The sequence below is a fragment of the Vibrio sp. 2134-1 genome (genome assembly GCF_033339495.1).
On the sequence record NZ_JAWOUS010000025.1, the window covers coordinates 1 to 48,898 of the forward strand.

At 45.9% G+C, this 48,898-nt stretch carries 46 protein-coding genes; 34 read left to right on the top strand and 12 right to left on the bottom strand.

Annotation, left to right across the window (positions count from 1 at the left end; translation table 11 throughout):
• Positions 1 to 696: 696 nt before the first annotated feature.
• Positions 697 to 1,824, bottom strand: coding sequence for a tRNA epoxyqueuosine(34) reductase QueG (gene queG, locus R7R78_RS20715; RefSeq protein WP_005381370.1), 1,128 nt, complete (start codon positions 1,822 to 1,824; stop codon positions 697 to 699).
• A gap of 276 nt (positions 1,825 to 2,100) precedes the next feature.
• Between queG and tsaE the strand changes: the two genes are divergently transcribed.
• The 8 genes from tsaE (at position 2,101) to hflC (ending at position 11,248) form a co-directional block, all read left to right on the top strand.
• Positions 2,101 to 2,565 (top strand): tRNA (adenosine(37)-N6)-threonylcarbamoyltransferase complex ATPase subunit type 1 TsaE, encoded by a 465-nt coding sequence (gene tsaE, locus R7R78_RS20720; protein WP_005381372.1) that lies wholly within the window; start codon positions 2,101 to 2,103, stop codon positions 2,563 to 2,565.
• Positions 2,559 to 4,268, top strand: coding sequence for an N-acetylmuramoyl-L-alanine amidase (locus R7R78_RS20725; RefSeq protein WP_005381374.1), 1,710 nt, complete (start codon positions 2,559 to 2,561; stop codon positions 4,266 to 4,268). The genes tsaE and R7R78_RS20725 overlap by 7 nt, the downstream gene beginning before the upstream one ends.
• An 18-nt stretch (positions 4,269 to 4,286) precedes the next feature.
• The gene (gene mutL, locus R7R78_RS20730) at positions 4,287 to 6,299 is read left to right on the top strand and encodes a DNA mismatch repair endonuclease MutL (RefSeq protein ID WP_054575295.1); all 2,013 of its coding nucleotides are present in this window, start codon (positions 4,287 to 4,289) and stop codon (positions 6,297 to 6,299) included.
• A complete protein-coding gene (gene miaA, locus R7R78_RS20735; RefSeq protein WP_005381378.1) occupies positions 6,296 to 7,228 on the top strand; it encodes a tRNA (adenosine(37)-N6)-dimethylallyltransferase MiaA in 933 nt (310 codons plus the stop codon). Before mutL ends, miaA begins: the two co-directional genes overlap by 4 nt.
• A 194-nt stretch (positions 7,229 to 7,422) precedes the next feature.
• On the top strand, positions 7,423 to 7,686 hold the full coding sequence (hfq, locus tag R7R78_RS20740) for an RNA chaperone Hfq (protein WP_005381379.1): 264 nt from the start codon (positions 7,423 to 7,425) through the stop codon (positions 7,684 to 7,686).
• Between the two features lie 38 nt (positions 7,687 to 7,724).
• Positions 7,725 to 9,014, top strand: a complete 1,290-nt coding sequence (gene hflX / locus R7R78_RS20745; protein WP_005381380.1) for a ribosome rescue GTPase HflX — start codon at positions 7,725 to 7,727, stop codon at positions 9,012 to 9,014.
• 45 nt (positions 9,015 to 9,059) lie between these two features.
• Positions 9,060 to 10,265: an FtsH protease activity modulator HflK gene (hflK, locus tag R7R78_RS20750; RefSeq protein ID WP_017633728.1), complete on the top strand. Its 1,206-nt coding sequence runs from the start codon at positions 9,060 to 9,062 to the stop codon at positions 10,263 to 10,265.
• A 2-nt stretch (positions 10,266 to 10,267) separates the two neighbouring features.
• Entirely contained in the window at positions 10,268 to 11,248 is a 981-nt protein-coding gene (hflC, locus tag R7R78_RS20755) for a protease modulator HflC (RefSeq protein ID WP_005381382.1), read from the top strand.
• 63 nt (positions 11,249 to 11,311) lie between these two features.
• Here the strand turns inward: hflC and R7R78_RS20760 are convergent, their stop codons facing one another.
• Positions 11,312 to 11,497 (bottom strand): DUF2065 domain-containing protein, encoded by a 186-nt coding sequence (locus tag R7R78_RS20760; RefSeq protein ID WP_005381383.1) that lies wholly within the window; start codon positions 11,495 to 11,497, stop codon positions 11,312 to 11,314.
• 172 nt (positions 11,498 to 11,669) lie between these two features.
• Between R7R78_RS20760 and R7R78_RS20765 the strand changes: the two genes are divergently transcribed.
• Positions 11,670 to 12,986, top strand: coding sequence for an adenylosuccinate synthase (locus tag R7R78_RS20765; protein WP_005381385.1), 1,317 nt, complete (start codon positions 11,670 to 11,672; stop codon positions 12,984 to 12,986).
• A gap of 216 nt (positions 12,987 to 13,202) precedes the next feature.
• Entirely contained in the window at positions 13,203 to 13,838 is a 636-nt protein-coding gene (gene motX, locus R7R78_RS20770; RefSeq protein WP_005381388.1) for a flagellar protein MotX, read from the top strand.
• An 80-nt stretch (positions 13,839 to 13,918) separates the two neighbouring features.
• On the opposite strand, the gene hmpA is transcribed toward motX, so the two are convergent.
• Positions 13,919 to 15,103 (bottom strand): NO-inducible flavohemoprotein, encoded by a 1,185-nt coding sequence (gene hmpA, locus R7R78_RS20775; RefSeq protein ID WP_225474191.1) that lies wholly within the window; start codon positions 15,101 to 15,103, stop codon positions 13,919 to 13,921.
• Positions 15,104 to 15,260: 157 nt separating this feature from the next.
• Here hmpA and nsrR point away from each other — a divergent pair, with 157 nt between their 5' ends.
• The 5 genes from nsrR (at position 15,261) to trpS (ending at position 21,050) form a co-directional block, all read left to right on the top strand.
• The gene (gene nsrR, locus R7R78_RS20780; RefSeq protein WP_005381392.1) at positions 15,261 to 15,686 is read left to right on the top strand and encodes a nitric oxide-sensing transcriptional repressor NsrR; all 426 of its coding nucleotides are present in this window, start codon (positions 15,261 to 15,263) and stop codon (positions 15,684 to 15,686) included.
• 115 nt (positions 15,687 to 15,801) lie between these two features.
• Positions 15,802 to 18,309: a ribonuclease R gene (gene rnr / locus R7R78_RS20785; RefSeq protein ID WP_017821742.1), complete on the top strand. Its 2,508-nt coding sequence runs from the start codon at positions 15,802 to 15,804 to the stop codon at positions 18,307 to 18,309.
• Between the two features lie 67 nt (positions 18,310 to 18,376).
• Entirely contained in the window at positions 18,377 to 19,120 is a 744-nt protein-coding gene (gene rlmB / locus R7R78_RS20790; RefSeq protein WP_047103967.1) for a 23S rRNA (guanosine(2251)-2'-O)-methyltransferase RlmB, read from the top strand.
• Between the two features lie 110 nt (positions 19,121 to 19,230).
• Complete coding sequence (locus tag R7R78_RS20795) at positions 19,231 to 19,917, top strand: phosphoglycolate phosphatase (protein ID WP_213968939.1); 687 nt, start codon at positions 19,231 to 19,233, stop codon at positions 19,915 to 19,917.
• A 116-nt stretch (positions 19,918 to 20,033) separates the two neighbouring features.
• Positions 20,034 to 21,050, top strand: coding sequence for a tryptophan--tRNA ligase (trpS, locus tag R7R78_RS20800; RefSeq protein WP_005381398.1), 1,017 nt, complete (start codon positions 20,034 to 20,036; stop codon positions 21,048 to 21,050).
• Between the two features lie 57 nt (positions 21,051 to 21,107).
• Here the strand turns inward: trpS and R7R78_RS20805 are convergent, their stop codons facing one another.
• Positions 21,108 to 21,482 carry a hypothetical protein gene (locus R7R78_RS20805; protein ID WP_005381401.1) on the bottom strand — a complete coding sequence of 125 codons (375 nt, stop codon included), beginning with the start codon at positions 21,480 to 21,482 and terminating at the stop codon, positions 21,108 to 21,110.
• 543 nt (positions 21,483 to 22,025) lie between these two features.
• Here R7R78_RS20805 and R7R78_RS20810 point away from each other — a divergent pair.
• The 6 genes from R7R78_RS20810 to R7R78_RS20835 all read left to right on the top strand — a co-directional run bounded on the left by R7R78_RS20810 (position 22,026) and on the right by R7R78_RS20835 (position 30,985).
• The gene (locus R7R78_RS20810) at positions 22,026 to 24,980 is read left to right on the top strand and encodes an ExeM/NucH family extracellular endonuclease (protein WP_225474192.1); all 2,955 of its coding nucleotides are present in this window, start codon (positions 22,026 to 22,028) and stop codon (positions 24,978 to 24,980) included.
• A 189-nt stretch (positions 24,981 to 25,169) separates the two neighbouring features.
• A complete protein-coding gene (locus tag R7R78_RS20815; protein WP_031780782.1) occupies positions 25,170 to 25,757 on the top strand; it encodes an aminodeoxychorismate/anthranilate synthase component II in 588 nt (195 codons plus the stop codon).
• A gap of 361 nt (positions 25,758 to 26,118) precedes the next feature.
• A complete protein-coding gene (locus R7R78_RS20820; RefSeq protein ID WP_005381420.1) occupies positions 26,119 to 27,330 on the top strand; it encodes an aspartate aminotransferase family protein in 1,212 nt (403 codons plus the stop codon).
• Between the two features lie 109 nt (positions 27,331 to 27,439).
• Positions 27,440 to 28,459, top strand: a complete 1,020-nt coding sequence (astA, locus tag R7R78_RS20825) for an arginine N-succinyltransferase (RefSeq protein ID WP_005381422.1) — start codon at positions 27,440 to 27,442, stop codon at positions 28,457 to 28,459.
• Positions 28,460 to 28,487: 28 nt separating this feature from the next.
• Positions 28,488 to 29,945 (top strand): succinylglutamate-semialdehyde dehydrogenase, encoded by a 1,458-nt coding sequence (astD, locus tag R7R78_RS20830; RefSeq protein ID WP_005381424.1) that lies wholly within the window; start codon positions 28,488 to 28,490, stop codon positions 29,943 to 29,945.
• A 248-nt stretch (positions 29,946 to 30,193) separates the two neighbouring features.
• Positions 30,194 to 30,985 carry a DUF1338 domain-containing protein gene (locus tag R7R78_RS20835; RefSeq protein WP_064354370.1) on the top strand — a complete coding sequence of 264 codons (792 nt, stop codon included), beginning with the start codon at positions 30,194 to 30,196 and terminating at the stop codon, positions 30,983 to 30,985.
• A gap of 136 nt (positions 30,986 to 31,121) precedes the next feature.
• Here the strand turns inward: R7R78_RS20835 and crp are convergent, their stop codons facing one another.
• The 6 genes from crp to R7R78_RS20865 form a co-directional block, all read right to left on the bottom strand.
• Positions 31,122 to 31,754: a cAMP-activated global transcriptional regulator CRP gene (gene crp / locus R7R78_RS20840; protein WP_005381432.1), complete on the bottom strand. Its 633-nt coding sequence runs from the start codon at positions 31,752 to 31,754 to the stop codon at positions 31,122 to 31,124.
• Positions 31,755 to 31,994: 240 nt separating this feature from the next.
• Entirely contained in the window at positions 31,995 to 32,864 is an 870-nt protein-coding gene (locus R7R78_RS20845) for a phosphoribulokinase (protein ID WP_005381434.1), read from the bottom strand.
• A gap of 125 nt (positions 32,865 to 32,989) precedes the next feature.
• Entirely contained in the window at positions 32,990 to 33,202 is a 213-nt protein-coding gene (locus R7R78_RS20850; RefSeq protein ID WP_005382815.1) for a YheU family protein, read from the bottom strand.
• A 33-nt stretch (positions 33,203 to 33,235) separates the two neighbouring features.
• Positions 33,236 to 34,243, bottom strand: coding sequence for a hydrolase (locus R7R78_RS20855; RefSeq protein WP_033907159.1), 1,008 nt, complete (start codon positions 34,241 to 34,243; stop codon positions 33,236 to 33,238).
• An 87-nt stretch (positions 34,244 to 34,330) separates the two neighbouring features.
• On the bottom strand, positions 34,331 to 34,819 hold the full coding sequence (locus R7R78_RS20860; protein WP_033907158.1) for a TIGR02444 family protein: 489 nt from the start codon (positions 34,817 to 34,819) through the stop codon (positions 34,331 to 34,333).
• Positions 34,816 to 36,735: an ABC transporter ATP-binding protein gene (locus R7R78_RS20865; protein ID WP_042523641.1), complete on the bottom strand. Its 1,920-nt coding sequence runs from the start codon at positions 36,733 to 36,735 to the stop codon at positions 34,816 to 34,818. Before R7R78_RS20865 ends, R7R78_RS20860 begins: the two co-directional genes overlap by 4 nt.
• Positions 36,736 to 36,944: 209 nt before the next feature.
• On the opposite strand from R7R78_RS20865, the gene kefG reads away from it, so the two are divergent.
• The 5 genes from kefG to R7R78_RS20890 all read left to right on the top strand — a co-directional run bounded on the left by kefG (position 36,945) and on the right by R7R78_RS20890 (position 41,269).
• On the top strand, positions 36,945 to 37,538 hold the full coding sequence (gene kefG / locus R7R78_RS20870) for a glutathione-regulated potassium-efflux system ancillary protein KefG (RefSeq protein ID WP_005381444.1): 594 nt from the start codon (positions 36,945 to 36,947) through the stop codon (positions 37,536 to 37,538).
• Positions 37,522 to 39,318, top strand: coding sequence for a glutathione-regulated potassium-efflux system protein KefB (kefB, locus tag R7R78_RS20875; protein ID WP_017633740.1), 1,797 nt, complete (start codon positions 37,522 to 37,524; stop codon positions 39,316 to 39,318). Before kefG ends, kefB begins: the two co-directional genes overlap by 17 nt.
• Positions 39,319 to 39,351: 33 nt before the next feature.
• Entirely contained in the window at positions 39,352 to 39,552 is a 201-nt protein-coding gene (locus R7R78_RS20880; RefSeq protein ID WP_005381449.1) for a YheV family putative zinc ribbon protein, read from the top strand.
• A 92-nt stretch (positions 39,553 to 39,644) separates the two neighbouring features.
• Complete coding sequence (gene slyD / locus R7R78_RS20885) at positions 39,645 to 40,196, top strand: peptidylprolyl isomerase (RefSeq protein ID WP_005381451.1); 552 nt, start codon at positions 39,645 to 39,647, stop codon at positions 40,194 to 40,196.
• Positions 40,197 to 40,327: 131 nt separating this feature from the next.
• Positions 40,328 to 41,269: an isoaspartyl peptidase/L-asparaginase family protein gene (locus R7R78_RS20890; protein ID WP_031777285.1), complete on the top strand. Its 942-nt coding sequence runs from the start codon at positions 40,328 to 40,330 to the stop codon at positions 41,267 to 41,269.
• A gap of 83 nt (positions 41,270 to 41,352) precedes the next feature.
• On the opposite strand, the gene R7R78_RS20895 is transcribed toward R7R78_RS20890, so the two are convergent.
• Entirely contained in the window at positions 41,353 to 41,580 is a 228-nt protein-coding gene (locus R7R78_RS20895) for a SlyX family protein (RefSeq protein ID WP_005382807.1), read from the bottom strand.
• Positions 41,577 to 42,563, bottom strand: a complete 987-nt coding sequence (locus tag R7R78_RS20900) for a WD40 repeat domain-containing protein (RefSeq protein ID WP_017633742.1) — start codon at positions 42,561 to 42,563, stop codon at positions 41,577 to 41,579. The genes R7R78_RS20895 and R7R78_RS20900 overlap by 4 nt, the downstream gene beginning before the upstream one ends.
• A 128-nt stretch (positions 42,564 to 42,691) precedes the next feature.
• On the opposite strand from R7R78_RS20900, the gene fkpA reads away from it, so the two are divergent.
• The 8 genes from fkpA to fusA all read left to right on the top strand — a co-directional run bounded on the left by fkpA (position 42,692) and on the right by fusA (position 48,667).
• Positions 42,692 to 43,474 carry an FKBP-type peptidyl-prolyl cis-trans isomerase gene (gene fkpA, locus R7R78_RS20905; RefSeq protein WP_017821751.1) on the top strand — a complete coding sequence of 261 codons (783 nt, stop codon included), beginning with the start codon at positions 42,692 to 42,694 and terminating at the stop codon, positions 43,472 to 43,474.
• 143 nt (positions 43,475 to 43,617) lie between these two features.
• Positions 43,618 to 44,340: a transcriptional regulator gene (locus R7R78_RS20910; RefSeq protein WP_005382804.1), complete on the top strand. Its 723-nt coding sequence runs from the start codon at positions 43,618 to 43,620 to the stop codon at positions 44,338 to 44,340.
• A complete protein-coding gene (tusD, locus tag R7R78_RS20915; protein ID WP_225474193.1) occupies positions 44,337 to 44,732 on the top strand; it encodes a sulfurtransferase complex subunit TusD in 396 nt (131 codons plus the stop codon). The genes R7R78_RS20910 and tusD overlap by 4 nt, the downstream gene beginning before the upstream one ends.
• Positions 44,729 to 45,085: a sulfurtransferase complex subunit TusC gene (gene tusC, locus R7R78_RS20920; protein ID WP_225474194.1), complete on the top strand. Its 357-nt coding sequence runs from the start codon at positions 44,729 to 44,731 to the stop codon at positions 45,083 to 45,085. Before tusD ends, tusC begins: the two co-directional genes overlap by 4 nt.
• Positions 45,086 to 45,092: 7 nt before the next feature.
• Positions 45,093 to 45,368: a sulfurtransferase complex subunit TusB gene (gene tusB, locus R7R78_RS20925; RefSeq protein WP_005382799.1), complete on the top strand. Its 276-nt coding sequence runs from the start codon at positions 45,093 to 45,095 to the stop codon at positions 45,366 to 45,368.
• Positions 45,369 to 45,545: 177 nt separating this feature from the next.
• The gene (gene rpsL / locus R7R78_RS20930; RefSeq protein ID WP_004399892.1) at positions 45,546 to 45,920 is read left to right on the top strand and encodes a 30S ribosomal protein S12; all 375 of its coding nucleotides are present in this window, start codon (positions 45,546 to 45,548) and stop codon (positions 45,918 to 45,920) included.
• A gap of 101 nt (positions 45,921 to 46,021) precedes the next feature.
• Positions 46,022 to 46,492, top strand: a complete 471-nt coding sequence (gene rpsG, locus R7R78_RS20935) for a 30S ribosomal protein S7 (RefSeq protein WP_005382796.1) — start codon at positions 46,022 to 46,024, stop codon at positions 46,490 to 46,492.
• A gap of 75 nt (positions 46,493 to 46,567) precedes the next feature.
• Positions 46,568 to 48,667: an elongation factor G gene (fusA, locus tag R7R78_RS20940; RefSeq protein WP_005382794.1), complete on the top strand. Its 2,100-nt coding sequence runs from the start codon at positions 46,568 to 46,570 to the stop codon at positions 48,665 to 48,667.
• Positions 48,668 to 48,898 lie beyond the last annotated feature (231 nt).

The window sequence follows — 48,898 nt, forward strand, 5'->3', positions numbered from 1 at the left end:
GCGGGGTGGAGCAGCTTGGTAGCTCGTCGGGCTCATAACCCGAAGGTCGTCGGTTCAAATCCGGCCCCCGCAACCAAATACAAGACGATAGATTGAGTACTTATTTAGTATACAATTGTTAAGTCGTCTACGGATGCGCCGCTTGATTCAACGCCTGCTTCTCGCAACCAATCACATCGCTCTTTTCATAATGCTGCGAAGCATGAATCCCCAAAAGCTAAACTTTTATCCGCATCATATGATGTCGGACGATTTCGTTTGTGTTTAAAACACGATATGAATCGGCTGACGTACAAGTATGATGAGGCTTCGCGTGTTTTATCTACTTTAATTAACAGAGTTATCCACATACGTCGTTCTGTGGATAAGTTGGTTGATAAAGTGTTTTTAGCTTGACTTTTTATGATGGGGAAGAAAGATCTTTTCTCTAAAGTGAAGTTGAAACAACAAAGAAATATCAATTAAATCTTTGTTATATAAAGAAAAAATAAGTTTTTTGTCGGATCGAGTACGTTAAAATACGATCATTAACTGGTATTTTTTTGATCCTAGTCATTTCTCCGAGCTGTGTTTAACTTTTTTCTGCTAGCTTGTTTTTCTTGAATCTCAAATTTTTTTCCACATTACAAAATTGAGAACAAGGTCATGAATTGAACATGCAAAAGTACTTTCAATCTCTTGCATATAGACTACGCTCTATGCGTCTCTCGGCAGTCCCTTCTCGACTATCCTTATTAAGCGTTGCTTTTTCGTCTCTATAGATGAATTACTCTCAGTGGGGAGTTGATTCAGTTGCTCTGTCAAAGCCCATTTAATGTGCTCATCAAGTAATTTATTTTCACCTTGCCGACTTTCCAGCGCATCTATGATTCGCTGACTATATTCTGCATTACCAAGTGCGACAGCGATGTTACGTAGCCACTGTATATGACCAATACGACGGATAGCGGAGCCTTCCATATTTTTTAGAAAAGTCGCTTCATCCCAGTTAAACATGTCGACGAGGTCAGGGTTTTTGAAACTGTCACGACGGTGGAAATCATCTTGCTCCGTTATGTCGGCGTAGCGGTTCCATGGGCAAACCAATTGACAGTCGTCACAACCATAAATGCGGTTACCCATTGGCTTTCGAAACTCTTCAGGAATCACGCCATCGAACTCGATGGTGAGATAAGAGATACAACGCCTGGCATCGACAACTTTGTCTTCAACGATGGCTTGTGTTGGGCATGATGTAATGCATGCTTTGCATTTACCGCACTGATCAACGCTTGGCTCATCTACGGGTAGTGGTAAGTCGATAAGTAGTTCACCTAAAAAGAACCACGATCCACAGTCTTGATCTAAAATCAGGGAATGTTTCCCGGTCCAACCTAAGCCCGCTTTTTGGGCGAGAGGTCGCTCTAATATTGGTGCGGAATCAACGAAAGGTCGGTAACCATATTGACCAACCTCTTGTTCAATAAGTTTGCCGAGCTTATTTAGCTGCTTTCTGACGAGCTTGTGATAATCGCGCCCTAGTGCGTAGCGGCTAATATAGGCATGACTTTTATTCGCGAGGTTCGAAGCGAATTGAGCCTCTGGTGGCAGATAGTCCATCCGGACGCTGATAACACGAACGGTTCCCGGGAGTAGCTCATGGGGTCTAGCACGCATCATACCGTGACGAGCCATCCAATCCATTGAGCCGTGATAGCCTGCATCAAGCCATTTTTGTAGTGCTGCTTCATGTTCACTCAGATCAACGTCGCAGATCCCAACTTTTTGGAAGCCGAGTTCTTTTCCCCAAACTTTGATTTGTTGTGCGAGTTGTTCGTAGTTCATGTTAACCACCGGAATAAAGGGGGGCGGATCTTAACGGATCTCTGGCTTTGGTGCTACCCAGTTAGGTACGTTTTTGATGTTGTGAATACTGCTTATTGAAGTCATTTGCATATATTCTAAATCTAGGTCGATACTAAGATGATTAAGATACCGTTTATTGGATACTTTTTTCGCACATATGACATTTGAAAGCTTGTCTCTCAAAACCAACACGGTTTACTATTCCTGTTCTTTTGATTTTTATATAGTCAACGATCATTAGTTAGAGAAGCATCAATGAGCACGAAACAATTCAATTTAAAAGATGAGCATGAAACGGTTGCACTAGGCACCGCTTTGGCTCAGCTTTGTTCCCAGCAAACCACAATTTATCTGCATGGTGATTTGGGTGCAGGTAAAACAACCTTTAGTCGTGGTTTTGTCCGTGCTCTTGGTCATCAAGGTAACGTGAAAAGTCCAACTTATACTCTAGTCGAACCGTACCAGTTGGATCAGTGGCAAGTATATCACTTCGACCTTTATCGTCTTGCGGATCCTGAAGAGCTTGAGTTTATGGGGATTCGAGACTATTTCACAGACGATGCGATTTGCTTGGTTGAATGGCCTGAAAAAGGGCATGGCTTACTGCCACAACCGGATCTTGATGTAAACATTCGCTACCAAGGTGAGCAACGTGTAGCCGAACTAACAGCTAATAATGATTATGGTGTGCAGTTACTCAGTCGATTGGAGCTATGTTGAGTTTTTCAAATTTTAGAGTAGTGGCGACGTTTGTCGCCACTTTTCTCCTTCTCATCCCCAATTTAGCATTTGCTAACGTCGTTAAGAGTTTTCGAGTTTGGCCTTCACCTGATGAAACACGTGTTGTCATCGATTTAGGCTCGGAAGCTGACTATTCCTATTTCTCTTTATCAGGGCCGGATCGCCTTGTCGTGGATTTAAAAAGCACGACGATGCAGGCCAAACTGCCTGTTACTGTTACGGATAGCCCTGTTTTAAAACTGGTACGAAAAAGCTCGCCTCCAGAGAAGGGCACTTATCGTTTGGTGTTTGAACTAAAAAAGAGCGTTCAAGCGGAATTATTTAAATTAAGCCCAACACCAGGTGGGCAGTATGGTCACCGCTTGGTGATTGATTTACCGCACGGTAAGAAGGCATCGACCTCTAAACCGAGTAAGCCAGCGGCGGCCAGCAAAGACATGAGTTCAGTTCAACGAGCTCAAGAAGTGTTAATTGTTATCGATCCTGGTCACGGTGGGGAAGACCCTGGCTCTATTGGCCCTTCACGTCGTAAGTACGAGAAAGATGCGGTATTGAGTATCTCAAGAAAAATTGCTGCTCAGCTCGATGCGACTCCTGGTATTAAAACGCGCATGACTCGTACGGGAGATTATTTTGTAAACTTAAACCGTCGTGTCGCGATTGCTCGTGAAAATGATGCGCACTTGCTGATTTCCATTCACGCAGATGCGTTTACTTCACCGAAGCCTCGCGGTGGATCGGTCTTCGTACTAAATACTCGTCGTGCAAATACCGAAATTGCTCGTTGGGTCGAGAACCATGAGAAACAGTCTGAGTTATTGGGCGGCTCGGGTAATGCGTTCTTCACGAAGACAAAAGATCGTAACGTGAACCAAACTTTGTTGGACTTGCAGTTTAGTCATTCACAAAAAGAAGGCTATAAGTTGGCAACAGAAATCCTAGGTGAGATGGGACGTGTTGCGCACCTGCATAACACCAAACCGATCAACACCAGCCTTGCGGTTTTACGCTCTCCACAGATTCCGTCTGTGCTAGTGGAAACGGGCTTTATTTCTAACCCAACAGAAGAGCGTTTACTGTTTCAACGAGCGCACCAAGATAAGTTAGCTCAGGCTATCACTAAGGCGGTCGTCAAGTACTTAAAAGATAACCCACCAGAGGGTACGGTGTTCTCGCCTTCAGCGAAGCCAATGGTACATATTGTAAAGCGTGGCGAGTCATTATCGGTGATCGCGAACAAATATGGGCTTAGCTCTAAAGCGCTGATGTCGGCAAACAACTTGAAGTCGACAGGCTTGGCAATTGGTCAGAAGCTCAACATTCCTTCTGCTGGTACGATTAAAGTGCCAAGTAAACCGATTACTGTTGAGACAGAAACCATTACGCACAAGGTTAAGTCTGGTGAGTTCTTAGGTAAGATTGCGAATCACTATAAAGTGAAGGTTTCAGATATCCGCCGAGAGAATAACTTGAAGTCAGATACCTTGTGGGTAGGGCAAAAGTTGAAGATAACGGTCGCGGTAAAAGATAAACCGATTCGTAAGCACAAGGTTTCTCGGGGTGAGTTCCTTGGCAAAATAGCGTCCAAATACGGCGTTAGCGTATCGAGCATTCGTAAAGCGAATAACTTACGCTCTGATCAGCTAGCGGTTGGGCAAGTCCTGATCATTCCAAACAAGTAGGTGAGCTTCTAACTCATTATGACGATTAAAATTTTGCCAGCCAGACTTGCAAACCAAATCGCCGCAGGGGAAGTGGTCGAAAGACCTGCTTCTGTGATTAAAGAGCTGGTTGAAAATAGTCTTGATTCTGGCGCAACTCGAATCGATATCGATATCGAGAAAGGAGGCGCAAAGCTGATTCGTGTTCGTGATAACGGAAAAGGTATCGCGAAAGATGAACTCGGCTTAGCGCTCAGTCGTCATGCGACATCTAAGATACATACCTTAGATGATCTCGAAGCCATTATGAGTCTAGGTTTTCGCGGTGAAGCGTTAGCCAGTATTAGCTCAGTCTCGCGTTTGACGCTCACGTCGCGTCCTGCGGCACAAGAAGAAGCCTGGAGTGCCTACTCCGAAGGGCGTGATATGCAGGTGAAGCTTAAGCCAGCAGCGCACCCGATTGGCACTACCGTTGAGGTGTTGGACTTATTTTTTAATACTCCAGCGCGTCGCAAGTTTCTTCGTACGGAGAAAACCGAATTTGCTCATATTGATGAGTTATTGAAACGCATTGCGTTAAGCCGCTTTGATGTCACCATCAATGTGCGTCATAACGGCAAGATCATCCGTCAATATCGCGCGGCGAAAAATCAGCTTCAAACCGAAAAGCGTATTGCTGCTGTCTGCGGTAATGCGTTTGTGCGGCATATGCTCAGAATCGAGCTTGAGCATCAAGGGTTAAAGTTACATGGGTGGATTACCACACCAGAGGGAGCAAGGCAGCAAAGCGATTTACAATATTGCTATGTGAATGGCCGAATGATGCGTGACAAATTAATCAATCACGCGATTCGTCAAAGTTATGAAATGAGCTTAAAGCCAGATCAGTTTGCTGCGTATGTGCTCTTTATTGAGCTAGATCCGCACCAAGTAGATGTGAATGTTCACCCTGCTAAGCATGAAGTGCGTTTCCACCAAGCTCGTTTGGTGCATGATTTCATCTATCAAGCTTTGACGGATGCACTTTCACAAAGCGCCGTGATTGATAAACCACAGGTGAATGAATCGGCATTTCATCGCGTGGAACCGACTGAGTCCGAAGAGATTGAGCATTCGCCAGAGCCTGAAAAAGTACAAGAGCCAGCATCTTCACCAGTACCAGAGCGGGTTTATCAAGCGATAGATAGTACACCGGCTTATCCTGGACGCAGTGATTATGAAGTGAAGCCTCGTAATAGCGGTCCTAGTGAAACCTCCGTGCGAGAGGCGCGCGTAGTGGAGTCATTCAAACGTAATGATTGGGTGGAATCCAAACCCGCACCAAAGCCAAGTCACAGTAAAGAGCGCCACGTAGAACCAGCGCCAACTAAACAAGAAGTACGCGCTTATCACGAGCTGTTGAAAACGCCAGAGTTTGAGGCTCAGGCAGTCACTCCAATAGCGCCCCAAACGATAACTTCGCACACATCAATGCCATCGATTACTGCATTAGGCAAAGCGCTGATGGTGGTCGATGAACAATTTGTTTTGATGAGCAGTGACAGTGGGGCGGCGTTAGTCTCGTTACCTAGAGCAGAATTTTATCGTGTAAAAGGCCAGCTTTCTCCAAGCGATGGTGCACTCAAGGCACAACCTCTGCTTGTTCCTCTATCTATTAAGTTAGAGGCCGAATTAGTGAGACTGGCCCAAGATTATCAACAAGATTTGGCATTGCTTGGTATTCAATTGAAAGCGAGAAACGAGCACGCCTTAATGGTGATGGGCGTCCCAGCTCCGCTGCGTCAACAAAACTTACAAAATTTAGTACCAGATCTGTTATCTTACGCGCAATCTTGTGTGAACGAAGGTATAGCAGCGGCTCAGATGCTGTCTGAGTTGATAGATTGGCTCGCATTACAGGTCACGACAGTGAAGAGTCACTATACTTTTTCTGAAGCCATTCAAATTATTGCGGAACTTGAACAGCTAAGACATGGTCAATTGCCATTAGAAGATACAAAATTCGTATCCGCTGTTGATTTCTCTGCCACGATAGCCAAATTAAAACCATGACAGATAAACTACCTTTGGCGCTATTTTTAATGGGGCCAACTGCATCAGGCAAAACTGAGCTGGCGATTCGTCTTCGTCAAAAATTTCCGATTGAGATCATCAGTGTTGATTCTGCTTTGATCTACAAAGGGATGGATATCGGTACGGCGAAACCGGATGAAAAAGAGTTAAGTTTGGCGCCTCATCGCTTGATAGATATTTTGGATCCAAGTGAATCTTACTCTGTTGCCGACTTTCGTCGAGATGCATTGAAAGCGATGGATGATATTGTTGCAGAAGGAAAAATTCCACTTCTTGTGGGTGGAACAATGCTGTATTACAAGGCGTTACTTGAAGGTTTATCACCACTTCCTGCTGCAAATCCTGAAATTCGTCAGCAAATTGAACAAGAGGCATTGACTAAAGGTTGGTCAGTGTTGCACGATGAACTCAAAGAGGTTGATCCTGTGTCAGCCGCGAGAATCCATCCCAATGATCCCCAACGTTTATCTCGGGCATTGGAAGTATTTCGCATTTCAGGTAAAACTTTGACTGAATTGACTCAAACGAAAGGTGAAAGCCTACCATACCGAGTCAAGCAGTTTGCAATAGCTCCCAAGGATAGGGCAGAACTTCACCGTCGGATTGAACTCCGTTTCGAGAAGATGATGGAAGCGGGCTTTGAAGAAGAAATGAAAGCGTTACATTCGCGAAAAGATCTTCACCCCGATCTTCCTTCCATACGATGCGTCGGTTACCGACAGATGTGGGAGTATTTAGATGGGGAGTGTACACGTGACGAAGCGGTATTTCGTGGCGTATGCGCGACTCGTCAATTGGCCAAGCGTCAAATCACCTGGTTACGCAGCTGGGATGATTTAACTTGGTTGGATAGCGAGAACATTGAACAGGCATTAGAAACGATGTCGGAAGCAATAGCATCTGATTGACATAGCTGTGTATAATGTGATCGTTTTTGCGTGAACGCACTCTCAAAGGATCTGTTGTTGGCGGTTTTTATACTATGCTGCTAATTACTTAGAGTGCATTTTTGATTCGTTTAGCTCAGATGCAAAAGCCGTATCTTTTGCATTGCACCACTAGCTAAATAATTACAACTACAAATTAAATAAGGAAAATAAAAATGGCTAAGGGGCAATCTCTACAAGACCCATTTCTAAACGCGCTACGTCGTGAGCGTATCCCGGTATCTATCTACCTTGTGAATGGTATTAAACTACAAGGTCAGATCGAATCATTCGATCAATTTGTGATCCTGCTGAAGAATACTGTTAACCAAATGGTGTACAAGCACGCGATCTCAACAGTTGTGCCGGCTCGTCCAGTGAGCCATCACAGCGGTGAACGTCCACAAGGTGAGCGTCCACAAGAGAAATCAGAAGATTAATTCTTCATCGAGTATTTTTAAAATAAGGAGTTGATTGCTTGTTTGACCGTTATGAATCCGGTGAGCGAGCCGTACTTGTTCATATCAACTTCACGCAAGAAGGTGAATGGGAAGATCTGGCTGAGTTCGAAATGCTGGTTTCTTCTGCTGGGGTAGAGGCGCTACAAGTAGTAACTGGTAGTCGTCAATCCCCACACCCGAAATACTATGTCGGAGAGGGTAAGGCCCAAGAGATTGCTACAGCGGTACAATCAACGGGTGCCGAAATTGTGATTTTTAATCACGCCCTCTCTCCTGCCCAAGAACGTAACCTCGAAGCACTGTGCCAATGTCGAGTTCTCGACCGCACTGGTCTTATTCTCGATATCTTTGCTCAACGAGCTCGAACACACGAAGGTAAGCTACAGGTAGAGCTGGCTCAACTTCGTCATATCTCTACTCGTTTGATTCGTGGTTGGACGCACCTTGAAAGGCAGAAAGGTGGTATCGGTTTACGTGGCCCGGGTGAAACCCAGCTGGAAACCGACCGTCGCTTATTGCGTGACAGAATCAAAGCCATCCTGCGACGCTTAGACAAAGTAGCGAAGCAGCGTGAACAAGGGCGCCGCGCCCGAAATCGAGCTGAAATCCCAACGGTTTCACTTGTGGGTTACACCAACGCGGGTAAGTCGACACTCTTCAACCGTATTACAGAAGCTGGCGTGTACGCGGCTGATCAATTATTTGCTACTTTGGACCCGACTTTACGTAAGATAGAGTTAGCAGATGTTGGTCCTGCCATCTTGGCAGACACGGTTGGTTTTATTCGACATTTGCCACACGACTTGGTTGCGGCCTTCAAGGCAACCTTGCAGGAAACGCAAGAAGCTGACATTTTGTTACATGTTGTTGATGCCAGTGATGAGCGTTTTCGTGAGAATATTCAAGCTGTTCATGAAGTACTAGAAGAGATCGACGCGCATGAAGTGCCGACTCTGGTTGTCATGAACAAAATCGACAATCTAGATTCGCAGAAACCACGTATAGAACGAGACGAGGAAGGCGTACCTCGTGCAGTTTGGGTTTCAGCAATGGATGGGTTGGGCATTGATGTCCTGTTTGAGGCGCTGACGGAACGTCTGGCGTCACAAATGGTCGAGCATCAGTTGCGAATTCCTCCACAGTATCAAGGACGATTCCGTAGTACCTTCTTCCAAATGAAGTGTATTCAACGTGAGGAATATGACCAGGATGGTAACTTGTTGATCGATATTCGAATGCAGCAAGTAGATTGGTCTAGACTTGAAAAAAGAGAAGGGGCAGTTTTGACTGGCTTTATAGTCACTTAAAGGACTGCTACAGTATAACGTCATATCAAATGATGGAGCTTTCTAATGGCGTGGAATGAGCCTGGAAATAACAACGGCAACAATGGCCGCGATAATGACCCTTGGGGTAATAATAATCGTGGTGGCCAGCGTCCTGGTGGCCGAGATCAAGGTCCGCCAGATTTAGATGAAGTGTTCAACAAACTGAGTCAAAAGCTGGGCGGCAAGTTTGGTAAAAAAGGCGGCGGTGGTTCTCCAATCGGCGGCGGTGGTGGTAGTGCAATTGGCTTTGGCGTGATTGCTCTGATTGCTGTTGCAGTTTGGTTCTTCGCTGGTTTTTACACCATCGGTGAAGCAGAGCGTGGTGTTGTACTGCGTTTAGGTAAATACGATCGTATCGTAGACCCAGGTCTTAACTGGCGTCCTCGCTTTATTGATGAGTACGAAGCGGTAAACGTACAAGCGATTCGTTCACTACGTGCATCTGGTCTAATGCTGACCAAAGATGAAAACGTTGTAACAGTTGCGATGGATGTTCAGTACCGAGTGACTGACCCATACAAATACTTGTACCGTGTAACCAATGCAGACGACAGCTTGCGTCAAGCAACGGATTCTGCACTACGTGCAGTAATTGGTGACTCATTGATGGATAGCATTCTAACCAGTGGTCGTCAGCAAATTCGTCAAACTACGCAAGAAACACTGAACCAAATCATTGATAGCTATGATATGGGTCTGGTACTTGTTGATGTGAACTTCCAGTCTGCTCGTCCACCAGAGCAAGTGAAAGATGCGTTTGATGATGCAATCGCAGCACGTGAGGATGAAGAGCGTTTCATTCGTGAAGCTGAAGCATACAAGAACGAAATCTTGCCTAAGGCAACGGGTCGTGCAGAGCGTTTGAAGAAAGAAGCACAAGGTTACAATGAGCGTGTCACTAACGAGGCTCTTGGTCAGGTAGCACAGTTCGAAAAACTACTACCAGAATACCAAGCAGCGCCTGGTGTAACGCGTGATCGTCTGTACATTGACGCAATGGAAGAGGTGTACTCAAGCACTTCGAAAGTGTTGATTGACTCGGAATCAAGCGGCAATCTTCTTTACCTTCCAATCGATAAGTTGGCGGGACAAGAGGGCAAAGCAGATACCAAACGTAAATCGAAGTCATCTTCAACTTATGATCAAATTCAACTTGAGTCTGATCGTACACAAGAAGACACTTCGAACACGCAGTCTCGTTCAACAGGTTCACGTCAAGGGAGATACTAAGAATGCGTAAGTTAATGATCCCTGTACTGGTAATCGCACTGGCATTAATGTTGATGTCTTTGTTTGTGATTCCTGAAGGTGAGCGCGGTATCGTGGTTCGATTTGGTCGTGTCTTGAAAGACAATAACGACATCACTCGAATTTACGAGCCTGGTCTGCATTTCAAGATGCCTTTGTTTGACCGTGTGAAACAACTTGATGCACGTATCCAAACAATGGATGGTCGTGCAGACCGTTTCGTAACGTCTGAGAAAAAAGACGTTATCATTGATACCTACGTGAAGTGGCGTATTGAAGATTTTGGTCGCTACTACCTCGCGACAGGCGGTGGTAACTCGCTAACGGCAGAGGCACTACTTGAGCGTAAAGTGACGGACGTGCTTCGTTCTGAAATCGGTGCTCGTGAAATCAAACAGATCGTATCTGGTCCACGTAACGATGATGTGCTACCAGAAGACGCAAGTGCCGATGTTGTCGCAACTGAAGCGGCTCGTGAGGCGCTTGAGATTGATGGTGAACGCGACCTAATCATGTCTGAAGTATTGAAAGACACGCGTGAAAGCGCAATGAAAGACTTGGGTGTTCGTGTCGTTGATTTCCGAATGAAGAAAATCAACCTGCCTGATGAAATCAGTGAGTCTATCTACCGTCGTATGCGTGCGGAGCGTGAGTCTGTTGCTCGTAAGCACCGTTCTCAAGGTCGTGAAAAGGCGGAAGTTATTCGTGCTCAAGCAGAACTAGAAGTAGCAACTATTCTAGCTGAAGCTGATAAAACTGCGCGTGTGACACGAGGTGAAGCGGATGCTGAAGCTGCGAAGATTTATGCTGAAGCGTACAACAAAGACCCTGAGTTCTTTAGCTTCCTACGCTCGCTACGTGCGTATGAGAAGTCCTTCAGCTCTAAGAGCGATATTCTGGTGCTTGATCCGAAGAGTGAGTTCTTCCAATACATGAACCAGTCGAAGGGCAGCATGGAGAAATAATCTCCGCGTCTCATTGAAATAAAAGGCTCCTTAGGGAGCCTTTTTTGTATCTGATGCTAAGTGCTAGCTCATCATGATGGCGATGACGGCTCCAGCAACTACTAGGCAGCCACCGATGCGTCGTAGCTGATTGTTGGGTTGTTCACTTAATTGAGCCACCATATTCCGCCAACCGTTAGGAGCAATCAGTGGCCCAATGCCTTCCACGATCAAGACGAGCCCAATCGCCAACCATATGGATTCAGACATAGCGCTTTCCAGTCGAATAGAGAAAGCTAAATACTATCAGTGATATGCTGATTTCAAAATGAACAAAGCGGCAAGATGACATTCTGGTAGCAACTCTGTGAACAAAAAATGACTGCAAGAAGCGTGATTCGGTGCTAGAATCCATTTTTAACTAGCAATCAGACTTGGAAAGATGGGAAATAACGTAGTCGTTCTAGGCACCCAATGGGGTGACGAAGGTAAAGGTAAAATCGTAGACCTTTTAACTGAAGATGCAAAATACGTGGTACGCTACCAAGGCGGTCACAACGCAGGTCACACTCTCGTAATTGACGGTGAAAAAACCGTTCTTCACTTAATTCCATCAGGTATCCTTCGCGATAACGTAAAATGTGTTATCGGTAACGGTGTTGTACTATCACCTGAAGCTCTACTTAAAGAAATGAAGCCTCTTGAAGAGCGCGGTATTCCAGTACGCGAGCGTCTTTTCATTTCTGAAGCATGTCCGCTAATTCTTCCTTACCACGTTGCAATGGACCAAGCTCGCGAAATCGCTCGCGGTAAAAAAGCTATCGGTACTACTGGTCGTGGTATCGGTCCAGCATACGAAGATAAAGTTGCTCGTCGCGGTCTACGCGTTGGCGACCTATTCGATATGGCGACTTTCGCAGAGAAGCTAAAAGAAGTCATGGAGTTCCATAACTTCCAACTAGTTAACTTCTACAAAGCGGAGCCAGTGAGCTACGAAGAAGTACTTGAGCAAGCGAAAGGCTACGCTGAACTACTAACGTCAATGGTTATCGACGTAACTGACGAACTAGACGCAGCACGTAAGCGCGGCGACAAGATCATGTTCGAAGGTGCACAAGGTACACTACTTGATATCGACCACGGTACTTACCCGTACGTAACGTCTTCTAACACGACTGCTGGTGGTGTTGCTGCAGGTTCTGGTTTTGGTCCTCGTCACATCGGTTACATCTTGGGTATCGCAAAAGCGTACTGTACTCGCGTTGGTGCTGGTCCATTCCCGACTGAACTATACGACGGTTTAGATAAGCAAGATCCAATTGGTAAGCACTTGGGTGAAGTTGGCCACGAGTTCGGTGCGACAACTGGTCGTCTACGTCGTACAGGTTGGTTCGATGCTGTTGCTATGCGTCGTGCAATCCAAATCAACTCTGTATCTGGTTTCTGTCTAACTAAACTAGACGTACTAGATGGTCTAGAAGAGCTAAAAATCTGTACTGGTTACAAGATGGAAGATGGCTCTGTGCTAGAAGTTTCTCCGATGGCTGCTGAAGCATTCGAAAAAGCAACGCCAATCTACGAAACAATGCCTGGTTGGTCTGAGAACACATTTGGTGCTAAGTCACTAGATGCTCTACCACAAGCCGCTCTTGACTACATCAAGCGTATTGAAGAGCTAACTGGCGTTCCAGTAGACATCATCTCTACAGGTCCTGACCGTAACGAAACTATCATCAAAGTTCACCCATTCGAAGCTTAATTGATAGCCGTTAAAGATTGCAAAAGCCGACCTTCTGGTCGGCTTTTTTGTATCTGAACAAAAACAGCGTGACTCTCATATGGCAAGCTTTTGCCGCTGAGCCTAAATCAGAGGCAAAAATTGTCTAAAGCTTAGCTGTTTTTTGCCGATAAGGTTATCAAGCAGAGGAGATCCTTCACCGATCTTTGGTTTCTTAGATACCTTAAGGGTACGTTTATGAAGTTACGAACAGTGGCTGCTTCACTGTTGTTGACCTTGGTTGCTACCACAGTGAAAGCCAATGTTGCTGATGTGGGGGCACCAGTTCCGATCTATACCGAAGCAGAGCTGATAAAGCTTATTGAGCAAAATAAGCACTTACAACGTGTGCGCGCTGATAACTGCCAGCTGGTGGAGGATATCGTAGCTCGTGCGACTCGAATTAACTTACCCGCTTATGAGTTTCTATACGGAGATATGTTGGCTTGGGGTGTGTGTGTCGAGCAAGATGTCGAACTGGGTCTTTACTACATCGAAAATGCAGCGCATCAGGGGTTACCTGCTGCACTAGAGCAGATTGGCCGATACTATTCGCGTGGCACTTTAGTACAGCAAGATAAAGAACGTGCAATTCCATATTTGCGAGAAGCTGCGTCAATGGGAAACCTAAACGCGCGTATTCATCTGGCCGAGTTGCTTTTACGTGATTATGGCAGTCCACTCGATTACGAAGATGCGTATCGTTGGTTATATAACTCTGTCACAGCAGATAAGCGGCAGCATAAGCGCATAACTGTATTGAGAAACGGCCTTGAACAGCGCATGCCACAAAACGTTATTGCTCGAGCTAAACGGCGAGACACCTTTTGGTAACGCTTCAATATTGCAAACAACTTCATACAACAAAGCCCACGTCACGTGGGCTTTGTTGTTTTCCCGATAGCTGATAGCGCTTAAACCACTTTGTGTGGACCGAAGCATTCGTAATGGAATTGCTCTTCTGGTACGCCAAGTTCTAATAGCTGTTTCGCTATGTGCTGCATAAATCCTACAGGGCCACAGAAGTACACCTGCACGTTATCTTGCTTTAATGCAGCTTCAATTTCATACAGATTGACAAAGCCCGTGAAGTGGAAGTCTTCACCTAGTTTGTCTTCTGTCGTTGGTTGGTTATACCAAACGAGCGCGTTCATATTTTCTTTTTCTGCAACGAGTTGGTTTACGTGTTGCTTGAAAGCATGCTGTTGGCCATTTTCTGTTGCATGAACCCAAGTTACAGGTGCTTGATGTGCTGAGAGACTTTCTAGCATTGACAGCGTTGGAGTAAGTCCCACACCAGCAGATATTAGAACAACGGGTGTTTGTGGTTCGGCATCCATAAAGAAATCACCGGCAGGGGCCGCAAGCTGCACTTTTTCGCCAATGTTCAGGCTATCGTGCAGGTAGTTCGACACTTTTCCGCCTTCTTCACGTTTTACCGAGATACGGTAAGTGTTCTCTTGGACCGCAGAAGACAGACTATATTGGCGAATTTCTTGGTTTTCTAACTGGTCACTGTTGATGTAGATGCCAAGGTATTGTCCCGGTTTATACGGCGCCACTTTTTGACCATCGGTTGGCTTTAGCACAAAGCTGCAAATGTGTTCGCTCTCAATCTTTTTATCGACTAATTCAAATTCGCGTAGACCGCGCCAGCCGCCTTCCAAAGCTTCATTTTGTTGGTAAATTTGTTCTTCGCGCTGAATAAATACATTCGCAAGTACGCCGTAAGCCTCAGCCCAAGCATCCAACACTTCTTGACCTGGATTAAAAAGCTCATCGATTGTCGCAAGTAAATGCTTACCAACGATTTGGTACTGATCTTCTGTGATCAAAAAGCTCGTGTGCTTATGCGCAATTTTCTCTACTGCGCCAAGCAGAGCTGGCAAATTTTCAATATTGGCAGCATAGGCACAGATAGCGTTGAATAATGCTTCACGCTGATCGCCGTTACGCTGGTTACTCATGTTAAAAATATCTTTCAACTCAGGGTTATGAGTAAACATACGCTCGTAAAAGTGCGCGGTCAGTTTTGGTCCTGTTTCGGCGATGAGTGGTGCAGTCGCTTTGACGATCTCGATAGTTTGATTGCTGAGCATAAGGGCTTCCTACTTTAAGTTGTATTTATAATGCATGTTTAAAGTTGTATCTCAAATGTATCTTTCGATCAAGAAAAGATTTACACTTTTATCGATAGCTCAAGTTTGGGGTTTTAGCATCACCAGCGGGTTATTGAGTCGCACTTTGGGAGAGAATATGCAGTTAACTAGTTTCACTGATTATGCGTTGAGAACCTTAATTTTCTTGGCTTCGTTGCCGGAAGATGAGTTAACCAGCATTACCGAAGTGACGGATTTATTTGGTGTGTCGCGCAACCATATGGTTAAAGTTATCAATCGGTTAGGGCAGTTGGGTTATGTCCATACCGTGCGCGGAAAAAACGGTGGTATCCGGCTGATGAAGCCAGCGTCTGAAATCACAGTCGGTGGTGTTGTGCGCGATTTAGAGCCGTTAGATTTAGTCAACTGTGGTGTGGATTTTTGCCATATTACCCCTGCTTGCCGCCTCAAAGATAAATTGGCGAAAGCAAAAAGTGCCTTTCTGGCGGAGTTGGATGACTGCACGATTGAATCCTTGCTCAGTGACAATTCTGAACTTTTGATCTTGCTGGCTCGTCCTTAACTCATTTGCATGCCTAGAGTCGATCTCGATCATTCTTTTTTCAAAGCAATTCTGTAGCTTATCGAGAGACTCAGATATACTAGCCATATACCTTCCTTGCTAGATAGGCGTGCCTATGTCAGACAATATTCCAAACGATCCTTTTGCAGATCGTGAATCCAAAAATTACGAAAATCCAATTCCAAGCCGAGAGTTTATCATCGAGTTTCTAGAGCAAGCGGGCGTTCCAATGAATCGTAACGACTTGTTTGAGGCACTAAAGCTTGAGGGCGAAGAGCAATACGAAGGGTTGCGTCGTAGGCTACGTGCGATGGAGCGAGATGGCCAACTGGTGTTTACCCGCCGTCAGTGCTATGCATTGCCTGAAAAACTTGAAATGGTGAAAGGTTACGTGATTGGTCATCGTGATGGCCATGGTTGGGTACGTCCAGAAGGCAGCGTCGGCAAGGATGATGATATTCTGTTACCGCACCATCAGATGAAGAACATCATCCACGGTGATTTTGTCTTAGTGCAACCTACAGACAACAGCAAGCGCGGCCGCCGTGAAGGACGTTTGGTGCGTGTGCTAGAGGAGCGTAATGATCAAATCGTCGGTCGTTTCTTCCTTGAATATGGATACTCCTACGTTGTCCCAGATGACTCGCGTATCAGCCAAGATATCCTGATCCCAAATGAGCACAAAGCGGGTGCACGCATGGGTAACGTAGTCGTAATTGAAATTACTGATCGTGGCTCACGCTCACGCGGCATGATGGGTAAAGTGGTTGAAGTCCTTGGTGAAAACATGGCACCAGGTATGGAAACACAAATTGCGATTCGTACACACCAAATCCCTCACGAATGGCCAGAAGCCGTCGATAAACAAATCGAAAACTTAGGCGAAGAAGTACCAGAAGAAGCCAAAGTTGGTCGTGTGGATCTACGTGATTTGCCACTAGTGACCATTGACGGCGAAGACGCACGAGACTTTGATGATGCCGTTTACTGTGAAAAGAACAAAGAAGGTGGTTGGCGTTTATGGGTAGCGATTGCTGACGTCAGTTACTACGTTCGTCCTGACTCTGCGTTGGATAAAGAAGCGATCAATCGTGGTAACTCAGTATATTTCCCTTCGCAAGTTGTGCCAATGTTGCCAGAAGTACTGTCGAACGGTCTATGTTCGCTTAACCCGCAAGTAGATCGCTTGTGTATGGTGTGCGAAATGACCATTTCCGATACAGGTAAGCTGTCTGGTTACAAGCATTACGAGGCGGTGATGAACTCGCACGCTCGTCTCACATATAGCAAAGTGAGCGCGATTCTAGAAGGGGATGAAGAACTACGTGAGCGCTACCAGCCGCTTGTTTCTCATCTAGAAGAGTTGCACAAGATGTACAAAGTGCTGAAAGAAGCACGAGATCAACGCGGTGCAATCGAATTTGAAACCGTTGAAACCAAATTTATTTTCAATGCGGAACGTAAAATCGAAAGCATTGAGCCAGTAATTCGTAATGACGCGCATAAGATCATCGAAGAATGTATGATTTTAGCCAACATTGCTTCGGCATCGCTGGTAGAAAAAGCGAAAGAGCCCGCGCTTTATCGTATCCACGAATCTCCAGGTGAATTACGCCTGCAAGGTTTCCGTGACTTCTTAAGTGAACTTGGTCTTGAGCTAAAAGGTGGTTTAGAGCCTTCACCAACGGACTATGCTGATCTCGCACGTCAAATCTCCGGGCGTCAAGATCAAGAGTTGATTCAGACCATGCTGCTACGCTCAATGAAGCAAGCGGTATACAACGCAGATAACGCGGGGCACTTTGGGTTGGCATTGAAACGCTATGCACACTTTACGTCGCCAATTCGTCGTTACCCTGACTTGTTACTTCACCGTGCAATCAAGTATCTGATTGCTAAAGAAGAAGGTCGTAATCAAGATCGCTGGACACCAACAGGTGGCTATCATTACTCGTTTGACGACATGGATTTTTACGGCGAACAATGTTCGATGACAGAGCGCCGTGCTGATGATGCAACACGTGATGTTGCGGATTGGCTGAAGTGTGAATATATGCAAGACCACGTCGGTGACGAACTAGACGGTGTTATTGCTAATGTCACTAGCTTTGGCTTCTTTGTACGTTTAACGGATTTGCACATCGATGGTTTGGTACATATTTCTACCCTTGCGAACGACTACTATCAATTTGACCCGATTGGTCAACGACTTATTGGTGAAAGTTTCGGTAACATCTACCGCTTAGGTGATGCAGTAAAAGTAAAAGTACTGGCTGTTAACCTCGATGATAAGCAAATTGACTTTGAATTGGTCGAAACAAGTCGTAAGCTACGCGGCGAAGGTAAGACTGCGAAGAAACGCGCAGCGGAAGCAAAACGCAAAGCGAAAGATAAAAAACGCGCTGCGACTCGCTCTTCATCGAAGGAAGGTGGCGCGGCTCGTGCAGTTCCTGCGATAGAGCCAACTAAACGCCCAGAAGAAACGGGCGCAACGAGTAAGCGTAATGGCCCAAAACGTGGTGACGCCGAAGGCAACGAGAAGCCTAAAGTGAAAAAAGCACGTAAAAAGAAGCCGCACAGTAAGCCGAAGAAAACCAAGCGCACTAAAAAAGAAGCGCAGTAGGTTGAAGCGCCAACTTAGTTCAAACTCGGTTGGCGCAGGCAATACGACCAGAACAACAGGTTAAACAATGAGTAACGAATTTATCTACGGCATTCACGCAGTGAAGGCGGTATTGGAGCGCGAACCAGAGCGTTTTATCGAGGCGTACGTTTTAAAAGGTCGTCAAGATGATCGCCTAATGCCAATCCTAAATGATCTTCAGGTTTGTGGTGTTTCTATTCAGCAGATGACACGTAAAACCTTGGATGACAAAGCGCGCGGTGCAAATCACCAAGGCATCATCGCTCGTGTGAAACCAGCGAAGCAGCTGAATGAGAACGATATTGATGACATCCTTGCAAAGCACGAATCACCACTGCTCTTAGTGTTAGACGGCGTGACCGATCCACACAATCTTGGTGCGTGTTTACGTAACGCAGATGCGGCAGGTGCTGCGGCGATCATCGTACCGAAAGATCGTTCTGCGCCAATGAATGCGACGGTAAGTAAAGTCGCTTGTGGTGCAGCTGAAGTCGTACCATTGATCCGAGTGACTAACTTGGCTCGTACTATGCGTACATTGCAAGAGAAAGGCATCTGGTTTGTTGGTACGGCGGGCGAAGCAACGCACGACATCTACCAAGCCAAACTGACTGGACCTCTTGCTATCGTAATGGGGGCTGAAGGTGACGGTATGCGTCGTCTGACTCGTGAAACCTGCGACGATTTGATTAAGATCCCAATGGCTGGTAGCGTTTCAAGCTTGAACGTATCTGTGGCATCCGGCATCTGTTTGTTTGAGGCAGTTCGTCAGCGTATTGCTGCAAAGTAACGACGAAACAAACAGTTACTGTAGAATCAGACATAATGATAAAAACAAAGGATGGGGTGCCATCCTTTGTCGTTTTCACCGATTTATAAATAAAAATCCTCAGGGAAGTTATGACTCAACAAGACATTAAATTCATCGCCTTCGATCTAGATGGTACTTTGCTTGATAGCGTGCCAGATCTAGCTGTCGCGGCAGACCAAGCAGTACAGGCGCTTGGCTTTCCATCGGTTTCAGAAGAACAAGTTCGTGATTACGTGGGTAACGGTGCAGACGTGCTTATTGGTCGCTCACTAAGCCAAAGCCTGACCATCAACCCGGAGCTGAGTGAAGAGCTTCGTGCTAAAGCGCGTGTATTGTTTGATGATTACTACGAGCAAAGCGGTCACAAGCTAAGTCACCTTTACCCAACGGCAAAAGAGACACTAGCAGAGCTGCATAAAGCGGGTTTTGTTATGGCGTTGGTGACCAACAAACCTTCAAAGTTTGTGCCTGACGTTTTGGAAAAGCACGACATCGCAAAATACTTCGTTGATGTTCTTGGCGGTGATGCATTCCCAGAGAAAAAACCAAACCCAGTCGCACTGAATTGGCTGATGGAAAAACACCAAATCCAACCTAGTGAAATGCTGATGGTTGGCGACTCGAAAAACGACATTCTTGCAGCGAAGAACGCAGGTTGCGCCTCATTTGGTCTGACATATGGTTACAACCACGGTGAACCTATTTCTGCATCAAATCCAGATTTCGTCGCTGACAGTTTGGCAGAATTATTGGACGTTGTAGCGGTTTCTGCATAACGGCTACAAAAGAGCTTCCAAAATACTCGTTAATGAGTACACTGAGTAAACCGTGCACCTATTACTGCACGGTTTTTTTCATTTAATTAGATTAAGAAGTCAAAGGAATCATTCTAATGAGCAAACCCATTGTATTGAGTGGTGTTCAACCTTCAGGTGAACTAAGTATCGGTAACTACTTGGGTGCTCTACGTCAATGGCAGCAGATGCAAGACGATTATGATTGCCAATATTGTGTGGTAGACCTTCACGCGATTACGGTTCGTCAGGACCCTAAAGCGCTGCATGAAGCAACTCTAGACGCACTGGCAATTTGTCTGGCTGTTGGTGTTGACCCGAAGAAGAGCACGCTATTTGTTCAGTCACATGTACCAGAGCATGCTCAATTAGGTTGGCTTCTTAACTGCTACACTCAAATGGGTGAGCTGAGCCGTATGACTCAGTTTAAAGACAAATCGGCACGTTACGCGAATGACGTAAACGTCGGTCTATTTGACTACCCGGTGTTGATGGCGGCTGACATTTTGCTTTACGGTGCACACCAAGTACCTGTAGGCAGTGACCAGAAGCAACATCTAGAATTAGCGCGCGATATCGCAACGCGTTTCAACAATATTTACTCGCCAGAGCAGCCAATCTTCCAAGTTCCAGAGCCTTACATTCCGACAGTAAATGCGCGTGTAATGAGCCTTCAAGACGCAACGAAGAAGATGTCTAAATCTGATGACAACCGTAAGAACGTTATCACGCTGCTGGAAGAGCCTAAGTCGATCCTTAAGAAGATCAACAAAGCGCAAACCGATACCGAAACGCCACCAAGTATCCGTCATGATATCGAGAACAAGGCGGGCATTGCTAACCTAATGGGTCTGTACTCTGCGGCGACAGGCATGAGCTTCGAAGAGATTGAAGCGAAGTACCAAGGCGTAGAAATGTATGGCCCATTTAAGAAAGATGTTGGTGAGGCAGTTGTAGCAATGCTTGAGCCAATTCAAGCAGAATATCACCGTATTCGCGCTGATCGTGCTTACATGGACGAGGTAATGCAGCAAGGTGCTGAGAAAGCCTCGGCACGAGCGGCTGAAACGCTTAAGAAAGCATACGAAGCAGTAGGTTTTGTAGCTCGCCCATAGTCGCTAAGAACGAATACGAAAAAGCTCCACTTTGGTGGAGCTTTTTTTATGCCTGTATTACTGAAATGGCGTGTCTTTCATACAGCGTTCCATGTCGTAATATTCAACACGTCCTCGAGCCCCTAGAAAGGCAGACTTCACAACCATGCCTCTATCAATGAAGTAACTAAGCTGTACGCATGATATATCGTAGCTGAGTTCTTTAATTCTCGCTGGAATCCAGTAGGTTCCTGGCGTTCTTAGACGCTGAGTAAAGGTAATAACACCCTCGTCACTGACTTCTAGCTCTTCAATACCATCCAGTTCATTTTTGGCTGATTCGATGATGTCTTGATTCGCCGTAGGTTGAAGTGGCTCACTGGCGGTCAACTGACACCCCGCTATCAAGCCAAGTAGGGAGAGAGCTAGCACACTGCGTTGAATTTTTTTCATTTGTCGTTCCTGGGTTTACAGCTAATGAGATCTTATTGTCTCGCGCAGGTGTTATATCTTTTGTGTATGTTTTTGGCTAGTGAGTAATGAAAAGTTATTGAATAAATCATGAAAACTTTGAAGTATGAGGGGCCTATATAAGAGAGAACGAAGCGAGTAATAGATTCTTGGGCTTGAACAGTGATACAAGTGAAAATTAAAGCATTCTAAATTAGTGACTAATTATATTTTTATTTGTAACAGGAACGGTTGGATTAATAAGCAACTCAACAAGTGATGTATTTTCTACTCCTTAACATGAAGTGAAAAAGTAAACTGAGTAATCAATCTAAATTCTGACTTGTTTATCAATAGCGCTCTGTATTTATTACAAAAAATGTTTGAATGGGATGCTCTGGCATATTTTCTTATATTCACATGTGATTCATTTCACGGCTTTAATTACTCATTCTTATTTATTTCATAAATAAACCTGATAGTAGACGCAAATGGCAGGCTCTAACCAGAGCTAAGTTTGCATTTACATAAATATCAGGTATGACAATGGACACGTTAATCAAACCCTCAATACTCGCATTAACCATCGCCAGTGCACTTAGTGCAAACGCGAACGCAGAGATTATTATTTCCCAATACGTAGAAGGCGGCGCTTATAATAAAGCGGTAGAGATCGCTAATACGGGTGATACTGCGGTGACACTCACTGGCTACGAGTTGGCGAAATCATCAAACGGTGGTGGTACTTGGGGTAGCACATTCGACCTTAGCCAAGTGACGCTACAAGCTAACCAAGTGTATGTACTGGCGCATGGTGACGCGAGCGATACCATCAAAGCTGTCTCGGATATCACAGATAAAAGCGTTGCGAACTTTAACGGTGACGACCCGATCGCACTGCTGAAAGATGGTGAAGTGCACGACATCATCGGTGTGATGGGTGACGTAGATTTTGGTAAAGACACCACATTAGTTCGTAACCGTGATGCACTAACCCCTTCTGCTACTTATGATGCATCTCAGTGGACGGCATTTGAGAAAGACAACATTGACGGCCTTGGTGAGCTAAATGCGACTGAGCCACCAGCACCATTCGCTTGTGAAGTCGACGGTCAGCAACCTAACTTCACTACCATCCAAGATATTCAAGGTGAAGGCGATACGTCTCCATTCATTGATGGTTACCCATACATTACTGACGAAGATCATTTCGTAACGGGTGTCGTGACTGCTGTTACCACTGGCCTAACCAAAGGTTTCTACCTACAAGCATTAGAAAGCGACAACAACGACAAGACCTCAGAAGGCTTGTTCATTCATACTGACGCGGCAGACACGGCGCTGAAAGCTGGTGACGTTGTTTGTGTGAAAGGTAAAGTTCAAGAGTATTACAGCAATACTCAGCTTGCTTCTGATGCTAACAGCTATGTGAAAACAGGCACCTCTGAAACCTCTCGAGTTACCGATCTTGTTATCAAAGAAGGTGAGACACTACGTGATGCGCTTGAGCGTCATGAAGGGATGCAAGTTGAGTTGACCTCGGCAAGTGACTTGTTTGTAACTCGCAACTTCTCTTACGACTACGATTCACGTCGTAACAATATGATGCTCTCTCATGAAGCGCCATTGTTAAAGCCGACTCAATTACACGCGGCAGAGAGCGATGCAGCCGTTGAGCTAGCAAAAGACAACGCAGCAAACCGCGTATACCTAGAATCAGATGGCAAAGCACCAAACGGCCAAATCCCATACTACCCCGATTTTGCTAAAGATGCAGACCAAGATGGCTCTTCAGAGCAGCACATTCGCCTTGGTTCTCGAGTAGAAGGTCTACAGGGTGTCGTGGCTTACAGCTACAACGAATACCGCCTGATTGCGACGAATGAAGTCGATAACACCAACTTCGTGACTTCAGGTGAAGGCTTCGACGTGGCTCGTAAAGATGCCCCAGCGATTGCGGACTCAGATTTGCGTATTGCAAGCTTCAACGTACTGAACTACTTCAACTCCGTGGCTGACAGTGGTCATGAAAACCCAACCGGACAAAACCGTGGTGCGACTAATCTAGACGAATTCCTGATCCAGCAAGCGAAAATCGTTGCGGCGATGAACAAGATGGACGCCGACGTTATTGGTTTGATGGAAGTGGAAAACAACGGCTTTGGTGATGGCAGTGCTATCCAAAACTTAGTTGATGCCCTAAATGCTGAGATTGATGACGCTGAAGATCATTACACGTATGTCGAAATCGAAGAGCAAGACAAATACCAAGACGAATACTTTGGCAGTGATGCGATCATGGTGGCGATCTTATATCGTGCTAACGCAGTAACACCAAAAGAAGCAGCAAAAGTCATTGTGACGCCAGAGCAACACATTGCAGAGAACACCATTACTCGTAAAGAGGGCACTGAAAGTAACCCTGCATACGACAAATATCAACGCCACAGTCTACTTCAGACCTTTACGGTGAAAGAGACGGGTGAAGATTTGTCTATTGTCGTAAACCACTTTAAGTCGAAAGGCTCCGAGTGTATTGAAGAGTGGATTGCCGGTGTAGAAGATTCTGAGCCAGCGGATCTGCAAGGCAACTGTAACAACTTCCGCGTTTCTGCTGCGCACGCAGTGGGTGAAGCGTTGAAAGAGGTGAAAGGCGATGTATTGCTCATGGGCGACCTCAATGCTTATGGCATGGAAGACCCACTTCTGACACTGACTGATTACTCGAAAGAGAAATACGGCCGTGACATTTATACTGCTGCTTACACAACCATTGGTGATGGTGAACTTCAAGTAGAGAAGACCAAAATTGAAAAAGGTTACGGTCTGCACAACTTAAACACGTTGCTGCACGGCACTGATACGTTTTCTTACACCTATTCGGGCGAGCTGGGTAATTTGGACCACGCATTGGCAAGCAGTAGCCTAGCGCAAAAAGTGGTAGCAATTGAAGATTGGCACATCAACTCACTAGAGAGTAACTTGTTCGAATACAGCAGCAAGTACACCGGTGATATGCCGAAGTACAAAGATGCGTTCTCTGCCTCTGACCACGATCCAGTGATCATCGCGATTGATTTACCAGATGATGACATCGATTTACCGAAAGCAGGTGACAACTTAGCCGTCGATGTCCGTTTACCACCAACGGCGGTTGTGGGCGATATTGTTACGGTGAACTTAACGCCATCCACACAAGCGGCTGCGGCAAGCAGCGATACGAAAGCTTACTCGGCTAGCCAAACTTTAGTTCAAGCTGATATTGATGCGCGTAGCGTGAATATTGAGTTTGAACAAACGCCAGAGCAAGGTAATTATCAGTTAGAAGAGAAAGTGACTGACTCGACAGGTAATATCGTGAAGTTTAGCTCTGTTCGTGATGTTTCAATGACGCAAACTGAAGCTGGAACAGAAGGGTCGAAGGATTCAGATGGTGGTTCGTTTGGTTTTGGTGCTCTATTTGCGCTGCTAGGTCTTGGCTTATTCCGTCGTCGCCGCTAAGCGAATTTACTTCCTGACAAACAGTTCCTAAATAGCTGTAAAGACCAAAGGCCAGCCTATGCTGGCCTTTTTATTCAGCAAAAACTTGCCTTTCTTGCTTGGTATAGCAAAATACCGCCCTTGATTGTCACGAACGTGGCGATTCACTACGTAAGCATTGCCAAAACGGATTGGAGCAACCGACCCTTTATGTTGTTGATCATCGATAACTACGACTCTTTTACCTACAACCTTTACCAATACTTCTGCGAGCTTGGTGCAGACGTAAAGGTGGTGCGTAACGATGAAATCGATATCCAAGGCATTGAGGCGCTCAACCCAACTCATTTGGTGATCTCGCCAGGGCCATGTACGCCGAACGAAGCAGGTATTTCACTGAAAGCGATAGAACACTTCGCTGGTAAGCTTCCAATATTGGGTGTTTGCCTTGGCCATCAAGCGATAGCGCAAGTGTTTGGGGGTGAAGTGGTACGTGCACGACAAGTGATGCACGGTAAGACCTCACCGATTCGTCATAACGGTCGTAGTGTGTTTAAAAATCTGAATAACCCACTCACGGTAACCCGTTATCACTCTCTTGTGGTGAAAAACGGTACTTTACCCGACGTGTTTGAACTGACTGCATGGACAGAACTGCCGGACGGAAGCATGGATGAAATAATGGGTTACCAACATAAAGCCTTGCCAATTGATGCGGTGCAGTTCCACCCAGAATCAATCAAAACTGAGCAAGGTCACGAGTTGCTTGCGAACTTTTTAGCACGCAAAGCGATCTGATCGCGATCACTTTTCTTAACAAATCATTCATCTTTTTGCTGAGGTGAGCGGATTGCAAAACTATGCGATTCTCTCGAGTCTCTTTGTCTATTCATGTCTTTTTAAACCTTCTATCCCCTGTATTACATAACATTTATAAAAAATCACTTCTCTATTTTACTTTCTTGATGCATAAATAGTCATAAGCAGTGATTAATGGAAGTTGCTTTCGAGAACGAAAAGAATAAATCACTATTGAAATGGTTAATTAAATGTAAATACAATGCCGCAATAGCTTAAATGCAAAACATTATTTGCTGGCAAAGAGAGCCGGTTAAATTCGCTTATCTGCTACGCATGCGGTATCAAGAAGGAATGTGCAATGACAACGGAAATTAAAGTAGAGCGCGGTTTATTCGATGAGGTAATGGTACCTTGCTATAACCCGATGGAAATGATCCCTGTTAAAGGTGAAGGTTCACGTGTTTGGGATCAGGAAGGTAATGAATACATCGACTTTGCTGGTGGTATTGCAGTGAGCTGTCTTGGCCATTGTCATCCAGTAATGGTAAACGCACTAACAGAGCAAGCTAACAAGCTTTGGCACTTAAGTAACGTTATGACGAACGAACCAGCCCTTCGTCTGGCGAAAAAGCTAACAGAAGTGAGTTTTGCTGAGCGTGTGTTCTTTGCTAACTCTGGCGCAGAAGCAAACGAAGCCGCTTTGAAGCTGGCACGTCGTTATGCAGCAGACGTTCATGGCACTGAGAAATCTGAAATCATTGCATTCAAACAAGGTTTCCACGGTCGTACATTCTTTACCGTAACGGTTGGTGGCCAAGCGGCATACTCTGACGGCTTCGGTCCTAAGCCAGGCGACGTGACACACCTTCCTTACAACGATATCGAAGCTTTACAAGCACACATGTCTGATCGTACTTGTGCGGTCATGATGGAGCCACTACAAGGTGAAGGCGGCATCGTGCCACCAACGCCTGAGTTCGCTCAAGCGGTTCGCGAGCTGTGTGACAAACACAACGCCTTACTGATCTTCGATGAAGTGCAAACTGGTAATGGCCGAACAGGTAACTTCTACGCTTACCAAGGTTTAGGTATCACGCCAGATATTCTAAGTACTGCGAAATCACTTGGTGGCGGTTTCCCAATCGGTGCAATGCTAACGACAGCAAAATTGGCAGAGCACATGAAAGTGGGCACTCACGGTTCTACATATGGAGGTAACCCACTAGCGTGTGCGGTTGCAGAAGCGGTTGTAAATGAAGTCACTAAGCCAGAGGTTTTGGCTGGTGTACTAGAACGCGAAGCAATGTTCCGTGAAGGTCTAGAGAAGATCAACGCGAAGTACAACATCTTCTCAGAAGTGCGCGGTCAAGGCCTATTACTTGGCGCTGCACTAAATGAAGAATGGCAAGGCCGTGCGCGTGACGTGCTGGTTGCTGCAGGTAAACAAGGTCTCATGGTATTGGTTGCGGGTGCCAATGTCGTACGTTTCACACCATCACTCGTTATCACACAACAAGAAATTGAAGAAGGCTTGGCGAAACTGGATAAAGCGATCGCGACTTTAGTTTAAGCGCGATATCAGTTTAAACGTCAACGCAGACACCCCCGTCAAGGATCTCTGATGGGGGAATTGTTCCTACAATATAGTTAGGATCTTCTTGCATCTGGAGGGAGTATTGATGCTAGTAGTTCGCCCTATCGCGATGTCGGATTACGACGCACTGCACACTTGTGCGGTGGAGTCTGGTCACGGATTTACATCTCTACCGGTTAACGAAGAACTGTTAACCAATCGAATCAAACATTCAGAGTACAGCTTTGGTAAGCCAGATGTGGCAGAACCAGGCGATGAAGGCTACCTGATGGTTGGCTTTGACTCTGAAACGGGTGAGGTTGCGGGTACCACCGGAATCGAAGCATCTATCGGCTGGGATGTCCCATTTTACTCATATCACATTAGTAAAGTTGTGCACTCGTCGCCAAAGCTTGGCGTTAACAACGTCGTTAAACTGCTTACTTTTGGTAATAACTACACTGGTAACAGCGAAATTTGTACCTTGTTCTTGCGTGAGAAATTCCGCCAAGGTCTGAATGGTCGTCTAATGTCGAAGTGTCGTTTCCTAATGATGGCAGAGCACCCAGAGCGCTTCTCTGAAACGATCTTTGCGGAGATGCGTGGCGTTTCAGACGACGAGGGTAATTCACCATTCTGGCAATGGCTTCAAGAGCATTTCTTCTCTATCGATTTCACTCTTGCAGATTACCTGACAGGTATCGGCAAGAAAGGCTTTATCGCCGACTTGATGCCGAAACTGCCTATTTACATCAATCTGCTCAGCCCAGAAGCGCAAGCCGTGATTGGTCAAGTACATGACAACACGCGTCCAGCGCTGAAGCTGCTTGAGCGTGAAGGTTTTACCAACCGAGGCTACGTCGACATCTTCGATGGTGGCCCAACGGTTGAGTGTGATCTGCGTAATATTGAGTCGGTACGTCATTCATTCCGCGCGCAAGTCAAAATCTCTGAACATTCCAGCACACAAGACTTCTTGATGTGTAATTCATCTTTCGAGAACTTCCGTGCGACAGTCACTAAGGCGGCGTATGACGCAGAGACACAGAGCGTAATGATCGCACCAGACGTTGCGGATGCACTTTCGGTTGAAGAAGGGGATTTCGTTCGCCTTCTTCCGCAGTAACAGACGACAGAATTTAAGGATAGAAACAATGACACATTGGATTGCAGGTGAATGGGTACAAGGTCAGGGTGAAGCATTTACGTCTCTGTCGCCGTACAACCAAGAAGTGATCTGGCAAGGCAAAGGTGCAACGGCAGAGCAGGTGAACCAGGCGGTATCTGCAGCGCGTGAAGCGTTTATTGACTGGAAAAAGCGCCCATTTTCAGAGCGTGAGGCAATCGTGTTGGCTTTTGCGGAGAAAGTAAAAGAGAACAGCGAAAAAATCGCCGAAGTCATTGCCAAAGAAACTGGTAAGCCAATTTGGGAAACGCGCACTGAAGCAGCGGCAATGGCAGGTAAAATTGCCATTTCGATTCGCGCTTATCATGACCGCACTGGTGAGGCGAGCCGTGAAGCAGCAGGCAACCAAATCGTATTGCGCCACCGCCCATTGGGCGTGATGGCGGTGTTTGGTCCTTACAACTTCCCAGGCCACCTACCAAATGGTCACATTGTGCCTGCGCTACTGGCTGGTAACACGGTAGTCTTCAAACCGTCTGAGCAAACGCCATGGACGGGTGAATTGGCAATGAAGCTATGGGAAGAAGCCGGTCTGCCGAAAGGCGTGATTAACCTTGTTCAAGGCGCGAAAGAAACTGGTATCGCGCTCGCTGACGCAAAAGGCATCGATGGCGTACTGTTTACGGGTAGCGCAAATACGGGGCATGTATTACACCGTCAATTTGCGGGTCAACCGGGCAAGATGCTCGCACTAGAAATGGGTGGTAATAACCCGATGGTGATCTCTGATAAATATGGTGATTTGGATGCCACGGTTTACACCATCATCCAGTCAGCGTTTATCAGTGCTGGGCAGCGTTGTACGTGTGCTCGTCGTTTGTATGTGCCATTGGGTGAAAAAGGCGATGCGCTTATCACCAAACTCGTTGAAGCGACACGCAATATTCGCGTAGACCAACCATTTGCAGAACCTGCGCCATTTATGGGACCGCAAATTTCGGTCGCGGCAGCCAAGTTTATTCTTGATGCACAAGCTAATCTACAGTCTCTTGGCGGTGAAAGCTTGATTGAAGCGAAAGCAGGAGAGGCGGCGTTTGTTTCTCCAGGCATCATTGATGTAACGAACATTGCTGAGTTACCAGATGAAGAGTACTTCGGCCCACTTCTGCAAGTGGTGCGCTACGAAGGATTAGACAAAGCCGTGGCGCTAGCAAACGATACGCGCTTTGGCTTATCTGCTGGTTTGGTTTCAACCGACGACCAAGAATGGGAATACTTCGTTGACCACATTCGTGCAGGAATCGTGAACCGTAACCGCCAGCTTACTGGGGCAAGCGGTGATGCGCCATTTGGTGGTCCGGGGGCGTCGGGTAACTTGCGCCCAAGCGCTTACTACGCAGCAGATTACTGTGCGTACCCAATGGCATCAATGGAAGGTCAAGAGACTGTCTTGCCTGCAACATTGAGTCCAGGTGTAGCGCTATAAGTTTTAATAATAGAGTCGCAACTATGCATTGCGGCTCACCTTGCCGGCGCATCATTTAGGTATGGGTTGTAGTGATCGTTGGCAGAACACGAAAAGTGAGCAAAGACTCGGAAAAGCGTGTTGACTGACTGGCATTTACCGTCACAGGTTGATGGTTGCTCGTTCATTATTCTGGACAACTTTTGTTGTGAACGAGCAGCCAACTTCCGCTTACCTTTAAACTCTACATCTCGTAACAAGGAGTCGTTATGACGCCCGATGTGTTATTTGAATCGCTATGGCAAGATTACATTCAACGTCTTTGCCCTTCGGCTGCTAAAGTGCATCAGCTGCTTCAAGAAGATGAGCCTCTGATTAATGATCATATAGCTTTACGTACCTTCAATATCGCGCCTCTTGGTATTGAAACTCTAGCTAAGCCATTTGTAGCTATTGGTTACAAGGCGTGTGGTGATTACATTTTCGAAAGCAAAAAGCTGGTTGCTAAGCACTATGAGCACCCAGATCCGAAGCAACCTAAAGTATTTATTAGTGAGCTAAAAGTTGAAGAGTGCTCGCCTGAGCTACAAGAGATTGTGAAAAATTTGGTGGCACAAATCGATGCTGACAAGCTGAAAGATAGCGCATTCTTACATGGTGGACGCTTGTGGGATTTAAGCTTTGCTGATTACCAAACGTTGGCTAAAGAAAGTGAGTACGCATCTTGGCTTGCGGCGCATGGTTACGGAGCAAACCACTTCACGGTGAGCGTTAACCAGCTCAATGAATATGAAGAAGTGAAGCAGGTAAACGATCATCTGCGTACCGCTGGGTTTACCATTAATGAAAATGGTGGTGAAGTGAAGGGCACTCCTGAGGTGTTGCTAGAGCAGTCATCGACCATGGCAGATAAAGTAGCGGTTCGTTTTAGCGAAGGCACTGAAATTATCCCTGGCGGGTTTTATGAATTTGCTAAGCGCTATCCGATGGAAAATGGTGATTTGTACCCAGGTTTCGTGGCCGCTTCAGCTGACAAAATCTTTGAAAGTACGAATGGCTAAGTTTTAGGGTTAACCTGTTAAGCTTACTCATTAGTGTTCGCTGCACCCTATCTCATTTGGTCATGAGTAAATAAAAAGCCACCAATGTTGCCATTGGTGGCTTTTATAATTTTGTTCGTGTCACTCTAGTTCGAGATTAACGAGTACCGTAAACCACGATGGTTTTACCGTGAGCAGAGATTAGGTTCTGCTCTTCTAGCATCTTCAAGATACGACCTACTGTCTCACGAGAACAGCCAACAATTTGACCGATTTCTTGACGAGTGATCTTGATTTGCATGCCGTCTGGGTGAGTCATTGCGTCTGGTTGTTTTGCAAGGTTCAGAAGCGTCTGAGCGATACGACCAGTTACGTCTAGGAACGCCAGGTCACCCACTTTTTGGCTAGTTACTTGAAGACGACGAGCCATCTGCGCAGAAAGACGCATTAGGATGTCTGGGTTTACTTGGATAAGCTGACGGAACTTCTTGAAAGAAATTTCAGCAACTTCACAAGGAGATTTAGCACGAACCCAAGCTGTGCGCTCTTGGTCTTCCTCGAATAGACCAAGTTCACCAATAAAGTCTCCTTGGTTTAGGTAAGAAAGGATCATCTCCTTACCTTCTTCGTCTTTGATAAGAACCGCAACAGAACCTTTAACGATGTAGTACAAAGTTTCTGCCTTTTCGCCCGCGTGAATTAGCGTGCTCTTTGAAGGGTACTTATGAATATGACAGTGTGAAAGAAACCACTCTAATGTTGGGTCGGTTTGAGGTTTACCTAGAACCATAATATCTCACTTCCTCTGCAGGGTACGCTTGCGCTATCCATATTTTAGCTAAGCCTGAATTAGGCCTACTAGAATAAGAGCACTTTTTATATGCTGCAAGCTCTCTTGTGTTTCGGTAAGAAATAGTATCCTTTTTCGAAAACGATTTCTTGATTTTAATCGTGCCATGATTGAGATTTTGTAAGCAAAACTGTGCACATGATCACGGTATGAAAAGTAAACATCTTCGCAGGCAGGTTTTTAGCCAATTTTCCCTGTTTCGATGAGCTGTTGTAGGATAGGCCGAACTATGAGCTCCATTGCAAAGCTCATCTTACCGCCGGGTACGACAATCGTGTTGTGGCGTGACATGAATGAGCCATCAATCATGGCCAGCAGATATGGGAAGTCGACATTCTTGATACCGCGTAGGCGAATCACCACAAAACTCTCATCCAAACTAGGGATGCCTTTTGCATTAAGTGGGTTGGAAGTATCAACGGTCGGTACGCGCTGGAAGTTGATGTGAGTACGAGAAAACTGCGGAGTGATATAGTTGAGGTAATCGTCCATGGATCGCACGATTGAGTCCATTACCGCTTCACGCGAATGGCCGCGATCGCGAGTGTCACGTACGAATTTTTGGATCCACTCTAAGTTCACAATCGGCACCATACCAATTAAGAAATCCACATGTTGAGCAACATTAACATCGCCATCGACCACGCCACCATGTAACCCTTCATAAAACAGCACGTCGCTGTTTTCGGGTAAGTCTTGCCACGGTGTAAACGTGCCTGGCATTTGATTGTAGGGAACCGCTTCGTCAAACGTGTGCAGATAACGGCGCACGCTGCCAGTACCATCATGCCCGAACTTACGGAAAAACTCTTCTAATCCCGGGAAGTCATTAGCTTGTGGGCCAAAGTAGCTAATGTGTCGACCTTGCTCGCGGGCTTTGCGAATTTCGATGTCCATTTCTGGGCGAGTAAAGCGATGGAAGCTATCGCCTTCAACCCATGCGGGTTTAACGTTCATCATATTGAACATTTTACGGAAGGCTTCAGATGTAGTGGTCGTGCCGGCACCGGACGAACCAGTAACCGCAATAATTGGGTGTTTAGCTGACATGACAAACCTTGTCGAAAATTACTTACCTGTAATGTGCAGTAGAGTTACTACTGCACGGTCGATATCCCACTATAGCACGTAACAATACCTTGTCATCGAGTGGGATACGGTAAAATGTGAAGGGTCTAAAATTTTGTTTTATGTTGAATATCGACGGTTTCGTGTAGCTCAGAGAACACGATAACCGCTTCACCTTTTTCCAATTGAGCTTTAACTTGATCAATTTTGTCTTGCAAAGAAACCTCGACGGTTCCGTAATCCGTTCCTTCGCGTAAGACGAATTCACGAATTAAGTTTTCCAATGTTTCCGGCGCAATGTCTTGCCATGGAATGATCATAAATACCTCTAACTTTTATGATGAGCGGCTAGTTTACTGCGTTCGTTGCTTGGATACAGCAGAAAGGTAATCTGCGGCGATACTTTCGTAATACGCGGGCAGCGCTTCCTCCAACCAAAACTTAGGTTTTAACGCCGTTCCTGTCAGGAAGCCAACATGGCCACCGTGTTCAAAGAGACGGTAATCAATGTTATCTGGCAGAACAAATTTCGGGATCACATCGTCGGTCATGAATGGATCGTCTTTGGCGTGAATGATCAGTGTCGGTAGCGTGATCTGTTGTAATTTACTCAAGCCTGAACATTGATCGTAATAATCTTGTGCGTCTTTAAAGCCATGCAATGGTGCGGTGATCAAATCATCGAATTCATACAGCCGTGTGACACGTTTTATTGAGTTGTAGGACAGCGCAAGCTCGCCATGCAATAGATGATGCTTTTGTAACGCGTTACGTTTCAGTGAAGAAAGCAGGTAACGGCGATACACTTTCGAAAAGCCTTGTTCAATACGGTTTGCACACGCAGCTAGGTCTAAAGGCGCCGAGATAATAGTCGCTGCATTCAAAATAGGGTGGTCTTTATATTGGGCTAAATAATTCGCCAACATGTTACCGCCAAGAGAAATACCAACTGCAACTTTGGGATTATCAGGAAAACGTTGTTCAAGGTGCTCTAGGAAGTAACGAGCATCCGTCACTTCACCCGAGTGGTAAGCTCGTGCTTTTTTGTTTGGTTTACCGCTGCAGCCACGAAAATGCATCATCACCGACAGCCATCCAGATTGAGCAAATGCATTCATTAACCCATTGGCATAAGGGCTATAGAAGCACCCCTCTAACCCATGAAATAAAACAAAAATCGGCTTTTTTTGTGCAGGCTCTTGGGTTGGGTCCTCGCTCCACGCGAGATCGAGAAAGTCGCCATCGGATGTATCGAGGGTTTGCCAAATCGGCGTAAACAACGCTTTTTTGCGAATAAAACGCGGCAAAAGCGTTTGGAGATGCGGGTTTTTGATCCCGGCGGCTGCGAAAAATTGTGTCATACCTAACTGCTCTTATGCGGTCCTTCGGTGTCCGTTGAAGAACTTATTAATATAATCCTTTATAAAGATTATAGGTATTCTACAGATTTATGGGCGTTTTGGTGGTTGAATGTTTGGCACCGGAATAGCAAAGGCTTGCTGCAAATGCTCCCCACCGAGTTGACGACAGTATCTCAACGTCAGTGGGTCACCATCATTTTTGAGTAGTGCAAGTGAGTTAATGCAGTCCACCAAATCCGCTTGTTGCTGCTTTTCTAGTTGCAGCTCAAACTGCAAGGTCTCACGATACAAAGCGTCATTGACTTGAGACTTAAGGTGGCGACGAAGGTCGCGAAAGGAGTGAAGTAAAGTTTCGCTCCTACCTAGACAGTCTTGCACCAAGGGCCAGTCTTTTTCTTGGAAAATGAGTTGCTGCTCATCGAGCCATCTGAGCAGCAGGAGTAGGTTCACGTTACCGTGGTAGTTGTTCTGTAATGATAAACACGCCTCTTTCACTTCTCGCACACCATAAAATTGCAGACTAAACTGCCAAAGGTGTTCTAGGGTGAGTGTGTATTCAGCGTGTTGATTACTCATTGATTAAACTCTAGCTCCATCTGCTCCAACGTTTCTTGAGCAGACATCCATTCCATTTCAATTTCTTCGAGCTCAGCTTTACTGGAAGCTTGAAGTGCCAGCACTTGGTTAAGTTTAGCTTTATTTTCGGCCGCATACAGTGAGTTGTCCGCCAATTGTTCTTCAGCTTCGGCCAGTGCAGCACCTAACTTATCCATTTTATTTTCTAGTTGTGTCAGCGTTTTGCGAATTGGCGCTGTCTGTTTTCGAAACTCTGCATCGCGACGTTTTTGCTCTTTCTTCGCAGCTGCGCTGTTGGCCGTATCTTTGCTTGGCTGCGCAGCCTGCGCTTCTTTGCGTTCCGCTCTTTGTTGTTCGGTTAACCATTTATAATAGTCATTTAAATCACCGTCGAACGGAGCAACTTGTCGATCATGCACTAAATACAAGTCATCGGTCGTAGCGCGCAGTAAATAGCGGTCGTGCGAAACAATCACCATCGCACCTTCGAATGTTTGCAGTGCCATCGTAAGTGCTTGGCGCATGTCCAAGTCTAAGTGGTTGGTCGGTTCATCAAGTAGCAACAGGTTTGGCTTTTGCCACACAATTAAAGCCAATACCAAACGGGCTTTTTCGCCACCAGAAAACGGCGCAACTTTTTCTAGTGCTTTGTCACCTTGGAAGCCAAAGCTACCTAGGTAATCACGTAGCTGCTGTTCGGTTTGATCGGGTGCGATTTGCATCATGTGTTGCAGCGGCGTTTCTTCAGGGTGAAGCGTTTCTAACTGGTGCTGAGCGAAGTAACCAATTTTCACGCCTTGTGAGTAAGTTAGGTCACCACCTTGCGCGTTAAGTTCACCAGAGAGCAGCTTGATTAATGTCGATTTACCCGCACCATTACGGCCGAGTAGACCAATACGACTGCCAGGAACCAAGTTCAAGCGGATCTTCTCTAAGATGAGGTTGTCACCGTAACCTGCAGATACTTCATCCATCATCATGATTGGGTTTGGCAGCGCAGCTGGCTCACGGAATTGGAAGCTAAATGGGTTATCGAATTGAGCTGGTAACACTTTCTCCATGCGCTCCAAAGCTTTAATACGGCTTTGAGCCTGGCGTGCTTTAGAGGCTTTGTAACGGAAGCGGTCGATGTAGCTTTGCATGTGAGACATCTGCTTCTGTTGCTTTTCAAACATCGCTTGTTGTAACACCATCTTTTGTGCGCGTTGGTTTTCGAATGACGAGTAGTTACCCGTGTATTCGTTCAGCTGCTGATTCTCGATGTGAATGATGCGACCAACGATCGGATCCAAGAAGTCACGGTCGTGCGAGATCAGAATCAGCGTGCCAGGGTAGTTTTGTAGCCAACGCTCTAACCACATTACCGCGTCCAAATCCAAGTGGTTGGTTGGTTCGTCGAGTAGCAGTAGATCAGAACGACACAATAGCGCTTGAGCCAAGTTAAGACGCATACGCCAACCACCCGAGAATTGGGTCAAACTCCAACTCATTTGCTCTTGGCTGAACCCTAAACCATCGAGCAGTTCTGCCGCGCGAGCGCGAATGCTGTAACCACCAATGGTTTCAATTTTACCGTGTATCTCGGCAACTAGGGTTCCGTTGTCTTGTGTTTCTGCTTCAGCTAACTGCTTTTCGAGAGCGCGGTACTCGCGATCACCATCAATGACGTATTCCAGTGCAGTGCGCTCTAGCGCAGGCGTTTCCTGTGCGACCCAGGCCAACTCCCAGTGTTGAGGTTGGCTAAATGAGCCAGCATCAATTGACAGTTCATCTTTCAGTAGGGCAAACAGCGTTGATTTACCGCAGCCGTTTTTGCCCACAAGACCGACTTTATCGCCAGGGTGAATAGTCGCAGAAGCTTGGTCTAAAAGAGGTTTACCGCCACGCAGTAACTGAATATCAGAGAAGGTAATCATAAAGTTTTCATTCACTTTGCGCAGTGCGCGTTGCTTGGTTACATAGCGAAGTGGTTTCAATCGTTTTTAAAGCCACTTGGGTATATATCTAGCGGTGAATAGTAGGGGTATTGGCCGGAAAAGTCGATTGATTCGCTTTAATTGCATTATGCTGTACAAAAAAGTATAACAATTTGATAACGGATAAAAATAACCACAAGGACGACCATTTGGCTGTTGCACCGTCTATTCTCCCAAAAGTTCTGGTCATTTATGCTCATCCAGAGCCACATAACTCGATTGCCAATCAAGTGATGATAAAAAAAGCTCAGTCGCTTGATCACGTCACTGTGCACGATCTTTACGGTGTTTACCCCGATTTCTTTATTGATGTGAATTACGAACATGAGTTGTTGCTCGCTCACGATGTGATTGTATTTCACCACCCACTTTATATGTATTCATGTCCAGCCCTATTAAAAGAGTGGCTAGACCGAGTGTTAGGTAAAGGCTTTGCGTTTGGCGGAGGTGCGGCGCTAGAAGGAAAATACTGGCGCAGTGTCATTACAACAGGTGGTAAAGAAGAAGCCTTCAGCGCGAAGGGGTACAACAAATACCCACTTGAGCAAATCTTGCAACCGTTTGAACTGACGGCAGCCCTATGCCAAATGCACTGGATTGAACCTCTGGTGTTGTATTGGTCAAGAAATGTTTCGGATATTGAACGCTACGAACATGCTGAGTTATACCGTGGATGGCTGAGTAACCCACTTGAAAACTGGCAAGCGGCAGATCGAGGAGGTCAGTATGGCGATCACCAGTGAGTTTCTTCAAAGCAGTGTGGTCTTTCTTTCGGCTGCGGTTATTGCGGTGCCGATTGCTCAGCGCCTTGGGCTTGGCTCGGTTTTAGGTTATTTACTCGCTGGTGTGTTGATTGGCCCATGGGGGCTTGGCTTAATTAGCGACGTTGATGCCATTTTGCATTTTGCCGAGCTTGGGGTTGTGTTGTTACTGTTTTTGATAGGGCTGGAATTAAACCCTAAAAAATTGTGGCAGATGCGAGGGCCGATTTTAGGTTTAGGCGGTGCGCAGGTTGTGGTCACGACCGCCGTGATTGGTAGTGTCGTCAGTATGTTTGGCGTAAGCATGCAAGTGAGTTTAGTGATCGGGATGGGGTTGGCGCTGTCCTCGACGGCGATTGCGCTTAAAGTCATTGAAGAGCAAGGGCTTAATGGTACCGAAACGGGGCAATCTGGTTTTGCGGTGCTGCTCTTTCAAGATATTGCAGTGATCCCGATGCTGGCGATGTTGCCCTTGCTAGCAGGCGGGCATAGTGGTGGAAGTTGGTTGGATGTCTTCACTATTTTAGGCAGTGTGGTAGCACTGTTGATTGGTGGTCACTTTTTACTACGTCCGCTATTTCGTTTTGTCGTGATGAGCGGCGTTCGTGAACTCTTTACCGTTGCTGCACTTTTAGTCGTGCTTGGCATTTCGGTCGTGATGCAAAAGCTCGGCCTTTCGATGGCATTGGGGACTTTTTTAGCAGGCGTTTTGCTGGCAGAGAGTGAGTATCGCCATGAGTTGGAAATCGCTATCGAGCCATTTAAAGGTCTGTTGTTGGGGTTATTCTTTATTGCGGTGGGCATGGCGGTAAACTTGGGGTTATTGGCATTACATCCTCTAGAGATTCTCGGTGCGGTGGTGGCTTTGGTCGTGGTTAAGGGTTTGGTTTTGTATGCATTGGCGAGAGCTGCCCGTGTCGGAGCCAAAGCGAGAAGCCGTATGGCTGCAATTTTGAGCCAAGGCGGTGAGTTTGCCTTTGTCATATTTACCGCGGCGAGCCAAGAGGGCATTTTGTCCAAAGAGCAAGTGGCGTTTCTGTTGGTGGTGGTCAGTCTATCCATGGTGACGACTCCTCTTTTGCTGATGGGACAAAAGAAGTGGTTTGCTCATACCCTGAATCAAGAAGAAGAGGGCATGACCACGAAAGTCGTGGATCGCCGACCACGCGTTATCATTGCAGGCTTTGGACGTTTCGGTCAGATCGTCGGACGTTTAATGTATGCCAATAAAATCAAAGTGACAGTATTAGAAAGTGATGCCAGCCAAATCCACCTATTACGTAAGTATGGTTACAAAGTGTTTTATGGCGATGCTACACAAATTGACCTATTGAGGGCTGCTGGCGCTGATAAAGCGGAAGCATTGATTATTTGTACTGATTCACCTGATGAGGTGATGGCCATCGTGGACATTTGTCGCGTGCACTTCCCGAAACTTAAGTTGTTAGCCCGAGCAAGAAGCCGTGTCGAGGCTTACCAGTTAATGAGTCATGGTGTAGAGAATTACTCTCGTGAAACATTTTTAGGGGCGCTAGATCTCGGTCGCCAAGCGCTCGTAGAACTGGGTATGCATCCTTATCAAGCAAAGCGGGCAGAAGCACATTTTCGCAAGTTGGATAATGCTATGCTTAAGGACTTATTGCCTCAACACAATGAAGATAAGAAATTAGCTCAAAGGGCGAAAGAGGCACGCAAAGAGCTAGAAGAAATATTTGGTCGTGAAATGGAGAGCGACCATCAGTCACCTAATCATTGGAAGTAGTACTTGAGCCAAGACTCAAGCTAAGGAAATAGCGTGAAAATCAAGAAACGTTTTATTGCAGGCGCTAGCTGCCCAAATTGCAGCCAGCAAGATACCCTGCGCTGGTGGATTGAAAATAACATCGAGTTAGTTGAGTGTGTCGAGTGTGAGTTTACAGAGCAGCGCAAACCACAATCTGTAGAGAAAAATAAACACTCAGATCAGGAAATGATCGGAATTTTTAAGCCGGAATAATTGAACTTCGATAATTGATCCCCATAATACACCCAGATATCTCAGTACTTAACCCCATTCAGGTTAAGTCAATTAATCTCCCTGGAGTTAGTATGAAAATTGAAAAGAACGTTGTTGCAAGCCTTGCATACAAAGTAATGATGGAAGACGGTGTCGTTGTTGATCAATCAACAGCAGAAGCACCCCTAGATTACCTTCACGGTCACAACAACCTAATCACAGGTCTTGAAAAAGAACTTGAAGGTAAAGTGGCTGGCGACAAGTTCTCAGTAACGGTAGCTCCTGAAGAAGCTTACGGTGAGCACAACGATGCGCTAGTACAGCGCGTTCCTGCGGACGTATTCCAAGGCGTTGAGCAAATCGAAGTGGGCATGCGCTTCCTAGCTGACACTGACCAAGGTCCAATCCCTGTTGAAGTAACAGAAGTTGACGGCAACGAAGTGGTTGTTGACGGTAACCATATGTTAGCTGGTCAAACACTAACTTTCGAAGTAGAGGTTATGTCTACACGTGAAGCAACAGCAGAAGAGATCGAACACGGTCACATCCACCAAGGTGGTGGCTGTTGTGGTGGTCACGATCATGACCACGATCACGAAGAAGAAGGCGGCTGCTGTGGCGGCGGTAGCTGTGGTTCTCACTAATCATAAGCTCCTTCACTAGATAATCTTATCTAGCAAAGCTTTGAAAAGCGCAAGTTGAGTTTTCAACTTGCGCTTTTTGTTTATCTAAGGTGTAGTGCCAACCATACAAGGAATAACAGTTGGACAAAGTGATGACGAAACCTTTCTCGATTGCCATTCATGGTGGTGCGGGCACCATCTTGCGTGAACAGATGAGCGATGAGCTGCAACAATCCATCTTGGCGGATTTAGAAGCTGCGGTAAAAGCGGGACATCAAATTCTAGAAACGGGCGGTGAAGCCTTAGATGCCGTCGTAGCGGCAGTGAAAGTATTGGAAGACTCTCCTAACTTTAATGCGGGTAAAGGCTCAGTGCTGACCAACAACGAAATGGTTGAAATGGACGCTTCTGTGATGGATGGGCGAAACCTTGCAGCAGGTGCGGTCGCAGGTGTTCGTCATATCAGAAACCCAATTGAGCTCGCTCGTGACGTGATGCGAAACAGCAATCATGTGTTGTTGGTGGGTGAGGGCGCAGAGAAGTTTGCTTTTGAGCAAGGCCATGAGTATACCGAGCAAGATTACTTCTTTACTGATCGCCGTTATGAGCAGTTGCTGTCTATGCGTGAGAAAGGACTGTTTGCTTTGTCGGAATCTCGTTACCCAGATGACCGTAAGCACGGTACGGTTGGTGCGGTAGCGTTAGATCAACAAGGCAACTTAGCCGCTGCCACCAGTACGGGTGGCGTGACGAATAAGAAATACAACCGAGTCGGAGATTCGGCTCTGATTGGTTGTGGTACGGTGGCCGAAAATGGCGTTGTGGCAGTTTCCACTACGGGTGTCGGTGAGTTCTTTATTCGTAAACGTGTTGCGGAAGACGTTGCAGCACGTATGCGTTACTTACAAGAAGATATTCATACGGCTTGTGAACACATTATCCAAGGTGCTCTCAAACAGATGGGCGGAGAGGGCGGTTTGATTGCCATTGATGCTAAAGGTGAGATGCACTTTGCGATGAACAGTTCTGGCATGTACCGAGCAGGCATTAATACGCAAGGCGAGCTGAGCGTTAAAATCTACGCCGACGAATAGCTTCTTCTTGAGTACCTTCTTAAGTAATTAATACAACAAAGCCCAGAACATGTTCTGGGCTTTATGCTATTTGAGCCTGCATTTTAATAATGCGGTGGTGGGGTTTCTTCTGACGGATCGGCTAAATTCGACGAGTCCATATTTTTTACTTTACCTACCACATATTTCATCTGTTCGAGCATCTTGGTAATTTGCAGTTGTTGCTGCGATAAAGCGCCGTTCAGATCTTCAATAGTCTGTTCTTGGAACGCAAGCTGACATTCTAAGTCATTAATGCGTGCTTCCAATTGCTGAATGATTTTTTCTGTCATGATCCGTTCTCTAACTGCCAAGCTTGGGCAATACCTGCTGAAGTAGCAGTAATTACGCGTTGTTTTGAATCAAAGGCTGCATCATACACGACCGCACGGGGAGGGCGAGTGTCTTTTTTGGGCTCCACTTCAAATCCACTCATTCGTTTTCCGGTTTGAGTATCCCATATCGACACACGGCCAGAAGGGCTTCCTGTGACTAGTTGAGTCCCGTCGTCAGAAAATCGTGCGGTAGAGAAAATTAATTGGCGTGACCAACTGCTCAACTGTGTGACTTCTTGTCCAGTTTTTAAATTCCAAACAATCGCTTGGTTTCCGCCATCAGATGTCATTGCTAATTTTCCATCTCTTTGCAGGGCCACGCGAACAATTCGTTGTTCATGTTCGAAGGTTCGTAGTACTTGTCCGGTTTCGGTATCCCACAGATACGCTTTATAGTCATTACCTCCGGTTAGGGCGAAGCGCCCATTAGGAGAAATGGCCACGGAATTGACTTTTTCACGATGCGCAAGGAACTCCATGCGACGCCCGGTGACTAAGTTGACATAAATTGCTTTACCGTTGGATAACCCAAGCAGAACTTGTTCACCATTACTGGTGATATCAACGTCGCGAATGAGCGCATCAGAGATAGACCAAAGGCCTTCGGATTGCGTCCAGCCTAGGTCCCAAACTGCGAAGTTCATTTGGCTTGCTGTAATTGCGTAGCGACCATTGTCAGATATGCGGATATGGGAAACCACATTGGCATCGGCATCGAGTTCACCCAGATTGGCTAGTTGTTCATTTTGCTCTAGGTCCCACAACATCAAATGACGTTGTTGAGAATAGAGCAGAGCAAACCGTCCATCTCTGCTAAGTGCGAAGCTCGTCGCACCTTGAGGTTCTATCGGCCAACGCTGCACTTCACGCTCGGCGAAAAAGCAACCATTTAACGTGGTGATGACAATTAAATATAGGAATAAATGAAAAATTCTTTGCATCACATCTAATAATCCGGTTTGTGTCTTAAGACATATAGCTAGTATATTGGTATAACGATTGTCTTCACTAGTCTCATAGAAGATTTGTGCACAACAACCAATGGCAGAGCCATTATTGGGAGAATTTAATGAAATCAGTTTTAAAAGTGTCGCTACTTGCTGCAACAGTTATGCTAGCGGTAGGTTGTCAGAAAGAAGAAACTAAAACAGAAACCGCACCTCAAGCAGAACAAGTTCAAGCAGAAACCGGCAAAGCGGTTCACTTTAAAACCGACGACGACAAAGCGGCATACGCAATCGGTGTTTCATTTGCTAACTACCTAAGCACAAGCATCGACAAGCCAAGCGAAATCGGCATTAATCTTAACAAAGATTTGGTACTAAAAGGTATCGAAGACGTCTTCAAAGGCAATGCTGAATTGAATGAAGAAGAAACACGTGCAGCACTAGAATCTCTAGACAAGCGTGTTGCAGAAAAGATGCAAGCACAAGCGGCTGAGAAAGCAGCTGAAGCGAAAAAAGCTGGCGATGACTTCCGTGCTGAGTTTGAGAAGCAAGAAGGCGTAGTGAAGACAGATACAGGTCTTCTATACCAAGTAATGACACCAGCTGAAGGTGAGAAGCCAAAAGACACTGATACGGTTCAAGTACACTACAAAGGTACTCTGATCGACGGTACTCAGTTCGACAGCTCATACGATCGTGGTGAACCTGCAACGTTCCCACTTAACCGTGTAATCCCAGGTTGGACAGAGGGTGTTCAGCTAATGCCTGTGGGTTCTAAATTCAAATTCGTTATCCCGCCAGAGCTAGCATACGGTGACCAAGACACACCAAGCATTCCTGCTAACTCAACGCTAGTATTTGAAGTTGAGCTGCTAAAAGTTGAGAACGACAACGCAGAGCAATAACAATAAGCTGCGATAAGTTATTGAAAAAGGTCCGTTTAACGGGCCTTTTTTGTTCTAGGTCACTAGTTGGTGAGTTTGCTAGGTTGCTTTTCAAATTTTCTGATAAACTTACACCAATTTGTTGATTTTTCGCTCGAAGGCTTATGACAACTACAGAAACAATAAACGCGGAGATGTTGCTCGAAATGGAATCCGTTAACGTGATGCCGTTTACCGAGCACGACAAAATCATTTTAAGATCTTATGAGGCGGTCGTGGATGGTATCGCCAGCCTGATAGGTCCATTTTGTGAAATCGTTCTTCACTCTCTAGAAGACTTAAATACCTCTGCAATTAAAATCGCTAACGGTGAAAACACGGGGCGCCAAGTCGGCTCACCAATCACTGATTTAGCGCTTAAGATGCTAAAAGACATCGAAGGCTCGGAGCGCAACTTCTCACGTTCGTACTTTACCCGTGCAAAAGGTGGCGTGTTGATGAAGTCGATTACTGTCGCTATTCGTAATGGCGAAAATCGCGTGATTGGTTTGTTGTGTATCAACGTCAACTTGGATGCGCCTTTCTCGCAAGTCCTTCAGTCTTTCATGCCGACGCAAGAAGCGAAAGAAGCGGCTTCCTCGGTCAACTTTGCTAGTGACGTAGAAGAGCTGGTGGACCAAACTGTTGAACGCACCATCGAAGAGATCAATGCGGATAAATCCGTGTCTAACAACACCAAAAATCGCCAGATCGTGATGGAGTTGTACGACAAAGGTATCTTCGATATTAAAGATGCCATCAACCGTGTCGCGGATCGCCTTAATATTTCAAAACACACCGTTTACTTGTACATTCGTCAACGTAAAACCGAGGATGATGAAAGGTGAGTAAACTGACTTACACGTTAGTGGTGAATGGTCCCGTTTATGGCAGTCAGTCAGCGCGCAGTGCTTATCAGTTCGCCAAAGCGGTGATAGAGCAAGGCCATCAGCTAGTGAGCATCTTCTTTTATCAAGATGGTGTGACTAATGGTACTGCTTTGAGTGTGCCAGCCAACGATGAATTTGATCTCAATAAGGCGTGGCAGTCTTTGGCTAAAGAGCATGGTGTTCGCCTAGAAACTTGTGTCGCGGCCGCTTTGCGTCGCGGGATTGTAAGTGAAGAAGAAGCGAATCAACATGGTTTGGTTCAGAACAATCTAGCCGATGGTTTTGAACAAGCAGGCTTAGGTAGCCTAGCTGAAGCGATGTTAACCCAAGACAGAGTGGTACAGTTTTGAGTCAGTTAACTTATCTATTTCGTAGTGCGCCACATGGCTGTGCAGCTGGTCGTGAAGGTGTGGATGCACTGTTAGCCGCGTCGGCTTACTGTGAAGATATCAGCGTCATTTTCATGGGTGACGGGGTATACCAGCTTCTACTCGGGCAAGACCCCGACAATATTTTGAGTAAAGATTACGCGCCGATGTTAAAGCTTTTCGATTTATACGACATCGAACAAGTCTTTGTGTGTTCAGAGTCGTTAACCCAGCGAGGTTTGGCGCAAGCGGATTTAGTCATTGAAGCCCAAGCGTTAAGCTCAGAACAGCTCAAAGATAAGTTACAACACGCTGGCAAGCTACTGTCTTTTTGAGGAAGTTATGTTACACATCATAAAAACAGTCTCTGCTCTAGAAGACGCCATGCCCTTATGCAGTGAACAGGATGACATCTTACTTATAGAAGATGCAGTGTACGCTGCTAACTCGCAACATAAAGCATTTTCCCATCTAAAAAACCGCAGCGTATTTGTGTTAGAGAGCGATGCGCAAGCTCGCGGTATTGCAAATCGTATCAGTCCATCGCTGACGATTGTGAATTACTCAGGCTTCGTTGAACTAACAGCAAAACAGGATAAATCCCTAACTTGGGATTGAACAAGATTTGCTGTCGACAAAGCTTTACGGATGAATTGTTCTAATTGAACAAAAAAGATCCGTATATTTCTTGACACACCTCTCACTGCTGCATAGAATTTTGCGTCCCTAACTGCATTGGCAGTTGGGGATAGATTTTTCACAAAGCTTACTTTCAAGTAAATCAGGAGCTAGTTAATGGCAACTATTAACCAGTTGGTACGTAAGCCACGTGCAAAGCAAGTTGTTAAAAGCAACGTGCCTGCACTAGAAGCGTGCCCACAAAAACGTGGTGTATGTACTCGTGTTTACACTACTACACCTAAAAAACCTAACTCAGCACTTCGTAAAGTTTGTCGTGTACGTCTGACAAACGGCTTCGAAGTTACATCGTACATCGGCGGTGAAGGTCACAACCTTCAAGAGCACTCAGTTGTTCTAATCCGTGGTGGTCGTGTTAAAGACCTTCCAGGTGTGCGTTACCACACTGTTCGCGGCGCACTAGACTGTGCTGGCGTAAATGACCGTAAACAAGGTCGTTCTAAGTACGGTGTGAAGCGTCCTAAGTCTTAATGGATTCCGTTAAGTAAGGCCAAACACTAAATTATTTTTAATTTTTTGAAAAAACTGAAAAGTTTTGGATAAAACCTGAAGAAGACAACGGAGATAAATCCATGCCACGTCGTCGCGTCATTGGTCAGCGTAAGATCCTTCCAGATCCAAAATTCAAATCTGAATTGCTGGCAAAATTCGTTAACATCCTAATGGTTGACGGTAAAAAATCTACTGCAGAGAAAATCGTTTACACTGCACTAGATGCTATGGCTGAAAAGTCTGGTAAAGACCACTTAGCTATTTTTGAAGAAGCTCTTGAAAACGTTCGCCCAGCGGTAGAGGTTAAATCTCGCCGTGTTGGTGGTTCAACTTACCAAGTACCTGTAGAAGTACGTCCGGTTCGCCGTAACGCACTTGCTATGCGTTGGTTGGTTGAAGCTGCGCGCAAGCGTGGTGAAAAATCTATGGCTCAACGCCTAGCTGCTGAAATGCTAGACGCGTCTGAGAACAAAGGTACTGCGGTTAAGAAACGTGAAGACGTTCACCGCATGGCTGACGCAAACAAAGCGTTCGCTCATTACCGTTGGTAATACCTTCTGTGCTGCGAGGTTCTCTCGCAGCACTTTTCTATACTCTAAGGTACACCTTAGTAAGAGGATACAATCGTGGCTCGTAAAACTCCTATTGAGCTATACCGTAATATCGGTATCTGTGCTCACGTAGATGCAGGAAAAACAACCACAACTGAGCGTATTCTGTTCTACACTGGCCTTTCTCACAAAATCGGCGAAGTTCACGATGGTGCAGCAACCATGGACTGGATGGAGCAGGAGCAGGAGCGTGGTATCACTATCACATCCGCTGCGACTACTACATTCTGGCGTGGTATGGAAGCACAGTTCCCTGAGCATCGCGTAAACATCATTGATACCCCTGGACACGTTGACTTTACTATCGAAGTAGAGCGTTCTCTTCGTGTACTTGATGGTGCTGTGGTTGTGTTCTGTGGCTCATCTGGTGTTGAACCTCAGTCTGAAACTGTATGGCGTCAAGCAGACAAATACCACGTTCCACGTTTGGTATTTGTAAACAAGATGGACCGTGCGGGCGCAGACTTCCTACGCGTTGTGAACCAAATTAAGAATCGTCTTGGTGCGACTCCTGTTCCAATCCAGCTGAACGTTGGTGCGGAAGATGAGTTCAGAGGTGTCATCGACCTTATCAAGATGAAAATGATCAACTGGAATGATGCCGATCAAGGCACTTCGTTTACTTACGAAGACATCCCAGCTGACATGATTGAACTTGCTGAAGAGTGGCGCAACCACATGGTTGAATCCGCTGCTGAAGCTAGCGAAGAGCTGATGGACAAGTACCTTGAAGAAGGTGAATTGACTGAAGCTGAGCTCAAACAAGCTCTACGTACTCGCACACTAAATAACGAAATCGTACTGGCTACTTGTGGTAGTGCGTTCAAGAACAAAGGTGTTCAAGCGGTACTGGATGCAGTAGTTGAGTTCTTGCCATCGCCTGTTGACGTACCTGCAATTAAAGGTGTCGACGAAAGAGAAAATGAAGTTGAGCGTCATGCTGACGACAACGAACCTTTCTCAGCGCTAGCGTTTAAGATTGCGACTGACCCATTCGTGGGCACGCTAACTTTCATGCGTGTTTACTCCGGTGTTGTAAACTCGGGTGACGCTGTTTACAACTCAGTAAAAGAGAAGAAAGAGCGTTTCGGTCGTATCGTTCAGATGCATGCGAATAAGCGTGAAGAAGTGAAAGAAGTTCGCGCTGGTGATATTGCAGCTGCTATCGGTCTGAAAGACGTAACAACAGGTGACACACTGTGTGATCAGAACCACAAAGTGATTCTAGAGCGCATGGAGTTCCCTGAACCAGTTATTCAGATTGCTGTAGAGCCTCGTTCTAAGGCAGACCAAGAGAAAATGGCTATCGCGCTAGGTAAACTAGCAGCGGAAGATCCATCATTCCGCGTGGAAACGGACGACGAATCAGGTCAGACTCTGATCTCAGGTATGGGTGAACTTCACCTAGACATTATCGTTGATCGTATGAAGCGTGAATTCAGCGTTGATTGTAACGTTGGTAAACCTCAGGTTGCTTACCGTGAAACCATTCGTGGTAAAGCGGAAGTTGAAGGTAAGTTTGTTCGTCAATCAGGTGGTCGTGGTCAATACGGTCATGTTTGGGTCAAACTTGAGCCTTCTGAGCCTGGTGAAGGTTTCGTATTCGTAGACGAAATCGTGGGCGGTGTGATTCCTAAGGAATACATCAGTTCGGTATCGAAAGGTATCGAAGAGCAAATGAATAGTGGTGTTCTAGCGGGTTACCCTGTACTAGATATTAAAGCTACACTATTTGATGGTTCTTACCACGATGTAGACTCAAGCGAGATGGCGTTTAAGATCGCTGGCTCGATGGCATTCAAGAAAGGTGCACTAGAAGCACAACCTGTGATTCTAGAACCTATGATGAATGTCGAAGTAACCACTCCGGAAGACTGGATGGGTGACGTTGTTGGTGACCTAAACCGTCGTCGCGGTATCATTGAAGGCATGGACGAAGGTGTGGCTGGTCTTAAGATCATCCGTGCTCAAGTACCACTATCCGAAATGTTCGGTTACGCAACTGATCTACGTTCTGCAACTCAAGGCCGTGCGTCTTACTCTATGGAGTTTCACGAGTACGCTGAAGTGCCGAAAAACTTCGCAGATAAAATTATTGCAGAGCGTGGTTACTAATTGACGATTGAACTGCAAAAAGTTTACGACTTTTTGCGAGATCAGGGCGTCCAAATATTGCGCTAACGGGCGTTGGCGCATAAAATAACAATTTCTGGCGCGTCGTCGATCAATAATGATCACGACGAATCATAACTAGGAAGGAACACGATCGTGTCTAAAGAAAAATTTGAACGTACGAAACCGCACGTTAACGTTGGTACTATCGGCCACGTTGACCACGGTAAAACA

Excerpts from the sequence above, each read along its gene's own strand:
- R7R78_RS20895 (WP_005382807.1), bottom strand. The coding sequence starts at position 41,580 with ATGACAGAAAAAATCATTCAGCAATTGGAAGCACGCATTAATGACTTA.
- motX (WP_005381388.1), top strand. The coding sequence starts at position 13,203 with ATGAAGTTACGAACAGTGGCTGCTTCACTGTTGTTGACCTTGGTTGCT.
- R7R78_RS20815 (WP_031780782.1), top strand. The coding sequence starts at position 25,170 with ATGTTGTTGATCATCGATAACTACGACTCTTTTACCTACAACCTTTAC.
- fkpA (WP_017821751.1), top strand. The coding sequence starts at position 42,692 with ATGAAATCAGTTTTAAAAGTGTCGCTACTTGCTGCAACAGTTATGCTA.
- rpsG (WP_005382796.1), top strand. The coding sequence starts at position 46,022 with ATGCCACGTCGTCGCGTCATTGGTCAGCGTAAGATCCTTCCAGATCCA.
- R7R78_RS20890 (WP_031777285.1), top strand. The coding sequence starts at position 40,328 with ATGACGAAACCTTTCTCGATTGCCATTCATGGTGGTGCGGGCACCATC.
- R7R78_RS20760 (WP_005381383.1), bottom strand. The coding sequence starts at position 11,497 with ATGTCTGAATCCATATGGTTGGCGATTGGGCTCGTCTTGATCGTGGAA.
- R7R78_RS20805 (WP_005381401.1), bottom strand. The coding sequence starts at position 21,482 with ATGAAAAAAATTCAACGCAGTGTGCTAGCTCTCTCCCTACTTGGCTTG.
- tusB (WP_005382799.1), top strand. The coding sequence starts at position 45,093 with ATGTTACACATCATAAAAACAGTCTCTGCTCTAGAAGACGCCATGCCC.
- rlmB (WP_047103967.1), top strand. The coding sequence starts at position 18,377 with ATGAGTAACGAATTTATCTACGGCATTCACGCAGTGAAGGCGGTATTG.
- R7R78_RS20725 (WP_005381374.1), top strand. The coding sequence starts at position 2,559 with ATGTTGAGTTTTTCAAATTTTAGAGTAGTGGCGACGTTTGTCGCCACT.
- R7R78_RS20820 (WP_005381420.1), top strand. The coding sequence starts at position 26,119 with ATGACAACGGAAATTAAAGTAGAGCGCGGTTTATTCGATGAGGTAATG.
- R7R78_RS20865 (WP_042523641.1), bottom strand. The coding sequence starts at position 36,735 with ATGATTACCTTCTCTGATATTCAGTTACTGCGTGGCGGTAAACCTCTT.
- R7R78_RS20855 (WP_033907159.1), bottom strand. The coding sequence starts at position 34,243 with ATGACACAATTTTTCGCAGCCGCCGGGATCAAAAACCCGCATCTCCAA.
- R7R78_RS20900 (WP_017633742.1), bottom strand. The coding sequence starts at position 42,563 with ATGCAAAGAATTTTTCATTTATTCCTATATTTAATTGTCATCACCACG.
- hfq (WP_005381379.1), top strand. The coding sequence starts at position 7,423 with ATGGCTAAGGGGCAATCTCTACAAGACCCATTTCTAAACGCGCTACGT.
- queG (WP_005381370.1), bottom strand. The coding sequence starts at position 1,824 with ATGAACTACGAACAACTCGCACAACAAATCAAAGTTTGGGGAAAAGAA.
- trpS (WP_005381398.1), top strand. The coding sequence starts at position 20,034 with ATGAGCAAACCCATTGTATTGAGTGGTGTTCAACCTTCAGGTGAACTA.
- R7R78_RS20910 (WP_005382804.1), top strand. The coding sequence starts at position 43,618 with ATGACAACTACAGAAACAATAAACGCGGAGATGTTGCTCGAAATGGAA.
- R7R78_RS20850 (WP_005382815.1), bottom strand. The coding sequence starts at position 33,202 with ATGATCATTCCATGGCAAGACATTGCGCCGGAAACATTGGAAAACTTA.
- mutL (WP_054575295.1), top strand. The coding sequence starts at position 4,287 with ATGACGATTAAAATTTTGCCAGCCAGACTTGCAAACCAAATCGCCGCA.
- nsrR (WP_005381392.1), top strand. The coding sequence starts at position 15,261 with ATGCAGTTAACTAGTTTCACTGATTATGCGTTGAGAACCTTAATTTTC.
- R7R78_RS20810 (WP_225474192.1), top strand. The coding sequence starts at position 22,026 with ATGGACACGTTAATCAAACCCTCAATACTCGCATTAACCATCGCCAGT.
- R7R78_RS20860 (WP_033907158.1), bottom strand. The coding sequence starts at position 34,819 with ATGAGTAATCAACACGCTGAATACACACTCACCCTAGAACACCTTTGG.
- hflK (WP_017633728.1), top strand. The coding sequence starts at position 9,060 with ATGGCGTGGAATGAGCCTGGAAATAACAACGGCAACAATGGCCGCGAT.
- slyD (WP_005381451.1), top strand. The coding sequence starts at position 39,645 with ATGAAAATTGAAAAGAACGTTGTTGCAAGCCTTGCATACAAAGTAATG.
- rnr (WP_017821742.1), top strand. The coding sequence starts at position 15,802 with ATGTCAGACAATATTCCAAACGATCCTTTTGCAGATCGTGAATCCAAA.
- kefB (WP_017633740.1), top strand. The coding sequence starts at position 37,522 with ATGGCGATCACCAGTGAGTTTCTTCAAAGCAGTGTGGTCTTTCTTTCG.
- hflC (WP_005381382.1), top strand. The coding sequence starts at position 10,268 with ATGCGTAAGTTAATGATCCCTGTACTGGTAATCGCACTGGCATTAATG.
- rpsL (WP_004399892.1), top strand. The coding sequence starts at position 45,546 with ATGGCAACTATTAACCAGTTGGTACGTAAGCCACGTGCAAAGCAAGTT.
- crp (WP_005381432.1), bottom strand. The coding sequence starts at position 31,754 with ATGGTTCTAGGTAAACCTCAAACCGACCCAACATTAGAGTGGTTTCTT.
- hmpA (WP_225474191.1), bottom strand. The coding sequence starts at position 15,103 with ATGCTCAGCAATCAAACTATCGAGATCGTCAAAGCGACTGCACCACTC.
- R7R78_RS20795 (WP_213968939.1), top strand. The coding sequence starts at position 19,231 with ATGACTCAACAAGACATTAAATTCATCGCCTTCGATCTAGATGGTACT.
- astD (WP_005381424.1), top strand. The coding sequence starts at position 28,488 with ATGACACATTGGATTGCAGGTGAATGGGTACAAGGTCAGGGTGAAGCA.
- R7R78_RS20835 (WP_064354370.1), top strand. The coding sequence starts at position 30,194 with ATGACGCCCGATGTGTTATTTGAATCGCTATGGCAAGATTACATTCAA.
- R7R78_RS20765 (WP_005381385.1), top strand. The coding sequence starts at position 11,670 with ATGGGAAATAACGTAGTCGTTCTAGGCACCCAATGGGGTGACGAAGGT.
- astA (WP_005381422.1), top strand. The coding sequence starts at position 27,440 with ATGCTAGTAGTTCGCCCTATCGCGATGTCGGATTACGACGCACTGCAC.
- miaA (WP_005381378.1), top strand. The coding sequence starts at position 6,296 with ATGACAGATAAACTACCTTTGGCGCTATTTTTAATGGGGCCAACTGCA.
- tsaE (WP_005381372.1), top strand. The coding sequence starts at position 2,101 with ATGAGCACGAAACAATTCAATTTAAAAGATGAGCATGAAACGGTTGCA.
- R7R78_RS20845 (WP_005381434.1), bottom strand. The coding sequence starts at position 32,864 with ATGTCAGCTAAACACCCAATTATTGCGGTTACTGGTTCGTCCGGTGCC.